We start from the raw sequence: 57,239 nt of genomic DNA, 5'->3' as shown, positions 1-57,239 counted from the left end.
GCTTTAATTCAGGATAAAGTAAAGTTTGGTCCCGGCCCATCGGGATTAGCGCTTGTAATTTTAGATGAACAGCATAGATTCGGAGTAGAACAACGCGCTAAATTAACAAGGGACAGGAAAGGAACAGTGGAGGGACAGTCCCCTCTTCCGCATCTTCTTTCTATGACTGCTACTCCTATCCCCCGCAGTTTAGCACTAACTATTTATGGCGATCTTGACTTGTCTTTGATAGACGAGCTTCCAAAAGGAAGAAAAAAAATAATTACAAAAGTAATTCCACCGGCAGAAAGAGAAAAAACATACGATTTTATTAAAAAAGAAGTTAAAAAAGGAAGGCAGATTTTTATAATATACCCCAGAATTGAATCTGGAAAAACTGAAATCACAAAAGATGAGATTTCTGGTTGGACAGAAGTGAAAGCTGTCAAAGAAGAATATGAAAGATTATCAAAAGAGATTTTCCCTAAATTAAAACTATCAATGCTTCACGGAAAAATGACGCCAAAAGAAAAAGAAAGAATTATGCAAGGTTTCAAAAATAAAAAAACAGATGTTTTAGTTTCTACATCAGTTATTGAAGTAGGTATTGATATACCCAACGCTACAGTAATGCTTATTGAAGGCGCAGAAAGATTTGGCTTGGCTCAACTTCATCAATTTAGAGGAAGAGTTGGCAGATCAAAATATCAGTCATATTGTTTTCTTTTCACTGATTCCCCTGCTAAAAAAACACATCAGCGGTTAAAAGCTCTTATTTCTTCTGAAAATGGTTTTGAATTAGCTGAAAAGGATCTAAAAATCAGAGGACCAGGAAATTTTTCCGGAGCCAGACAATGGGGAATTCCAGATTTAATAATGAATTCTTTTAAAGACATCTCATTAGTTGAAAAAACCAGACAAACTGCTAAGGAATTATTAGAGCAAGACCCAGAATTAAAAAACTACCCCTTTTTATTAGAGCGATTAAAACAATTCAGAGAAACAATTCATTTGGAATAAATAGCGACCCCACGGAGAGTCGAACTCCGGTTTTCAGGATGAAAACCTGATATCCTAACCACTAGATGATGGGGTCGTCATTTGAATATTACCCTAAAATTTGTAAAAAATCAACCCGGATGATAGAATATTGTAATGATTATCTTAGCAATTGAAACATCTTGTGATGATACTTGTATTAGTATTTTAAAAATTCACCCTGTTAAATCCCCGATAAATCGGGGAATTTCGCCAAAAGCGAAATTATTTAACAGGGTAGAAATTCTCTCTAATTTTGTTTCATCACAGATAGAAATTCACAAAAAATATGGAGGAGTGTACCCGGCAATGGCAAAAAGAGAACACCAGAAAAATCTTTTACCAGTGTTGAAAAAAGCTTTGAAAAAAGCAGGAATAAAAAACTTTATAAAACCGAAAATTGATTTGATTGCTGTGACTACTGGCCCTGGCCTGGAACCTTGTTTATGGACAGGTGTGAACTTCGCTAAATCTTTAGCTCGTTTATGGAATTTAAAAATTATACCAGTTAACCATATTGAGGCACATATTCTCGCCAATTTGCTCCTACAAATTGGCGAGAAATCCAAAATCCAAAATCCAAAAAAAATATTTCCTGCGATATGCCTAGTTGTAAGCGGCGGGCATACACAATTGATTTTAATGAAAGATATTGGAAAATACAAAATTCTCGGAGAAACAAGAGATGATGCTGCAGGGGAATGTTTTGACAAAACAGCTCGGATTTTAGGGCTTAGTTACCCTGGCGGTCCAGCCATCGCGGAACAAGCTCGGCAATGGAAATCTAAAATTCACCCTGTTAAATCTTTTGCTTCCAGCAAAAGAAAATCAGAGATTTTATTTAACAGGGTAAAATTACCTAGACCGATGATGTATAGCAAGGATTATGATTTTAGTTTTTCTGGATTAAAAACCGCTGTTTTATATGCGGTTCACCCTGTTAAATCTTTTGCTTCCAGCAAAAGAAAATCAGAGATTTTATTTAACAGGGTAAAAAAAGAAAAATATATTCAAGCAATGTGCAAGGAAATACAACAAGCAGTAATTGATATTTTAATTAAAAAAACCATAAAAGCAGCAAAGGATTATAAAGTAAGAACAATTATTCTTGGCGGAGGCGTTTCTGCTAATGAAGAACTGCAAAAACAATTTAAAAAGAAATTATCAATGACTGGCAGCCAATTTGTTTTTTTAGCTCCCACAAAAAAATTCTGCACTGACAATGCTGCGATGATAGGCATAACTGCTTATTTCCATAAAAAAGAAACTCAAAATTGGAAAAATATTAAAGTTAATGCTAATCTTAGAATAAATTAATATGAATTATATTCTACTTATAGTTTTTGGCCTTGCTCCCAGCATCATCTGGCTTTTTTATTATCTACGAAAAGATGTCCATCCTGAACCAAAAAGAATGATATTAAAAATATTTATTTACGGCGCGCTTATTACTATCCCTGCTGTTTGTTTAGAAATCTGTTTTCAAAAAGGTTTTGATTCAATATCCTTGCTAATATCTGCATCTCCGTCTCCAAGCGAAATTTCCTCCCTTTTTAGATATGGACTTCTTCAAGCATCAAGCCTAAGCTATTCCGCTCTTTTAATATTCTTTTTATATAATATTATTGCTATTGGTTTTGTAGAAGAATTTTTTAAATATTTAGTAGTAAAATGCAAAGTGCTTAATCATCCTGAATTTGACGAACCAGTAGATGCTATGGTTTATATGATAATTGCCGGGTTGGGTTTTGCTGCCTTGGAAAATATTTTGTATTTAGAGCCTCATTTGCTTCCAATAATTAAATTTTCAGAAAGCTTGCAAATAACTGCTTTTAGATTTTTAGGGCCGGTCTTTCTACATGCCCTGTGTTCAGGAATAATAGGTTATTTCTTAGCCTTATCTATCTATGAAGCAAAAAATAAATTTAAATTCTTTTTCATCGGCTTGATAATAGCCAGCATATTGCATGGATTATTTAATTATTCTATAATAATGTTTGAGGGAAGTTTGAAGATTTTAATACCAACTATTATTCTAATTTCGCTTGCTCTTTTTGTTTCTTTAGGGTTTAAAAAACTCAAAAAAATGAAAAGCGTATGTAAATTATAAAAATATGTCTTTTTTAAAAAAACTTAAACAAAATATTGGAGTTGAAGAATCAGAAAAACAATCAGAAGAAAAGCCGAATAAAAAGAAAATAAAGACCAAAAAATCATCAAAGATTAAAGTTATTGAGTCAAACATTGTTGAGGATAAAAAAACAAATGAAAAACTCTCCCTTGCTAAAGCTTCAGCGAGCAAGGAAAAATGGTTTGAACAAAAAGGCGAATTAACAGTTGATGTTTTTCAAACTAAAGATGATTTAGTGATTCAATCAGCTATTGCCGGCGTAAAACCAGAAAACTTAGATATTATTATTGAAAATGACATTTTAACCATAGAAGGAACAAGGGAAAAACCGCTAGAAGATGAAAATGAAGAAAAAAACTATTTCTACCAAGAATGCTATTGGGGACCTTTTTATAAAAGAATAATCCTGCAGGAAGAAGTGGATAATTCCCATGTTGAAGCAGTAATGAAACAAGGAATTTTAACTATCAGAATACCAAAAATACAAAGAAAAAAGAAAAGAAAAATCAACATAAAAACTTAAACAAAAAAAAAGGAGCTTAGCTCCTTTTTTTGATGTGTCCCTGGCAGGACTCGAACCTGCACTCCTTTCGGAACAGCGTCCTAAGCGCTGCACGTATACCAATTTCGTCACAGGGACATCTCTTTATTATCCTATCGGTACTTAAACAAAAAATCAACCCTCCTGCTTTAAAAGCAGTATGGGTTGATTTTATAAAGTATTTAAGTTATGCCGTTCCCTGAATTATTTTCGATAAAAAAGTCGTGAGTCCTTTAGCCATTACGCCAATCACTACTCCTATTAAGGCATATAAAACATAATCGCGTGCCTTTTTCACTTTTTCTGGATCTCCTTGGGCAGTAACAAAAGTAATACCAGCAACAATTAAAAATATAATTGCTACAGCCATTAAAAGCCAAAACAGAAAATTCGTAATATTTTCAAGAGCAGCATCTAACTCTGTACTTGGAAGCGTTGGTTCAGTATACGCCAAAATTCCTAACGGTAAAACTAACAAACTTGCTAAAATTAATACTGAAATGATTTTTTTCATGAAATTTCTTAATTATAGATTATTTTTGATTCTCGACCTTTGTAAATTTTTAATTTTTTTATCCGCTGAAAATTTCTTTAATAACATTGATTATTCCATAAGCCATTAAAACAACCATTAAACCTATTGCTGTCCATAAAGCAATATCTTTTGCTTTCTGGACTTTTGCTGGGTCCCCAGCCGCAGTGATAAAAGCAAATCCAGCAATAATAAACATTATCGGAGCAATCGCTATGGCAAGCATAAAAATAAAATTAACAATAGAATTAACTAAATCTTCAAAACTAGTTGATGTTATAGGATTATCAATGCAAATTGAGCCTGGAGGACATTCTGGTTCTACCACTGGAGGCGGTCCTGGCGGCGCTGCCTCAGCTTCTTTACACTTTTCTTGATCAGCATAAGTTTTGTTGTTATAACAATACTTCTCCTCATCAGCTTCAATTAATTTTGAACCGCAATAACAAGGCGCAGGAGCTAAATTATCACAATCTTCTGGACAAACCGGCTCACATTGTTCCTCGCAATCTGTTTTTAAAGCATACTTTTTACTTAAAGCAATACAACAAAACTCTCCGCTTTCTACTTTTATTTCTTTACTGCCGCAAAGACAAGTTTGAGTTATCTGCTGGCAATCAACACCACAAGCTGGTTTTCTCTCAACACAAGCTCCATTCTTGCATACTTTATTTGTATCACAAATCTCACCTTCACAATCTTCTTTATCGTTACAATTTAATTTGCCGTCACAATCTTCATCATCTGAATCAATCTCGCAATTTGTTTCTGTGGCATCACAACAAATTCCTATTCCATTTTTGCATATTCCCTTAGCGCTACCAAAACCTTTACACCAATCATCTGCGCATTGTTCATTACACTCGCACCAACAATCACTTTCACCTTCTGTTTTAAGATTACAATCACATTTCGGCCAAGCCCAGCCGCCAAAACCTTCTCCAACACTACAATCTGCTATCTCTGAACACCCGCTTTGAATATTAGTTTCTTCACATCCGGCCCATCCCCCACAAGTAGGAGTATTCCAATCACAATCCTTAGCTTCTATTAATACTGCAAAAATAAACAAAAAAACAAAAATAATCGCTAATATAAATATTTTTTTCATAAATTGGCTAAAATTATTCTATAAAAATCTCCTGAATTACATTAATTATTCCATAAGCCATTAAAACAATGGCTAGTCCTATAACTGTCCATAGGACAATATCTTTAGCTTTTTGAATCTTAACTGGATCACCAGCCGCAGTGATAAAGGCAAAGCCGGCAATTATAAACATTATTGGCGCAATCGCTATAGCAAGCATAAAAATAAAACCAGCGATAGAAGCAATCACACAGTCAATAGTAGCGCAGTCTAAAGGATTTTCTATTTCTATACCTTGAATCACTACTGGCGCAAAAAGAACTAATCCTACTGATAACATAAATAGAAACTTTCTCATTTTCATATTATAGCAATATTATATTATTTTTCAAATAGTAAAGCAAAATGGTAAATTCCGGCGTCAAATTCCCTCTCCAATTTCAGTCCTAAATCCTTGGCGATTTTTTTAATTTCGCTTGGTAAAACCCGACCTTGTTCTGGACCTAAAGCAACATCTTTTTTCCAGTCCACCACTAAAATTCTTCCTCCTTTCTTAAGAACTCTTTTCCCTTCTTCTAAAACCGCCATAACATCATCAACTTCAAATAAAAGGTCTGTGATCAAAACCAAATCAGCAATCCCATCTTCAAGTTTAGAGTTTTTTTCTATATCAGCTAAAACTGTTTCAATATTATCTAAATTCTTGGCTTTCGCCTTACTCTGAAGAGCAGATAACGGCTCTTCTAATATATCTATGGCATAAACCTTGCCATCCTCTAGTTTTTCAGCTAAAGGCAATACCCAGGAACCAGAACCGCATCCAAAATCCGCGGCAATCATATCCTTGCGCAATCTAAGATTTTTTATAATTTGTTCTGGATTAAGAAAACTCATAATCTACGAATTACGAATGCTTACGAATATACTAATAATATAAGCGAGGCGATAAGGTTTCAAAGTAGCTTTCGGAGCCTCGCCAGCACGGTTTCCGACCGAGTCGGAATGGCGAGGCGAGAACGCAGAACCCAAAATCTCGCTGGGATTTTGAGGTTCGGTACTTTGAAACTTTATTGCCGAGCAAATATTTTATATACAAGCGCCTGATGCCACCTTATCTCCTTTGTCCAAGCGCATTATTCTTACGCCTTGCGTTGACCTGCTGATTATAGAAATAGAATTAACAGGAGTTCTGATAATCTGGCCTTTTCGAGAAATAACGATTAAATCTTCCTCCTCTCCAGAAAGAACCTTAGAGGCAACCAAATCTCCTGTCTTTTCAGTAATATTGGCTGTCTTTATTCCAGAACCGCCCCTTGTCTGTAATCTGTATTCTTTTAAATCAGTTCTTTTTCCATATCCGTTCTCGCTTACAACTAAAAGATAGTTTTGAATTTTTACCCTGTTAAATCCTCGCTTTGCGAGGTGTCCCGAAAACTTTCGGGACAATTTAACAGGGTGAATAACGTCCATTCCAATCAACTCATCGTCCCCCTTTAATCTTATTCCAGTCACCCCAGCAGCTGTCCTGCCCATAGGTCGCACATTATCTTCTTTAAACCTAATTGACTGTCCTTTTTTGGTCACAAAGGCTATTTCATCATGGCCAGAGGTTCTATTTACACTTCTAAGCGAATCACCTTTTTTAAGATTAATAGCAATTAAGCCTGACCTTCTTACATTTTCAAATTCGCTTAAATCTGTTTTCTTTATCATACCATTTTTCGTTGCCATTACTAAATACTTCATTTCATCTTCTTGGTCTCCCTTTTTTTTAAAATGAAGAATAGATAATATCTTATCTTGAGGAGTAAGCTCTAAAAAATTCAAAATTCCTCTGCCTTTAGCAACCCTTGTTCCTTCAGGAACTTCATAAGCAGGAATTTTAAAAACCTTTCCTGAATCAGTAAAGAAAAGAAGTTCGTCATGGGTTTGGCAAAAAAGGAAATGTTCTACAATATCTTCTCCTAAAGTTTTCATCCCCATAATGCCCTTGCCCCCTCTCTTTTGGATCTTATAAACATTAGGATTCACTCTTTTTATATACCCGCCTTGGGTTAAAGTAATAATCGTTTCTTCCTGCGGAATTAAATCCTCTTCAGCAATTTCGCCGACTTTCTGGACAACAAGCTTGGTTCTTCTTTCATCGCCGAAGTTTTCAATAATTTCTCTAAGCTCTTTTTTAATGACTTCTTTAATTTTTTGCGGGCTTTTTAAAATAGCTTCTAATTCTTTTATTAGCCTTTTCTTTTCTGCCAATTCTTCCTCAATTTTCTTTCTTTCCAGCTTTGCTAAGGCAGAAAGCTTTGTCTCTAAAATAGCGTTTGCCTGAATTTCAGTAAGCTTGAATTTTTTCATTAAATTCTTCAGCGCATCTTCCCGGTTAGCCGATGCTTTAATTGTCTTAATCACTTCATCAATCTTTGACAGACATTTATGCAAGCCTTCCAAAATATGCGCTCTTTCTTCTGCTTTGCGCAAATCATATTTGGTTCTTCTGATTACTACTTCTTTTCTATGAATTATAAAGTAGTTTAAGACCTCTAAAAGTGATAAAACCTTTGGCTGGATACCATCTACCAAAGCAAGCATATTAAGATGAAATGTTTTTTGAAGATCGGAAAATTTATAAAGCCGATTCAAGATTTTTTGCGGGAAAGCATCGCGCTGAAGTTCAATAACAATTCTCATACCTTCCCTGTCTGATTCGTCTCTAATATCTCTAATACCAGTGATTTTTTTTTCTTGAACAAGCTTGGCAAACTGTTCTACCAAAGATGATTTTTGAACTTGATATGGGATTTCTGTAATTAAAATCCTGTTCCTGCCTTTTTTATCTTCAGATGTTTCTGTTTTTCCCCTTATTACTATAGGACCATTGCCTTGGCAATAAGCGCTGATAATTTCTTTTCTATTATAGATGATGCCGCCAGTAGGAAAATCAGGCCCTTTAATAAATTCAAAAAGGTCTTCTGTCGTTGCCTTTGGATTATCAATTAAATGAATAGCTCCATTTGCCACTTCTGACAAATTATGAGGAGGGATATTAGTCATCATGCCAACTGCGATTCCTAAAGAACCATTTAATAAAAGCTGGGGCATTGGCGAGGGCAAGACAGTCGGTTCTTTCCTGGTCCCGTCATAATTATCCCTAAAATCCACTGTCTCTCTAGTGATATCTTTTAATGTTTCCTCACCAATTTTGGAAAGTTTCGCCTCTGAATATCTCATGGCGCTCGCTGGATCGCCATCGATTGATCCAAAATTTCCTTGACCTTTAATCAAAGGATATCTCAAAGAAAAATCCTGTGCCATTCGCACTAAAGAATCATAGACAGCAGTATCGCCATGAGGATGGTAACGACCCAAAACTGAACCCACTACGGTAGCTGATTTTCTAAATTTAGCATCATGCTTCAGGCCATCTTCAAACATTGCATACAAAATCCGGCGATGAACCGGCTTTAAACCGTCTCTAACATCAGGCAAAGCCCTGGCAACAATTACTGACATAGCATAATCAATATATGATTCCTTCATTTCTTCAGTAATTTCTCTGGGCTTTATATAACCAATTTCAGCTGTTTTTTCTTTTGGTTTTTCTTTTTCTGAATTATTACTCATATAATTATCTTATCATTTTATCTTGAAAATTTAAAGCTCCATTTCTTTTCTTTGAGAATATATGTTTTGCAGAATTCCTAAAGCTAAAAAAGTTAAAACTAAATTATTGCCGCCATAACTAATAAAAGGCAGGGAAATGCCAATAATAGGCAAAAGCCCTAAATTCATGCCAATATTAATAAAAATTTGAGCCATCAAAATAATTCCTACTCCTGAAGCAAAAAGCCGTTGGAAATTACTTGAGCTTATTATAGCAATCTTAAAAATACGAAAAAGAACTATTAAAAACAGAATTAATATTGTAACCACGCCCATTAAGCCCATTTCTTCAGCAATAGAAGCAAAAATAAAATCTGTTTGCGGTTCTGACAAAAAGCCGTATTGGGTTTGAGAACCATGCCCAATGCCCTGTCCAAAAAGACCGCCAGAGCCAATAGCAATTTTGGACTGATTCTGGCTCCAGCCAACACCTAATGGCTCTAATTGCGGCTGAATAAAGCTTAAAATTCTGGACTTTTGATAATCTTTAAGCAAGAAAGACCAGCTTAAAGTAAAAATTAAAATACCGCAAAAAATTAAAATCAAAAAATGTTTTAATTTAATGCCGGAAATAACTAAAACACCGACCCATAAACAAAGCAAAATTAAAATTGATCCCAAATCAGGCTGGAAAAAGATTAAAGCAGATGGAATTAAAAAATAAACACTGGAAATCAAAATATGCCTCAAGCCATACATTTCAATATGCCTCATAGAAAAATACTTTGCCAATAAAATAATTAAAGCAAGCTTGGTAAACTCTATGGGATCAATAGAAATTCCTCCAATCTTATACCAGCCCCTGCTGCCTCTTATTTCCGGTGCAAAGAAAAACAGGCCTAATAAAGCCAAACAGCATAGGAAATAAAAAATCAAAATTGAATAAGGGCTGTTTTTAATGGCTCTGTAATCAAAAAAAGAAACAAGAAACATTAAAAGTATGCCTATGCTGAAAAAAATAATCTGTTTGTTGAAATTAAGAAAGCTATCTTTCCCTAATGAAGAGCTATAAAGAGACAAAAACCCGATAAAAACCAATAGAATAACACAGCCAATTAAAACCCAGTCTAACCTTTTAAGATGATGAATAAAGCTTTTTGTCATTTTATCATTCCTAAAAATTCTTTTTCTAAAATTATATTAATTCCCAATGCTTTTGCTTTTTCATATTTAGAACCAGGACTTTTGCCAACAACCAGAAAATCAGTATTCCTGCTTATTGAATTAGGCGTTTTGCCTCCTGATTCTTTTATTCTTTCTTTTGCTTTGTCTCTGGACATTGATTTCAATTCTCCGGTAAAAACAAAAGACCTACCGGTTAATTTACTGCTTTTTACTAATTTTTCTTTTTCTATCTTCACGCCGGCTTTGAACAAATCTCGCAAAAGCTGAATGTTTTCTTTTTGGGAAAACCAATTCTTAATACTTGTGGCTGCTTTTGGACCTATGCCATCAATTTGTTCAAAATATTCTTGATTTTTACTTTCAAAAAAATCAATTAAATTATTAATGCTTTGTATCTTGTGTCTTGTATCTTGTATCTTGCGAATAAGAAGTTCTGCTGTTTCCTCACCAATATATTTTATACCAAGAGAAATCAAAAACTTTGGCAAAGTTATTGTCCTGCTTTTCTCAATAGCTTGTATTAAATTAGAACTTGATTTTTCAGCAAATCCCCGAAGGAAAGCCTTCGGCTTCTTACGGTGCAAGCTTTCCAAAGGAATTATATCTCCTTTTTTCAATGTAAATAAATCAGCAGGGTTTGAAACTAATCCCTTGTCCATTAACTGGTCAATGATTTTTGGCCCTAATCCTTCAATATCAAATGCTTTCTTGGAAGCAAACCAAGAAAGTTTGTTTCTTTGCCTGGCTCCGCATTTTTTGTTTGAACAATAATGCGCTACCTCTCCTTTCGGCCTAACTACTTTTGAACCGCAAACAGGGCAGGCACCCGGAGTTTGAATATTTTTAGCATCTTTTGGCCTAAGCGCTGGCAAAAACCTATTAATATGAGGAATAACATCGCCAGCTTTTTCAACAATCACTGTATCGCCGGTCTTTACTCCCAGCCGCTTAATCTCATCAGCATTATGCAGGGTTGCCCTGGAAACAACGGCTCCGCCAATATTGACCGGCTTTAGGCAGGCAACTGGCGTAAGCCTGCCTGTTCTGCCAATTTGAAAAACTACTTTTTCTAAAATCGTTGCTGCCTGTTCACCAGGCCACTTAAAAGCAATTGCCCATCTAGGCGCCTTGCCTGTATAGCCAAGCTTGTTCTGATATTCCCTGCGATTTACTTTTACCACTATTCCATCTATCCAAAAATCCTTGGATTCTCTTTTTTTCTGCCAATCTTTCCAGAATTTTATTACTTCATCTATATTTTTACAATAATGAAAATTTTTATTTACCTTAAAACCAAGCTCCATTAATTTTTTCAGCTCTTGAATTTGGGTCTCTGGCACATCTTTTTCAGGCCAGGAATAATCGTAAATAAAACAGTCAAGCTTGCGTTCTTTAACGATTTTTGAATCAAGCTGGCGAATTGCGCCAGCAGCCGCGTTCCTGGGATTAGCGAACGAGGTCTGTCCTCGCTCTTTTCTCTGTTTATTCAACTTTTCAAAAACTGATTTTCTCATAAAAATCTCTCCTTCAACAACCACATCAATATTTTCTTTTATCCGTAAAGGAATTGATTCAATTGTTTTTAGATTTTGTGTGGCATCCTCACCGACTTTGCCGTCGCCTCTGGTTGCTCCAGTTTTCAAAACGCCTTTTTCATAAGTTAAAATAATATGCATGCCGTCAATCTTCAGTTCAGCAGTATAATTCATTTCTTGCGTTCCAAGCTCTTTTTTCATTCTCTTGTCAAAATTTCTAAGTTCGCTTTCATCAAAAACATCATTAAAAGACCATTGGGCAACAGTATGACGCACTTTTTTAAATTTATCTAATGGCTTCCCGCCTATTCTCTGGCTTGGAGAATCCTGTGTAATAAATTCAGGATATTTCTGCTCCAATTCAAAAAGCTCATGCTTTAAAGAATCCAAAGCCGCATCAGACATTATTGATTTATCTAAAACATGATAGCTATATCTTGCTTCTCGTATCACTTTTTTCAGTTTTTCAATTCTTTCTTTTGTCTGTTTCTTATCCATAATTAAATTATATCTCAAATAACCCCTTTTTAAAAGAAAAAACAGGGGTCGGGCCCCTGTGAAATTTCTGCACAATTACTTATCTAATCTCTATCCATTTTGCTCCAGCTCCAGTGCAGACATTAGAAGAATCTATAACAACGTCATCTTCTATGTCAAAAGTAAAGTTTGTTTCGTCAACAACAAGGGGAGTAACTATTATGTCTCCTGTTATGTCATGGGTTGGCACAGCACCTACTGAACTGCAAATCGGCGCAGCAGCGCTCGTAAAAGGCGGACAATCATATATCAAACCATCTTTAGACATCTTCAAAAAAATGCCATCTTTACCCCCTGCTCCCCAAGATGTGGTATTACCAACCATAAAATATCCTCTATCTAAAGTATAGTTTTCACTAAGATTAGAAAAAGAGTCCGAACCACCTCCTGCAAAATATTTTGTCCATTGCTCATTTCCATTATCATCAAATTTAACAAAAAAACCATGCCATTTGCCACCACCTACGTAGTAACTTCCCACACTAAAATAGCCTCCATCTAATGCTTTTTCTGGCCCGCCAAGCCCGCCCCAGCCACCTGGAGAAAAACATCTTGTTACCCACTCTTGATCACCACTACTATCTAATTTAATTAAAGTGCCACACATTTTTCTGAAAGAACCTCCAACACGATTATACATATCATAAGTGCTCATTATTTGCCCCCCATCTGAAGTTGTGATATTTGAAGCGCAATATTCACTTCTGTTGCTGTATCCAAATGTTTTTGCCCATTGTAAAATACCATTACTATTTAATTTAATAAGAAAAAGATCCTTATACCCCTCTCCGTATGATTCTGTGTCGCCCATAAGAATATATCCTGAACCAGCTAAATCCATTGATCCCCCCCTATCACAATTTACTCCTCCAAAAGTATACGCCCATTCCTGGTTTCCATTATCATCTAATTTTATGACAAGAGTATCTTCATCTCCGGCGCCATAAGATTTTGTTCCACCCCATAATATACACCCTCCATTTGAAGCGGCCGGAGTCAGTTTAATGTCAAGTGTTTCCTCAAAATCTGGTCCTCCAAAAGTCTTTTGCCATAGTGGATCTTTATTAGCATCTAATTTAAGTACAAATATATCATAATCTCCATTACCATAAGATTTTGTTTTGCCGGTTATAATATATCCTCCACTTGGCAACCTATGTGAAACTGCCTCGTAGATTGTCTCTCTATTATTTCCTCCAAACGCCTTTCCTAATTCTGGTGTTCCATCTGCATCTATATCCACAATAACAAAATCTCCTGCTGCAGCGTGAGGTCCATAAGATGTTGTATCCATAAGCAAACTATATCCTCCACCAGGAATTCGAAAGGCCTCTGATATCTCATCATCGCCTGTCCCTCCATAAACTTTTGCCCAGTTATTAATAATCCGAACAGTTCTTCTTTTTCCTTTCACTGTTCCAATAGATTCAATTCCTTCATCAGTATCCAGACAATATTCGCCTTCGCCAATATTATCACAAGTACCAGTTGGCGGCGTGCCTCCTCTTTTATAGGTTTCGTGCAAAGCATATTCCATTCCGCTATCAGCTACAAAAAAAGCTTGAATTGATTCTACTGTGGTCTTTGACATTCTCATTTCTTTAATAGTAACCAAAGTTAAACCAGCGCCAATGGATAAAATAGCGCCTAAAATGACGAGGGTGATTAATAAGGCGATTTGTCCTTTTTGATTATGAAAAATTTTAAAATACATAAGCGATTAGTTTAAAATTAATATATTCTTGGAGAAAGAGTGGTCTGGAAATCCATGCTTACTGCATCATCTTTTGAAGCAACAGTCATTGAGATAGTTACTCTTGGTTGGGGACTATTAGTTAAATCAAAATCATTAACATAGAAAATAAGATTAGTAATTTTTACTTTGCTGGAAGTGATCAAATGATTACTTGAAGGAGCAGCGCTTTCTTCTCTTTTTGCTAAATAATCTCCATTTGAATCGCAATTACCATTTTCGTCTGCTCTGCATAGTTTTATTGAAACAACTGAAGAATCAACAAAATCTATTTCTGAATCAAAGGTATCTGCTTCATCACTGGCAATTTCATAACCCATTCTAATTTCCCTGCTCATCATTTCCATTACATAGCGAGCATTGTCTTCTATTTCTTTTAATTGATTAACTCGCTCCTTGCCTTGCATACTGGAAACAAAAATTCCTATTGCAGCAGCAACAACTAATACAAAAATAGTTACTGCAACAAGAATTTCAATAAGAGTAAAAGCTTTTTTGTTATGTGTTATGTGTTCCATGTTATGTGTTATGTGTTATGTGATTTACTATCTCCAATTATACAAATGGTTTTCAAGAATGATGGTATGAGAATTCCCGCTGCGGTCAGTCCAATCAACTTGGGAAATTACTTTTACTTGGTCTGGCCAAAACTTAGCCATAACAATCTTAATAAAAGCGAACTTACGTGGATTCTCATCAATAACAAAAAACTCAGTAATAGTGATCTTACGAGTGAAAATTGTTGAAATCCAATCGTCTGGAAATTGAGCAGGGTTAGTGCTTTGCTTTTTTGACTGGCCATAAAATTTATCAATATCATCATAGTAAACATCTTCTTTCCAGCTTTCCGCAGCCCCTATATGACTAAGTCTCCATTTATCTGGGTCAGAAGGCCAATCATTTCTATTATTATCTGTAAAAATAGGAATAGAATTGCCAGAAGGAATATCTTGATCCCAAACCACACCTGCCAGCCAGTTGCTGTCACGGATGTTTCTCACCACTTCTATTCCCTCCTGCGCTAAATTAACAGCGATAATTTTCTCCGGGCTTGCCCTGCTGATAGAAACATTATAAACAATCAAACCTATGGCACCAACCAAGCCAACAATAAGCACTGTAATGGCAACCAAAACCTCAAGCAAACTGAAACCCTCACATTTTAACTTTTTAGCATTTAAACATTTAAACATACAAACAGTTATTTTTTAAATTTTTATTTTGTTTCTTTGAAACACCTTAACAACTCGTCCTCAATCAGTAATTTTCTTATATCTGAATTTGCTATTAAAGCGTAAGAAGGTTTATGCGACAAACCAATATATTCTATTTTCTTTTTCATTGAACGAGCTTTTTCAATTGCTGGGATAAGATCAGTGTCAGAGCTTACTAAAATTGCTGTATCATATATATTTTCACATGCCCCAGCTAATAAGTCAACTGCCATTAAAACATCAACTCCTTTTTCGTGATATTTATCAGTTTTTAACATATGGCCAAAACCTATTTCCCATCCTTGTTTTTGGAGCTTGCCTAATAATTTTCTTTGATTTTTCATTAATATTCTACTTTTGAGATTATTATATTCTTCTTTGATTGCTCCAATATAATATTTCTTTAAAACTAAACTTCTTTTGCTAATTAAAAATTGGGTAAATTTTTCATAATCAAAATTTAAAAGATTTGTAAGTTTTAATTCATTCTTTTAAACGATGATAGAAATTACTTCCGTCAATTATAATAAAAACTCTATTTTCCATAAAAGAAATAAAAAGCCCTGCACCTATAAAAAATAAGCACAGGGGGGGTTAACTACTTTAATCTTAACAAATCCAAAAATCTTGTCAAGTCCCCTTTTTAACTTTTTAGCATTTAAACATTTAAGCATATTATTAAGATATTAGTATGTTAATATGTTAACATGATTTACTGTATTTCAATCTTCCCGGCTGAAGTGACAGTGACAGTTCTAATAGAGCCGTCGGAAGCTGTAAGTTCAAAGTAAGGCAAAGGTGGAGGAGGAATAAGTGGATAATCTCCATTAATATAAGTAGTTCCACTTGGAGGAATAAAATAAATGCTTAAAGAAACTCCTTGAGTTATTGTAATGCCCGGAGCTACATCTGTAAAATCCACTGTTTCAAAATCTATACTACCCTGCCAGGGCGGATTGGGTCCTCCCCAGTGCTGAAATTTTGAACAATCTGTCTCGTTATAAAATATAACATATTTCTGTGTATTTGGAGTATAAATTCCATAGCCGCAAGGAACAATCTCATTACCCCATCCATCTATTTGAGTTGAAGCTGACATTGCCATGTTTTGGGCGCGGCGGAGGTCGCTTACCAATTGCCGAGCAGCGTTATCAAGCTCTACTGAAGGCCTGGGATTTACAAATACTGCTACTGCCATAAGAATAAGCATTATGGCAATAACAACCAAAACTTCAATCAAGGTCATTGCCTTATTCATTTTAACATTATAACATTTTAACATAAACTTTTAAAATTATTTCAAATTATCTCAAATTATTCCAAATCAATGTCAAATGACAAATTTCAAATTATTATTTTACTAAAATAAATTCAAATACCATCCAATTATCTGATTACCATAGAACATCGCTATAAATGTCCCAGTTACCAAAAACGGGCCAAATGGAACTTCTGATTTCAGAGTTTTCTTGCGGGCTAAAATCAAACCTATCCCTATTATAGCACCAATAAGAAAAGCAAGAAAGAGAGCAACAAAGATATTTGGCCAGCCGAGCAAAAGACCCATTAAAAAAGCCAGTTTTATATCGCCAATTCCCATACCCTTGCCGCGAGTGACAAGGACAATCGTTAAAAAAAAGGCGGAAGCGGCAAATGCTATACCAAGTGAATATAATAACGGCTTAAAATCCGAAATCCGAAATCCGAAATCCGAAACAAATTCCAAATTCAAAATTTCAAACAATTTATATAAAAAAACTATTGCTATAGCAGGAAAAATTACTTTGTCTGGGATAATGTAGTGCTTTAAGTCATAGACGAAAATCACAATCAAAAAACTAGTAATTGCGAATAGAGCGAGAAAATCCAAAATCCAAATTGTTCCAAATTGCTCCAAATCAAATCCAAAGCTCAAATGCCAAAAAATAAAAGTAAATAAACTTGCTGTTGCTATTTCTACTAATGGATACTGTAGAGAAATCTTTTTATAGCAATAACGGCATTTGCCTTTAAGGATTATAAAACTTAATACTGGAATTAAATCATACCAGGCAAGCTGATGCTTGCAATGGGGACAATAAGAGCGCCCTTTTAAAGCGCTCTCCTTTTTTTCTAACCTGTAAATAACACAATTCAAAAATGAACCAACTGTTAAACCAAAAATAAAAACAAAGATATAAAAAATAATATTTACCATTATTTTATTATACTAAATTATCCTAAAAATCAAAGCTAAACGAAGGTCGGGCCTTCGTTTAGCTCTTCAAGACAATATCTGGCAATTTTTTAATCTTGCTTTTGTACCTAATCCAATTTTCAATAAAATCTTTGCAACCTTTTTCTTTATTCATCATTTCTAACATAAAATTTCTATGGGTTACTGAAGGAAAATTCTTCTTGCCAATATAATCAGGATAACTTGACCATTTATAATCCTCTAAAAAACTAATGACTTTTTCTATATCTTGGATTCCAATTTCTTTCCATTTTGGCTCTATCAAAGATATGGAATTAACGTGAATATAAGCAAAAATAACTTGCAATTGTTCGTCTGTTTTAATATGAACCGGAAAAAATCTTCCTTGAAAAAGATAACCTTTTCGACTGTATTTTTTGTTAAAATAACTTGCATAACCTGAACCCAATTTTCTCATAAATTTAGTTATTCCATCATCTTTTATCTGCTTGAGCAATAAATGAACATGATTCGGCATAAAACAAAAACATAATATCTCTACTAACAAGTCTCTATTATCAACGAAGGCCCGACCTTGGTTTATGTTTTTCTTTGTGAGAGCTCGTTGCTCTCTTTTTTGTCTGATATCAACAGAGTTAATAGTATTAAATTCGTAAATGGAAAAAATTGCTCTATAATAATCATTTATATCTTTAAAAATCTCAGAGTCATTTACTCCTCTAATAATAATATGATAAATCTCATTATTAGCTAATTTGTGTTTTCTTGTTGGCATTTTAGATAAACGAAGGCCCGACCTTCGTGGATCTTCTGCTGAAAAATTTTACGGACAGGTATAACTGCCGGCTTTACAATGTAAAATACCAGGATCAACAGGTGTAGTGACTGCATTTCCAGTGCTGTCAACACAAAAATATTGTCTTGGATCAATGCCTACAACATTCAACTTGGAATATACGCAGTAATTATCTCCATCAGCATAACATTTTGCTTCACCACCATTTTTTGAAACTTCATCGTTAATAGCGGTTAATTCATTCTCATAACCAGAAATGTCTATTCTAATATCAGGACTATTACAAATGTTATCATATTTAAAATCATCGTCATAAATCATTTCAAAAATGGGCTTTATTTCTCTGATAGCTATTACAATTCTTGTATTTCTGGCTTTATCTTTTGCCTTGGTAAATGAAAAAATCATTGAAGTAAGAACTCCAATAACAGCAATAACTACTAATAATTCAATCAATGTAAAACCTTGTTTAGAGTATTTTTTAATTGTCATTAGTAGTAGTATTAATAATTATATCACAAAAAAGAAGCTTTACGAAAGACAGTCCTTCGTAAAGCTTCTTAAATAAATCTCAAAAAACAAATAAAGAATTTCTACAAATCAACAAGAATACTTTATGAATTATGGACAAGCACAAACAGGAGCTAGAGCAGTAGGGTGGGGAGATGCTGCAACAGTCGTACAAGCTACACCAGTAGAATCAATACAAAAATCACAAGTATCTACTGCTGATGAGCATAAATCTCCCCAAGCTGCGTAATCCTGTCCATCTGCTGAAACTACCACATTATAAGCTCCATCTTCACTGCAAGCAGGAGGCAATAAATTTGTAGGTATTGTATATCCTGTATAACTCTCAGCATTATCATAATGTATCTCTGTATCTGCTCTTACCTGACCTAATTCTCCTTTAATTTGAGCATCATAACCTTTATCTCTTGCGCCGGATAGGGAGACCAACACGATTGAGGACAGAATTCCGATAACAGCGATGACGACTAATAGTTCAATCAAGGTAAAACCTCGTTTAGTAAATTTTTTCATATTAAATTTAAATTAAAAGCTTTTAATTTTTCGACCTTTACCTTGTTAAATAAAATCTTTGATTTTCTTTCCGAAATTTTCGGAAAGATTTAACAGGGTGAATTATTTTCTTTTTTTATTATAACTCATTTTTGGAAATTGTACCTGTGGAAAACTCTGAGGGGGTAAAAGCATTTTAAAAAAATACTTTTACATTGCTGTTCCAATGAAGTCGTACATAGGGATAAAGACAGCAGCTGCAATGATTCCTACGATCAAAGCTAAAAACACAATCAATACTGGTTCAATAACGCTTAAAAGAACATCAAGAGCCCTTTCTACTTCTTTTTGAAAGAAAATAGCTATCTTGCTCAAGCTGTCTTCCAGCTGTCCTGTTTTTTCTCCAGTAGCAACCATCTGTGTAAAAATAGGCGGAAAATAATCAGGATACCTGACTAAAACAGAGTTTATGGTTCTTCCTTTCTTAACTCCTTCCTGGGTCTTTAAAACAATGTCTTTATAGATATTATTATTAACAATATCACTGCAGATTCTCAGGGCTTGGGCAATAGGCAGGCCGCCTGCAATTAAAGTAGAAAGATTCTGGGCAAAACGTGAGAGATAAAACATTTTCAAAAAATTGCCTAAAACAGGAATATTTAATATATGTTCGTCTATAAACTCCTTGCCTTCCTTAGTTTTCCTGAGATAGAAAAAAGCAAAACCTAAAAGACCTAAAACTAAAACCAGTATGATTAAAATCCAGTTCCTTAAAAATTCAGACGCGCCAAGAACTATCTTGGTGAATAAAGGCAGTTCATTTTCAGAAGCGGCAAATATGCCAGCAAACTGGGGCATAACAAAGAAAACAATTATGCCAATTACAATAAAAGAAACAAATATCACTAAAATTGGATAAATCATTGCCCCTTTTATTTTTGACATAAACTCATACTGCCTTTCCAAACGATCTGCTAAATACTTTAAAACTTCAGAAAGCTTTCCTGATGCCTCGCCTGACTTTATCATATTAACATAAAAAGGGGAAAAAACTTCCGGATATTTACTAAATGCCTCTGACAAAGATGTTCCTCCCTCTACTGTTTTGGCTATTTCTAAGACATTTTCTTTAAAAATAGGATTTTTTTGCTGCGAACCCAATGTTTCCAACGACTCTATTAAAGGAACATTTGCCTCAAACATCATAGAAAGCTGTCTGGAAAAAATCACTACATCTTTCTGGCTTACCATATTAAAAATCTTTATATCCCTTAACCAAACAGGAATAAGCTGGGATTCAACTAAAGAGACCACAAAAAGATTGTAGCTTTCTAAGATATCCGAAGCGCTTTCTTTTGAGCTTGCTTCTATAACACCCTCTTGCATTTCCCCTTCTTCTGTTCTTGCTTTGTATTTAAATTTCATGATAAAATGTCTAATTTAGTCTAAAAGTTTTTTTAGCTCAACAGGATTTGAAGAATAAGTCAAGGCATTTTTTAAAGCAACTTCTCTCTTGCGGACTAATTGGGCTAAAGCGTAATTTAAAGAAACCATTCCTTTCTTTCTGCTTGTTTCAATAACTAAAGGCAGTTCATGAATTTTGTTTTCCCGAATTAAATTAGCCACTGCCGGGCTGGAAAGCATTATTTCACAAGCTGGAATCAAACCGCCTCTAATTCTAGGCACTAAACGCTGCGAGATAACGCCGAGTAAAGAACCGGATAACTGGGCTCGAATCTGATCCTGTTGTTCTGCTGTAAAACTGTCAACAATTCTATGAATTGTCTGAGACGCAGAATTAGTATGCAAAGTAGCAAAAACTAAATGCCCGGTTTCTGCAGCAGTAATAGCTGTAGCTATGGTTTCCGGATCCCTCATCTCGCCCACCATAATCACATCCGGATCCTGGCGAAAAGTTGAACGGAGCGCCCTGGCAAATGATAAAGTATCTTGATAAACTTCTCTTTGGTCAATCACTGATTTATCGTCATCAAAAACATATTCAATAGGATCCTCAATAGTAATAATATGGTCTGTCCTTGTATGGTTTATTTCGTCAATCATAGCAGCTAATGTAGTGGACTTGCCATGACTTGATGGTGCGGTAACAATAACGAAACCTTGAACTTGCTTGGTAAATTCATGGAGAATAGGCGGCAAACCCAGCTCTTCAATAGTTCTAATTTTAAAAGGAATCAAACGGAGAGCGCAGGAAACATTTCCTCTTTGATAAAAGATATTTACCCTGAATCTGGCTTTATCCTCAAAATGGTAGGAAAAATCAATTTCTTTTTGCTGTGAAAATCTTTGCTGCTGTTCCTCTGTCATTAAAGCTAAAGCCAATCCCTGTGTATCTGTTGTTGATAACTTGCTTTTTTTAGTCAAAGGAATTAAACGGCCGCTAATTCTTAAAACTGGAGGGTGATCAACAGAAAGATGGAGGTCAGATGCCTGTTCTTGAACCGTTAATTGAAGCAGTTCATTAAGTTGTTCTTGATAAGTAGCCATAATTTTATTTGAGTATTTTTTTAATTTCCTCCACTACCTCTGCAGGAGTATAATGGGCTTTAATAAGATATTTTTGAACGCCTAAATCCAGTCCTCGTTTTACTTCTACTTTCTGGCCAAGATTAGAAAGAATAATTACTGGTATTGCTTTCCATTGAGCATTTTTTTTAAGTTCAGATAAAACTTCCCAGCCGTCAACTTGCGGCAAAACAATGTCTAAGACCAAAATGTCTGGAATCTCTTTTTTTAATAATTCAAATGCTTTTTTTCCGTTTTTTGCCACTTGCACGGCAAAATCATCCTGTTCCAGCTTAGTAGTATAAATATCTATTAAAAAAGGATCATCTTCAACTAATAAAATATTTTTCATAATTTTTATTCTTCTTCCTTTGTAACCCTAATCACTTCTTCTATAGAAGTAACTCCATTTAAAACCTTAATTATGCCGTCTTGAGCCATTGTAACCATACCCTGCCTTTTTGCCTCTTTTTGGAAATTATTTTCTGACGGCTCCTTTAAAACTATTTCTGAAAGCTCTTTAGTCATTTCCAAAATTTCAAAAAGAGCAACCCTTCCAGTGTATCCCTGCATCCTGCATTTTTTACATCCCTTTGCCTGCCAAATAGATATAGGTTCATCAACTTTAATTCCTGCTTTAGTAGAAACTGGCAAAAAATTTATTTCTTTTAAAATCTTTTCTCTAACTTTAATATTCGCCTTTACTTTTTCTTTACAAAAAGGACAAAGCCGCCTTACTAATCTTTGCGCCAAAATTGCGCTTAAGCTTGGGGGCAGTAAAAATGGCTCTATTCCCAAGTCAATTAACCGAGGCATAGCGCCAACAGCTGTATTTGTATGAAGGGTAGACAAGACAATATGCCCGGTTAAAGCAGCATGAACAGCTAATTCTGCTGTCTCTTTATCTCTAATTTCACCCACCATAATCACATCCGGGTCCTGCCTTAAAATAGAACGCAATGCTGTAGCAAAACCGTAGCCAATCTCTTCTTTTGTCTGGGACTGGTTAATACCTTCCATAAAATACTCCACTGGATCTTCTATTGTAACAATATTTACTCCTTCCCTATTTAAAATCTGTAAAACAGCATATAATGTAGTGCTTTTTCCTGAGCCAGTAGGCCCAGTTGATAAAATCATTCCATAAGGTCTTTCAGCTGCTTTGTTTAAAATTTCAAGATTTCTTCCGTCTAATCCTAATCTTTTAAAATCTTTTAATCCCTTGGACGGGTCAAGAACTCTCATCACTACTTTCTCGCCCAATATAGTAGGGAAAGTAGAAACCCTGAAATCAATATCTTTATTGCTAATTTTAGCGCCAATCCTGCCGTCTTGAGGAACCCTAGTTTCGTCAATTTTTAGCTCTGCTAAAATCTTAATCCGAGCTACCACTGCCGGATGAATTTTTAAAGGTAAAAAAAGTGAGGAATGCAATATTCCATCAAGACGAAACCTTACTCTCAGCTGTTCTCTTATTGGTTCAATGTGGATATCAGAAGCATTCCCGTCTACAGAGTGTTTTAGAATTACAGAAACAATTTTGGAAATAGGAGCCTCTTCTCCCAGCTTTTCTAATTCAGCCGCTTTCTTAGAAATTTCAACTTCATCTTCAGCTATTTCTGTTTCCACCTCTGTAAGCGCCTTTTTTACTTCTTTTTTAAGGGTCCAATATCGTTTTAAAAGCTCCCTGAAATTAGATAAAGTGATTAGATAAACTCTGAAAGAATAGCCTTCGCGTCTTGTTAAAAATTTTAAAGCTTCCTGGGCTTTTAAATTATCCGGATAAACCATCCCTATCTCCAATGTCCTATCTTTTTTACTAATAGGAACCATATGATAAAACTCAGCAGCATCTCTGGGAATTAATCTCAAAACTTCTAAAAGAACTTCTGATGGCTCAACTTCTTTTAAAGGAACCTTCAAACTCTCGCTTTTTAATTGGAATAAAGCATCTTCCTTAATTATTCCTTGTTGTAAAATTATTTCTTCTTCTCTTTTACCAGATAATTCTATTTCCTTTTTTAAAGAAGCAGCTGCTTTTTTATTTAAGACACCTTTTTCTACTAACTGATTTATCAAACTCATTTAAACATATTAACATACTAACATATTAACATATTAACAAAAAATGAAATCAGAAATGTTTAAATGCTAAAATGTTAAAATGTTAAAATGTTTTAGTATGTAATAAACGGGTTTTCTCTGCCTATTTCTATTTCTTCTGAAGGATAAGAAATTTCTTCAAATGGTTCAAGCATCTGCACAAAAGGATTTTCTAAAATATTAAAATTGATACTGATTTCTTGTAATCCAAAACTAGTACCTAAAGGGATTGACGGCTGTTTTACAAAAAAGCTTTTACTAAAAACAAATAAAGCTATTATAACCAAAACAATAAGAATTATAATTAAATACACTAATCTTTTTTGTTTGTCTTCGTTTAAATTCAGGTTCATAATATTAATTAATAAGAATAAACTTTCATTTGTAACTCAAAAAGAAAAGTATCTAAAGAATAATCAGGCATTCCTGTATACATTGTCATTCCTCCAAAGGAAAAAAAAGTCAGGGTCTCTGTCTCAATCAAGCGCGCTGATTTTTCTAAGACCGAAAGAAAGTTTTTAAAAGAAGAATAAGAACCAGCAACACTAATGGAAAATGTGTTTTCTTTGATGTCTGATGCTCCTGTTTCTTCTGTCTTTGTTGTTTTTGTTGTTTTTCTTGAAGAGCTTAATGCTGCTGATGTTAAAGAAACCCCGTTTTCATTAGCTGTCCTTTGAATAAAATTCAGGACTGAAGGCATGGCAGGTTTGTCTGGCAAAGCTGAATTAATTTTTGCCATTGATTCTTCGTATTCTGCTAATTTTTTGTTTTGAGAAGCAAGATCCTCAAAATAATCATTTATCTTTTCAAGAGCCACTTTTCTTCCTTCAAGTTGATAATCTTTAGCATCTAATTCTTCATATTTTGGCAAAAGCACAAAAAAGGCCAGTAAAATGACGATTAAAGATGTAATGGTTATAAAAATAATAGGTCTTTTCATTGTTGTTTACCCTGTTAAATAATTTTGCCTTCGGCAAAATTGCTGCGAAGCAGCATTTAACAGGGTGAATTATCTAATCAAATCAAATATTTTAGGACTTAAAGAAATATCCAAATTAAAATCTATGCCTCCGTCTTCCATTAAAGATATATTAGAAAGCTCTACGCTTTTTATATCGCTTTGCGCCTGCAAAACAAGAAGCTGTTCGCCCAATGTTTTAAAGTTAGATGTTGTGCCGGAAAGCGCAAGGATTAAATTTGCGCTGGAAAAATTAAAACCTGCAAATACTACCTCTGGATGGGTGAAACTCTCAATGAAACTAAAAAGCTGGGAATATAATCTATGCTCTTTTAGTATATTTGAAAAATCATTTATTTTCTTTTCTTTTTCAAGAAGATTTTCTTTAAGCTCTTTGTTTTCCTTGCTTTGCTCCTGTTCGGATATTTTTGCTTCTACTTTGTTTAACGCTTCATCTGTTTTTTGTAGAGAGTATGCCAAAACAAAATAACTCAAAACCGACAATATAAGCAAAATAAAACAAAAATAAAAAACCCAATCCAGCCAAGGTTTTCTTTCTATTTCTTTTTTTGGAATAACATTAAAAGCCATGCTTTTTGATTTTAATTTTTCTCTTTTTTTATTTTACCTCTTTCTTCTATATTATACAACACTTTCTAATCCTTTCAAAGCGGAACCAACTGCTATGCCATAAGACGCCCCCATTTTTTTAAGAATTTCAGTCAATGGAGAAGGGCAGACAATATTTGCAAAAGGGTCGGCAATAACTGTTTTTATCCCCAGCTGTTCTGAAAAATATTCTTTCAATCCAGGAGTTAAAGCTCCTCCGCCAGCTAAAAATATTTTAGACACCTTGTCATTTCCAGATTGAGAAAAAGAGCCAGAGAGTTTTTTAATTTCTTTTAAAATTAAACCAATCAATGGATATAGTATCTCTTCCTCTTTGGTGCCCTTTCTTATGCCGATTTCTCTCTTAAGCCGTTCAGCTTCATTATAATCAATATTCAAAGATCTGGAAAGAGAATAAGTAAGCTCATTGCCGGAAACATCAAAGCTGTGGCTTGACAGCAAAACTCCGTTCTTAATTACACTGCAAGTGGTGCTTCTTCCTCCAATATCTACTAAGATTATAACTCCTTTATTTTTTTTAATCAATGATCTCACTAAACTGAAAACTTCTGCCTCTAGGGCTAAAAGTTCTAAACCGGCTATTTTGGCAATCTCTTGATATTTCAAAATTACTTCATTCGGAACTGTTACTAAAAGAATTTTCAGTTTAGTGCCTGTTATCTCCTTGTTAAAAAGATTTTTCTTTTTACTCGGCGTCCCCTCAATAATTGCCCAATCAATTTTCATATCTGAAAGCGGTAGAGGAATATATTTTCCTGCTTTAAATTTTATAGCTTCAGGAATTTCTTTTTCCCTCATGGGCGGCAAATCAAAACTAGTGAAAAAAGTAGAAAAATCAGGAATGGAAAATACAGTCTTTTTTGCGCGAAAGCCAGCTTCTTCTGTTAGAACAGAAATTGCTTTTGAAACTTCTTTGGTTGAAGAAGAAAGAAAAGAAATATTTTTATTGCCTTGGACATCCATCCTGGAATCATCAAATTCAATACCTTCCACAGGTATTTCGCCGTAGTTCTCTAATCTTATATTTTCTTTTGGCTTGGACAGCTCAATGATTTTAATAGAACTAGTTCCAATATCAACGCCAAGGCAATTTTTAATTTGTTTCCCGCTGAATAAACCCATAAACAAAGTTTGCTAAAATTCAGTTTTTATTATACCATCATCTAAAAGAAAATGAAAATTTATAAAATAAAAGGTTTTTTAATAGACGCTCTATTTCCTAAATTTTGTTTAAATTGCGGAAAAGAAGGAGATTATCTTTGTTCTGATTGCTTATCTTTAATTGATGTTTTAGAATATTCCAGTTGCTTAAAGCTTGCAAAACTTAATGGCGTCTTTTTCGCTGTTTCCTATGAAGACAAAATTATTAAAAAACTAATTAGACAATTCAAGTATAAGCCATTTGTCAGGGACTTAGCAAAAACATTAGCTTCTTTAATAATAACTCATTTTTATTTATTAAACAATATTAGATTTCTTTTATCAGGAGAACCTGTTTTAATGCCAGTGCCTTTGGACAGAAAAAAAATAAAAATGCGCGGCTTTAACCAATCAGAAGAAATCGCTAAACAACTTTCTCAAGTTTTAAAAATTCCATTAGCAAGACAGGGTTTAATTACAATAAAAGAAACTCAATCACAAACAGAACTGTCAAAAAAACAAAGAAAAGAAAATATTAAAAACGCTTTTGCTTGTAAAAATATTGAAGAAATAAAAAACAAAAAAATTCTTTTGATTGACGATGTTTTTACTACTGGCGCGACTCTTGAAGAATGCGCTAAAGTATTAAAATCTGCTGGCGCCAAAGAGGTTTGGGGAATAACCGTGGCAAGAGAACCATAATATTGACTAAACATCATTTTATAGATAGAATTATAGTATAGGAGAGGTGGCCCAATGGTACGGCAAGAGATTGCTAATCTCTCGCGGTGTAAAAAGCCGCTTGTGGGTTCAAATCCCGCCCTCTCCGCCTTCGCTCGCCGAAGTCCCGCTAAAAGCGGAACGAAGGCGGGCTTTTGTCCCCATAGCTTAATGGATAAAGTACAACTTTGCGGAAGTTGCGATGAAGGTTCGACTCCTTCTGGGGGCACGTGGACGGTTAGCTCAATGGCAGAGCATCGCGTTTACATCGCGGAGGTTATAGGTTCAAATCCTATACCGTCCACAATTAAAAACTGGAAAAGAATTGCCGGGGTAGCTCATTGGTAGAGCATTTCTCTGAAAAAGAAAGGGTAGTGGGTTCGATTCCCCCTCCCGGCACTTTATAAATAATTATCCACATTGACTAAAAATTGAACTTTAGATATTATAAAAATATAAAAGCTGTCTTAAGTTCAATGAGAAAAGATAAAAATCTTGCTATTAATTTAAGAAAACGAGGAAAAAGCTACAATGAAATAGCAAGAATTTTGAAAGTTCCTAAAAGCACTCTTTCATATTGGCTTAGAAATATAAAAATGTCGCCAACAGCTGAAACGAAATTTTGGGATAGAACAAGAAAAAAAAGAGCAAAAAGCATAACTGAATTTAACAAAAAACGAGCCGAAGCTGCGAGAGAAAAATCTGAAAAATTTCAAAAAATCGCATCAAAAAACATAAATCAATTTAACAAAAGGGAATTACTTTTAGTAGGAACGGCTCTTTATTGGGCTGAAGGTTGTAAAAAAACTAGATGGGCATTACAATTTTCTAACAGCGACCCTGTGATGATAAAGTTGATGATAAAATTTTTTAAGAAAATTTGTGGAATTCCTAAAGAAAAAATAAGGGCTACTATTCAAATTCATTCTAATGTTACATCTGAAAAAGCAATCAATTACTGGTCTAGGATTAGTGGAGTATCAAAAACTCAATTTACGAAATGTTACTCACGATTGACTCCGAGTAGTAAACAAAAACGTCCTTTTAATACTCTTCCTTATGGAACACTAAGAATCGCAATATACGATATACAAGTAACGAATAAAGTTAAAGGGTGGATTCAGGGTATTTCAAAAAAATTTTAATGCGGGAGTAGTTCAGTGGTAGAACGTCTCGTTGCCAACGAGAAGATCGCGGGTTCAATCCCCGTCTCCCGCTCCATAGCGTATTTGGCGGCTTCGCTGCCCCCACCGCCTCGCGGCTTCGCCGCTCGGCGGATAAAAAATCATTTCCCCTAAACCCCTTTTCTTTTTGCCCGCCCGCTTTTTAGCTTTGCTGAAATTTTTTTCGGGGAGTGACAAGGCATATTGAAAAAGTCAAAAAAGATAATTTCGCTTTACATTATTGAAATAATTTAGCATCATTTTAGTAAACAAAAACTAAAAATAAGATAATCCTTAATACCTATTTGAATAGTATTAAATTATTAGTCAAATGTCAACAAGAAAATTATCTACAATAGCAAAAAGCATAAAGTATTATCGGAAAAGGTTTAATCTATCACAAGATAAACTTTCTAAACTTGCTGGCGTTGCTTATAATACTATTGTAAAGATTGAATCGGGCGAAAACTCAAATCCCACTATTGAAACTTTAACGAAAATTGCTAAAGCATTAAAGGTAGATATTAGCGATTTGATAAAATAAAGGTTGCTTACATAAAAACATTTCGTATAAAATAAATTATAAAGAAAATTACTATGGATTCAAAAATTAAAATTTTGATTGGAGTTTTAATTATTGATATTGTTTTAATTGGCGGATTGTGGATTTGGAGTGAGCAGAAAGAAGTAGGACCACCAGAAAATGTTATCCAACCAAGCGATATAGAATTAATAACCTGTAACGAAGACGATGATTGCATTTTAGTACTTCATTATATATGTATGTGCCACTGTGATAAGTGTGCCAAAGCGATGGCAATAAACAAAAAGTATTTAGATTATTGGAATACCTATGATTTGAGTAAAGTTAAGCCTGATTGTAGAGAAACGGTGTGTCCAATGTGGATGCCACCGCCAGGATATTGTACAGAACATTGCAATGATAATTTTTATAGATATAACGCAAAATGTAGAAACAATAAATGTATCGCAAAGCCGGCGAATGGCACATTAATTATCAGCACTTCTCCAAAAATAGAATATGAAATAGGAGAAACTATTAATATACGCGTGGAAAACCGGGTTGGCAATCCTGTAAATATGGGGGTTGAAAATGGATGTAAAGGTAATATCTATGTAATATCAAAATATGACGAAGGAAAATGGGTAGATTTTCCTGAAACTTGTGGTGGATGCAATGTAGATATAAGCACTTCTATAGGAACTAATCAAGTCAAAATATTCTTCTGGAATCAGTCAGTTTTTACTAATCGTGAAGATTGTGCATTAAGAAGTGCGCCATTAGGTGTATATAGAATTAAAATTAAATATTGGGATGCTGACGGCTTTAAAATTGCATACTCAAATGAATTTACGATTAAAGAAAAATCAGCGATTGATCCTTTGTGTATAAAAAAAGTTAAAATAATTGGTGATTGTGATGCAGAAGTACAAGGATACGAATTTAATTTAGACACTGAAAAATGTATCGCAGTAGATGGTAGTGGTTGCTCAGTTGAGACACCTTTTAATAGTTTAGAAGAGTGTCAGAAAGTTTGTGAGAAAAAGGAGGCTGACGACAAATATAAAATATATCTGAAATCAAGACAATTTATTCCCGGGTCCGGGATATCAGACGCTCTAAAATCCAGTTTAATAACTACATCGCATAAACAGATACACGTTCTACTTCAATTCTATCATATTCCAAATAACGATGAGCGCGATCGGAACTTTCGAATCTGAATGTAATCCTTTGCGGTTATATTCACAACAACGCTTATTTCGCCTCTATCCCAACTAAATATTTAACAGACATATACAATCTTTCATTTATCAGATGGGTTGGAGAGATTTTTCCAGAAGATAAAATATCGGGAAATATAAAAGAAGGAAAAATCGGTAATTGGGCAATCAATGAAGACGGGACTATAAATGTGATAGTTGTATTTTTTAAAGACGTACTTCCTGAAGATGCTAAAAACATCATCAAAAAATATAATGGGATTATCAAAAGTGAAGTGGGCATGTTAAATGACATTACAATTTCTATTTCCAAAAATATAATTAATGAAATCGCAAAAGAAGATGCTGTTCAATGGATTGAATTAGTCCCTCCTCCAGAAACGACCTTTAACGAGTAAATGAGCACTCTTACTTCGCTACGATCGGTTCCGGGTCTATTGACCTCGTTTAACATCAGATATACGGTTCTATTTCATTCCGTCCAAATGTTTTATGGCGCTTCATATATCTGGAATACGTTTTATGAAATTCCGAACCCCGACTTTGAAATAATAAATTAAAGAGGAAAATAATATGACAAAAGGTATAACTGTGCAAATCAAACCGAAAAAATTTTCGGCAAAGCCAAAAAACGGGCGGGTAAAAAGAAAAGGGGTTTAGGGGAAATGAATTTTTGCCCGCCTGCGTCAGGATTTTGCTGGTAAAAAATTCTAACTTTTTTCAATAACCCGCTCCAACCTTAAAAACCCTTGACAAACTCTCTTGACTTGCTAAGATGGCATAATCCCTGTGAAAGGGATTTTTAAATTGCTTTATTTAACAAATAAAGCAAGACAAAGAATGAATAAAGAAAATTACAAAAAGTATATTCTAGCAACGTTTATTACGGCAATATTTGTTTTTGTTTGCTTTTTATTTTATTCTAAAATTAATAAGGTAGAAGCTGAAGCAGAAGTAGAAGAGCAAGAAACCAATCTTGATTTTGAATTTGCCGCTATTCAAGGAAGCGCTCTTTTGCCTCTTTCTCCTATCCCGCAAACAGAAATAAAGATTGTGAAGAAAATAAGGGTTTTAACCACTGCCTATTCCAGCACTGTTTGGCAGACCGATGATACGCCTTTTATTACTGCTTCTGGAACTTATGTTAAAGACGGAATTGTAGCCAACAATCTACTTTCTTTTGGAACAAAAATCCGTATTCCTGAAATTTACGGAGATAAAATTTTTGTGGTGGAAGACAGAATGCATTGGAAAAAAGGGTATTATCATGTTGATATATGGTTTTCTTCTTATTTGGACGCAAAAACCTTTGGAGTAAAAAACACCTATATTGAGGTGATCAAAGAAATTTAAAATCTGTCTGAAAATAATTAAAATAATTAAAAACACTCTGATTAAAAACCAGTGTGTTTTTTTTATGTGTCACAAATCAGCACGATCGTTCTACTTTGTGACCTGTGTTAAACACTCGGTGTTTAACATCTAAATTTGAGCAAAGCGAAAATTTTATGTGCCCGGAGAGGGGGTCGAACCCTCACGGATAAAAATCCAATGGATTTTAAGTCCATCCTGGCTACCAGTTACAGCACCCGGGCATTTTGAGGCCTGGGCGAGATTTGCACTCGCGTAAAACGGTTTTGCAAACCGCTCCCTAACTGCTTGGGTACCAGGCCACAATTAAAGCTTACCAGATTTAGTTCTGTTTTTCAACCTTAATTTTATCTAAAATCTCCTCTATTTTTTCTGTTTTTTGAACCTGTTTTTCTTGTAAAAATTCAATGCGTGGAATCGGCCTCATTCTTAAGCGCTTATTCAATAATTGCTGGAGATTATAGATGTTGTTTTTTAACATTATAAAAGCCTCTTTTGCCTCTTTTTCAGGCCCAGCACCAGAGCGAGCTCGGTGCGAGGTAGATATGACATTGATATAAACCCTTGCTGAATATAGGTTTGGCGCTGCTTCCACCTTAATAATAGTAACTAAAACATTTTCAGGAAAATTCATTTCCTCTAAAATAATCTGCGACAATTCCCTTTTGATAAGCTCATTAACTTTTCTAATTCTTTCACTCATAGTTCTCCTTTTTCCCTCACTTCTTTATAAAAAACCACCTCATCTCCTAATTCAATCTTGACATCTCCTTGATAAAGAATTCCTATTTCCTCGCCTTTGCCTGCTTTTTCAATATCTTTTTTGTTTTTCTGAAGATTTATCATCTTGCCTCTGCCAATTTTTTCCTCTCCACGATAAACCTCTATTTTTAAGCCCTTTTCCACTTCACCCTCAATAATTTTACCTCCAACAATCTGGCGATTTTTCTCTGACATAAACACTACTAATGTTTTAACCCTGCCTATATCCTTGCGGACTATCTCTGCGCTTAAAACTTTTTCCATCATTAAGCGAACTTCTTGAAAAAGCTCATAAATAATATCAAAGCATTTTATCCTTATTTTTTCTTGCTCAGCAAACTTTAGGGCAATAGGATTTTTCTTTACCCGAAAACATAAAATTTTGGCTTTAGCTGGTTTTGCCAATCTAACATCATTTTCATTAACTTCGCCTACCTCGCTTTTTAAAATTCTTAAAGCAACTTTTTCTTGAGGCAGTTTTTTAATCTCTTGTTCTATTGCTTCCAAAGAGCCAGAAACATCTGCCTTTAAAATGAGATTCAAAATCTTTTTAGAAGAATCAACAGGCAGGACCTGTCTTGTCTCGCGCTTTCTCTCTTTTTTCTCAATGTATTTTTGAGCTGCTCCAATATCAGAATAAACATTAAACTTTTCTCCAATTTGAGGCACTCCTTCTAACCCTAAAACAATGATCGGCTGCGATGGCATAGCTTTTTCAATTTGCTTGCCCTGAAAATCCTCTAAAATCTTAATTTTTCCTAAAACAGAACCAGTTCCTATAATATCTCCTTTTTTTAAAATTCCATCCCTTAAAACAAGAGTGGCAGTTGGACCGCGATGGCTGTCTAAATATGCCTCTATAATCACGCCTTGTCCTGGCTTAGATAAATCCCCTTTTAATTCTTGTATTTCAGCAAGCAACAAAATAAGCTCTAATAATTCTGATATTCCTTTGCCTGTCTTGGCTGAAACATTAACTGTAGGCACTTTGCCGCCCATTGACTCTGCTAAAACATCTTGTTGGGAAAGCTCTCTTTTTACTTTTTCAGGATTTGCTTCTGGCTTGTCTGTTTTATTGATTGCCACAATCATTGGAATGCCTGCTTTTTTTATATGATTTATTGCCTCTTTGGTCTGCGGCTTAATCCCTTCTTCTCCAGCAACTACTAAAATAGCAATATCAGCTACTTTAGCTCCTCTGGAACGCATAGCTGAAAACGCTTCATGTCCAGGTGTATCAATAAAAGTAATTTTCTTGCCGGCTTCATCTACCTCATAAGCTCCAATATGCTGGGTAATGCCGCCTGACTCCCTTTCAATTACTTTTGTTTTTCTAATAAAATCTAAAATCGCTGTTTTTCCATGGTCAACATGGCCTAAAACAACCACTACCGCAGGTCTAGTTTGAAAATTTTCTTGTTTTTTTTGTTTTTTGAGTTCCATGTACTACGAGTTTTTAAAATGTCGTATCAAATGTCGCAATGTTTATTGCTTAACCTGGTTAAGTAATACTTCCCATTTTCAATTATACTTAAGCGGAGAAAACAGATTTTTTAAATTCTGGGGTGCGGGCGTGGCGAAGCCCGAAGGGCGAAGGGGGGCTGAATTTGAAAAATTTTGTTTTCGGAGCTGTGTATTTAATCTAATATACTTCTGTTATAGCTTTTTCAATTGCTTTTTTCTCTTCATTGGATAAAGAATATTTTGATTTTCCATTTTTTACTTCTTTATTATAAACTCGACTTGATTCTCTGCTATAATGGCTTGTAATGACAAAACCATTATTATTTAAATCAAGAAGGGCAATAGCAAAACTCTGGTCTCCGCCTACTTCTTTAAATGGATTAAATCTTATTATTCCGATTTTTTGAAAACTTTTTTGAGAAATAGTCTCTAATTTTGATATTTGTTCTGAAATCTCTTTTAAATTATTTTCTATTTTCTCTGTCTTTTTAATCTGCTCTGTTAAAACCTTTTCTAAATCTTTTTCTCCTCTTTGGAAAAAAATATCTAATCGCTTTTTTTGCTTAAAAGCGAAATAAATGCAAAGACAAACCAAAATTAAAAAAATTCCAAGAACAAAATAAATATATTCAAAATTAAAAAAATCTTCAATGTTCATAGATTTGCGGAGGGGGTGAGATTCGAACTCACGGTGATATAAACCACAATGGTTTTCGAAACCATCCCTTTCAACCGCTCAGGCACCCCTCCTTTTATATTCTCAAACTACCACTTTTTTAGGCAAAAATCAAATTGTAAAAAGGGACAGGTGAGGGATAGTCCCTATTTGGTGGATGTTTATCATGCTCGTGCTTGCACCGCGTAGCTCCGAAGCGAAGCCGAGGAGCGAAGTGGTGGACCTGGGCAGAATCGAACTGCCGTCTCCGCAATGCGAATGCGGTGTCATACCATTAAACTACAGGCCCCCCTAATGTCGAGATGCCGAGATTTTCACCCTGTTAAATAAAATCTTTGATTTTAATTTGCAAAGCAAATTGTTTAACAGGGTAAACTCGGGCTAAACCCCGCCCATTTTCTTTCGGGACGCCCGGAATCGAACCGGGAATCCTACGCTCCCGAAGCGCATATGTTAACCGTTACACCACGTCCCGTTAAATGGGCGGGGCTGTGCTACCATTACACTACATCCCGTATTAAAATCAAATTAGGTGACCCAATACTTTTGCTTTGTCATTTTATCTCTTTTTGTCACAATTTCCATTCTTTCTTTGCGCGCCTTTTCAGCTAAGGAGCTTAGTTCTTTTTCGCTAAGCTTACTCATTTTTTCTGTTTCTTTTTCTAAAAACTCTTTCTTATTCTTGCTTGGCTCATTTAAAACATAACCAAGCAAAACATCTAAAACCTGGCCTATTTTGGAACCTGGTTTAATTTTCAAAATTCTCATTACATCTTCTCCGTTTATCTTAAGCATTGTGACTGAAATAGGATCTTGGGAAACTTTTTCAATAATATACTTTAAATGCCTTAATTTATACGGTTCTGCTTTAGGAACGCCAGACCCGATTCTATCAGCCATTCTCACTTGTAAAAGTTCATCCATATTTTCTGGTCCTGCCTGGCGCACTAACCGCCTTACTGACGATTCGCCGACCTCGTCAACATTATAATAAAACAAATGATAACGGACTAATCTTACAATTTTCTCAGTGTCTTTTTTAGAAAATTTTAAGCGATTTAAAATCTGCTCACTCATTTTAGCTCCTACTATTTCATGGTTGTAAAAAGTTGCATTTGCCCCTTTTCCATTTTTGGTTCTTGGTTTCCCCACATCATGCAAAAGAGCTGCAAAGCGAACATATTTATTAAAATTCTTTTCGCAAGCATACCTTAAAGCGCGTAAAGAATGCTCATAAACCTCATAAATATGGTGCTTATTCTGAGAAACACCATAACCTTCTTCTAATTCTGGAATAATATATTGCAAGAGTTTGAGCTTCCGCAATGTTTCTATGCCTTGAGCACCTCTTTCTGACATTATAATTTTAACAAATTCATCTCTAATTCTTTCTTTGGAAATCATTTCAAGCAAATGAGCATTTTTTTTGATTGCCTGCTCAGTTTTTTCTTCAATTTTCCATCCGTCTCCTAAAACAGTAGCAAGCCGTACTGCTCTCATTAAACGCAAAGCATCCTCTGAAAATCTTTCATCTGGCTCGCCCACTGCCCGAATGACTTTATTCTTCAAATCCTCCTGCCCTTTAAAAAGATCAATTATCTCAAATTCTTGTTTGGAATTTGGGATTTGGGATTTGGAATTTGGGATTTGGGATTTTAAATCGATAGCCATAGCGTTAATGGTAAAGTCTCTCCTTTTAAGGTCCTCTTCAATGGTTTTAGCGAAGCAAATACTATCCGGGTGTCTCTTATCTGTATATTTTGACTCAATTCTATAAGGAGTAATTTCAATCTCTTTTAACCGAGGATTTTTACTTTTTGTTACAATAACAACTGTGCCAAATTTATTGTCTTTAAATGTTTTTGGAAAAACTTTTTCAATTTGTTCCGGCTTGGCATTAGTGGTTATGTCCCAATCCAATGGCTCTTTTCCACGCAGCAAATCACGCACGCATCCGCCTACTAAATATGCCTCAAAATTGTTTTCTTTTAATTTCTCAATTACAAATTTTATTTCTTTATGTATTTTCATATGCTTTATTCTATCTTAAATCCTTGTTTTTTTCAATCCATCTGTTAAAATAATTTAAAGCCCCTGTGGCTCAACGGATAGAGTATTGGTCTTCGGAACCAAGGATGAGGGTTCGAATCCTTCCAGGGGCATATATGAATACAAAAAAAACAATTTCAATAATTTGTTTATCTTTTTTATTGTTTTCCTTAATGCCTATTCAAGCAAATGCTGTTTTAGTTCCATGTGGATACAGAGATGCAAATCCAAGCGAAGTAGGATTTCAGGATCCTTATCCAGAAACAGAAATAAACGAGGCCTGTCCCTGCACGCTTTGCCATTTTTTTATACTCTTTAAAAATATTATTGATTTTGTGTTAATTAGAATAGTGCCGGCAGTAGCAGTTTTAATGCTCGTTATCGGCGGCATAATGTTTTTTGGAGCTGGAGCAAACCCAGCTAACCTGGAAAAAGCAAAACAAATAATAACCAACACAATTATCGGTTTAATAATAATTTTCACTGCTTGGATTACTATTAATACTTTTATGATGTTTATCGGTGTCCAGGAATGGACTGGCTTGCAAACATGGTGGCAAATTGATTGCCAAGTTCCTAGCGCAAGCACAGATACTAATAGTAACTGTATTTTAGACATAAACGAAACCGAATAACTGCCCCGCTAGCTCAATCGGCAGAGCAGAGGCCTCTTAAGCCTAAGGTTGCAGGTTCGATTCCTGCGCGGGGCATATAGTCTTTTTTTATTTTCGAGTGAAGCGAGACAGATTGAATAAATTTATTTATTCAATCTACGAGCGAGTGAAAAAAAGAAGGTTATAGCTTAGCTATGTTCTTATTTTTAAAAGATGATATAATAAAAAAATGTTAAACGCAAAACAAAAAGAAAAAATTATATCTGGATACAAGATCCATAATAAAGACACTGGGTCTGCTGAAGTGCAGATTGCTTTGCTTTCCGAAGAAATTAGGCAGCTGCTTTTGCATTTAAAAAAACATTCTAAAGATATTCATTCCAGAAGAGGACTTTTAAAAATGGTTTCTAAAAGAAGAAAACTGCTTGCATATCTAAAAAAAGAAAGCATCCGCAAATATAATTCTATCATTAAGAAAATAGGACTAAAAAAGTAAAACGAAGGCCCGACCTTCGTTAAAATTAAGCTATGTTGATTCATAAAGAACAAAAAATAGCAGTTCTAATAGATGTTCAAAATCTCTATCATTCTGCTAAAAACCTATATCAGTCAAAGGTTAATTTCGGAGAGATATTAAAATCAGCAGTAAGCGACAGAAAGCTAATAAGGGTTTTTGCTTATGTTATCAGGACAAAAACCGGCGAAGAACAGCCGTTTTTTGAAGCCCTCACTAAGTTAGGAATTGAAACAAGAGTAAAAGATCTTCAAGAATTCTACGGTGGAATGAAAAAAGCTGACTGGGATGTAGGAATAGTTATTGATGCTATTAAAACTGCTCCTGGCGTAGATGTTATTTGCCTTATTTCTGGCGACGGCGATTTTATTCCATTAGTAGAATATCTAAAAAATCAAGGCAAAAGGACGGAAGTTATTGCTTTTGGCCGCTCCACATCAGGCAAACTTAAAGAAACAGCTGATGAATTTCTTGATTTAGAAAGCAGTCCTGAAAAATACCTTTTAAAAAAATAAAAAATGGATTCTAAAAAATATAAACTAAATATAGGCGGCAAGGATATTATCGTTGAAATTAAAGACTTAGCTGAGCAGGCAAATGGCTCAGTTTTAGTTCGTTACGGCGATACCATGGTTTTAGCTACAGCTGTAATGTCAGGACAAGAAAGGGAGGGCATTGATTTTTTCCCTCTTACTGTTGATTATGAAGAAAGATATTATGCAGCTGGAAAAATTTACGGCTCGCGTTATATCAGAAGAGAAAGCCGTCCTTCTGATGAAGCAATTCTCACTGCCCGCTTGATTGACAGAGCTATCAGGCCAAAATTTCCAAAAAATCTTAAAAGGGAAGTGCAAGTGGTTGTTACCTGCCTGTCTTGGGACAGCGAAAACGACCCTGATATCCTTGGACTTTTAGGCGCTTCTCTATCCCTGTCTATCTCTGATATTCCCTGGGAAGGACCAATCGCTAATTTAAGAATCGGTAAAACTGAAGGAAAATTCGTCTTAAACCCCACTTATGAACAAAGGGAACAAAGCGATATTGACCTTATCTTAGCAGGAGGAATGAAAGGTGATCAAATTTTAATTAATATGATTGAAGGCGAAGCAAAAGAAGCAGAAGAAAAAACTTTTATGCAAGCATATAATATTGCTGGAGCAGAATTGAAAAATCTTATTGAATTCCAGCAAAAAATTATTAAAGAGAATGCCAAAGAAAAGGCTGTAATAGAAACGCCTGCCAATGAACTGGAATGGAAAAAAGAAATTAAAGAATTTTTAGGAAATAAATTAGAAAATGCATTAACTTTTTCTAACAATAACGAGAAAGCAAAAAAAGAAAGAAATAAAGCATTAAATGAGTTAAGAGAAGATTTAATCTTTTTTATCAAAGAACAAGAACAAGATGGAAAAAAAATCAAGTATGCTAAAGATTTTTTTGAACAAGAAACAGAAAGAATAATACATAAAAACATTTTAGAAAAAGAATTAAGGCCTGACGGAAGAAAGTTAGATGAAATAAGAAATATTTATGCAGAAGTAGGCCTTTTGCCAAGAACACATGGCTCTGGATTATTTGTAAGAGGTGAAACAAAATCGCTTTCCATTCTCACCCTGGGAGCGCCAAGCGACCATCGATTATTAGAAGGAATGGAAATTGTCGGAAAAAAGAGATTTATGCACCATTACAATTTTCCACCTTATTCTGTTGGAGAAGTAAGGCCTATGCGCGGTCCTGGAAGAAGAGATATAGGGCATGGAATGCTGGCTGAAAAAGCGCTTCTGCCTTTAATTCCTGATTCTGATTCATTCCCTTATACAATCAGAATTGTTTCAGAAATCCTTTCCTCAAACGGTTCCACATCAATGGCTTCAATCTCCAGTTCTTCTATGGCTTTAATGGATGCTGGTGTTCCTTTAAAATCTCCGGCTACTGGCATTGCCATGGGATTAATAACAGAAAGCAATGAACGGGGAGAAATAACTAAATATAAAATTTTAACTGACATTCAAGGCCCTGAAGATCATTATGGAGACATGGATCTAAAAGTAGCTGGAACTAAAAACGGAATAACTGCTCTTCAAATGGATGTTAAAATTACTGGCATTACAGAAAAAATATTGGAAGATGCCTTATCAAAAGCCAAGAAAGCAAGAGAATATATTCTGGGTGAAATGGAAAAAGTTTTATCCAAACCAAGAGAAAAACTTTCTCAATGGGCGCCTAGAATTTACACTATCCAAATCAAACCAGAGCAAATTAGAGAAGTTATCGGAACTGGCGGAAAAATAATCAATGAGATTATTGAAAAATGCAAGGTTGCTATTGACATTGAAGAAGACGGCAGAATATTTATTACAGCAGAAAAAGAAGATGCTGCCGAAAAAGCTGTAAGCTGGATAAAAAATATTACCAGAGAAGTTAAAGTTGGAGAAGTTTTTCAAGGAAAAGTAAAAAGAATTATGGATTTTGGCGCATTTGTAGAAATTCTGCCAGGACAGGAAGGATTGGTCCATATTTCCAAGCTTGCCAAAGGAAGAGTGGAAAAAGTTGAAGATGTGGTAAAAATCGGAGACATTGTACCGGTAAAAGTAATCTCTATTGACGAACAAGGCAGAATTAACCTCTCTTTAGAAAATCAAGAATAAAGAAAATCGGTATTTCTTTAAATAAAGCTTTGATATATTAAACTAAAGTTTGTTATAATATAATAAACTATATTTTTATATGGCAGGAAAAAAATATCTTTTTAAAAAAATAAAAACAATGGAAAAAGACCTTCACGGTCGTGACTTTTCTTCTCCCCTAAAAGGCAAATTCCTGAAAACTTTTAAAAAGGCAAAAACAATAAAACAAGATGTTGAAGGACTTGAAACACTGCTTCCTGCAGCGCCTTTAACAGCGCCGCCAAAACCAAAAAAGATTAGCTTGGAAAAAGGTAAAGATGAAAAAGAAAAACTAATAAAAAGGGTCAATTTCTTAGAAAAAGAAGTGATAACCTTAGTTCAAGAGAAAAAAGAGTTTCAATCGAGAAGAGAAGAATTAGAAGAGAAAACAAAAGCAATGGCAGAGAAAATATCTTCTTGCGCTGTAAGAGAAGGTGCTTGGCAAAAGGAATTAACAATCAAAGAAAGCGAGAGAGAAAAACTTAAAGAAAGTATTAGATTGTTAAAAGAAGAAAAAGATGCTCTATTTACAGAAAAAAAAGAAACAGACGGGAAAATAAATAATTTAAAAGAAAGACTTAAAACCCTACAGGAAAGCATGGAAGACACAGAGCAAGAAGAAAATATTTTAAAGCAGGAAAAATCCCAATTAGAAGAAAAAACAAAAGCAATGGCAGAGAAAATATCGTCTTTTAGGGATAGAGAAAATGCCACACAACAAGAATTAGCCCTTAGAGAAAAAGAGGTTGATTCATTAAAAAAAGAGAAAGAAAAACTAAGAAAAAGGGTTAATTTTTTAGAATTTTTAGAAGAAAAAATGACTGTCCTGATTCAAGAAAAAAAAGAGCTTCAATCAAAAAGAGAAGAATTAGAAGAAAAAACAAAAGCAATGGCAGAGAAAATATCTTCTTGCGTTGTAAGAGAAGGTGCTTGGCAAAAAGAATTATTAATCAAAGAAAGCGAAAGAAAAAAACTTAAAGAAAGTATTAGATTGTTAAAAGAAGAAAAAGATGCTCTATTTACAGAAAAAAAAGAAACAAATGGAAAAGTAAATAATTTAAAAGAAAGACTTAAAACCCTACAGGAAAGCATGGAAGATACAGAGCAAGAAGAAAATATTTTAAAGCAGGAAAAATCCCAATTAGAAGAAAAAACAAAAGCAATGGCAGAGAAAATATCGTCTTTTAGGGATAGAGAAAATGCCACACAACAAGAATTAGCCCTTAGAGAAAAAGAGGTTGATTCATTAAAAAAAGAGAAAGAACTGCTTACAAAAGAAAGGGAAGAATTTAAAGAGAAATTTAGGCGATTAGGAGAAAATTTAGATATTTTAGAGCAGAAAAGCGACACCTTAGATAGAACAGAACAAGAATTAGAAAAAAAGCAGAAATTAACAGAAGAAAAAACAGCGAAAGAAGAATTGACGCTAAAAGAATCACAACTCTCTCATTTTGCTTTAATTGAGAAAATCAAACAATTGAAAGAAAAGAAAAATGAACTTGAACAAGAAATGGAAATTTTAAAGCAGAAATGTCAGGATGTTTTGCAAAAAGAAAAAATAATAGAAAAACAAATAGAAATAATTGAATCAAAAGAAAAAAAAGTAATAAATGAAAAACAAAGAAGGCAGATAGAAAGAGACAGGAGAGAAGCTGAGAAAAGAAGGGAGTTAGTTGAAAATGAAAGATGGGATATAGAAGAACAAAAAGCTCAATTACAGAAAAAAATAAATGAGATTGAAATGATTTATCAATCAGCTGTAATAAAAATAGAACAAGAAAAAAAACAAGAAAAAGAAATAAATAGGGAAGAAATTTTGAAAAGAATTAAAGAAGAACCATCAGAAATATTTAAAGAAAAAATTAATGAAGAAAAAATAATATTCCGACCGCTCCCTCAAAAACCAAGTTTTAGAGAAAAGATATGGATAAGAGCATTGTTTTTAGGATTTGTGCTTGCCCTTTTTGGAATCATTTTTACTTTTTGGTACTGGTATCTTTATATTTATACAAAGTAAAAGTAAATTTCCTGCTACGAAAACAAGATTTTTCAAATTCAGCCCCCCCTCCGCCCTTCGGGCTTTGCCCTTCGGGCTTCGCCACGCCCACACCCCAGAATTTGAAAAATCTGTTTTCTTCGCATATTTTGATCTAAAAATTATGGATAAAAAATTTATTCAAGAAATTAAAAAAAAGCTGGAAAAAGAAAAAACTGCTATAGAAAAAGAGCTTGAAACGTTTGCCAAAAAAGACCCGAAGCTAAAAGGGGACTGGGACAGCTTATTCCCTAAATTTAACGGCGGCGATTTAGAAGAAGCAGCAGATGAAGTTGAAGAATACTCAACCCGTCTTCCTCTTGAATTTACTATGGAATTAAAACTTAAAGATATTAATTCAGCTCTTGATAAAATAAAAAAAAATCAATATGGAAAATGTGAAAAGTGCGGAAAACCAATCCCCAAAGAACGTTTAGAAATTTATCCTGAAGCAAGAACATGCAATAAGTGTGAAAAATAATAAAATCTATGTTATTATATAAAAGAAGATAAATAAAGATGAATATAAATCTTTTTAAAAAATTTAAAAAAGCAATTAGCTTCCTCAAAAAAGGAGAAAAGGTTTTTACTTCTGAATCTTTAGCTATTAAAACAATCTTATTAGGAGGTCTTTTAATTTTCTCTATTTTTTTAGTTTTTATAGCGTTGATTTTAGAATTTCTCACACCCAAAATAAATATGGAAATAAAAATTTCTGGGCCAGAAATAGTAAAAGTAGGAGAATTGGTAACATATATTGTAAGCTGTAAAAATACTGGTAATGTCATATTAGAAAGCCCTGAACTTATCTTTAATCACCCTGTCTACTCTCTTCCAGAAAAAGGAGAAATGATAGAAAATATAACATCAGATAAATTTGGAAATTTCTTTCATCCTGAAGAAGAAAAAATTTTTACTTTTAAAACCAGAATTTTTGGAAGCGAAGGCAAAAAAGAAGAGCTTAAATCATGGTTGAATTACAAAACAAAACATAGCTCTTCTGCTCAAATGTCAGAGATTTCCACATTTTCTACCCAACTTTCAGAAATTCCTGTGGATTTAGAACTGGATATCCCCTCTAAAATTCCTATTTTTCCACAAACAAAAAACGAATTAAAATTTAAAATAAGATATTACTCTTTTATTGACTATCCATTTACTAACATAAAATTGGAAATAGATACTCCTCAAAATTTTAATCTAAAAAAATCTAATCCAAAAACAGCAGAAGAAAATCAATGGAATCTCCCTGCATTAGAAAAAAACGGGACAGGAGAAATTGAAATCTGGGGAGAATTTTCAGAACAACAAGAAATTGGAAAAGAAATAATCTTTGTTGCCAAATTATCAATTACTATCCGTGGAGAAAAAATTTTATTAAAGGAAACAACAAAAAACCCTCTTACATATAAACCTGTTTTTTTAATCTCTCAAGAAATTAATAACAAATCAGAATATATTGCTTCACATGGTGAAATGCTGCACTACCAAGTTTCTTTTAGAAATATAAATGAAAAACCTTTTAGAGATTTGGTTTTAATTTCTACCTTAGAAGGAAATTTATATGATTTGTCTACTATAGAATGTCCCAAAAGTGAAAACAAACCAGGCGACAATTCAATTATATGGAATGGAGAAACTATTCCTGAACTTCGCTATCTTCAACCAGGAGAGGAAGCAAAAGTAGAATTCTGGATAAGGTTGAAACAGGATTATATACCAAAAGAAACATCTGAAATCAATATTCTTATAAGAAATAATGTATCCTTGGGAGAGTTTGAAAAAGAATTTACCAATAAAGTCAATTCAAAGATAGAAATCCAGCAGGAAGGGTATTATAAAGATAAATATGGTTTCTTTGAAAACACCGGACTACCTCTTGAAGTAAATAAAACTACTACCTATACTATAGTTTGGAAAATTAAAAATTATTATTCTTTAGTGAAAGATACAATAATCAAAGCATCGCTTCCTCCTCAAGTTAATGTTAAAAGTACTCACTGCACTCAAGGAAAAATCAATATAAAGGGAGAATTCAGCGAAAGCGAATCGCTTTATCAAGAAATCCCAAGTGATTTTAGATTTGAAAATAATTTAAGTTACAAAACAAAATCATATGAGATTAAATATTTACAGACTATTTTAAAAAATGAAGTGCCTCATGTTTATCACAAATATATTCCAATTACTGGCTATTTCGGTCCGATTACCATTAATTCGGTAATGGAATTCCAAAAGAAATATGAGAAAGAAATATTATTGCCTCAAGGATTTAAAGAACCTAGTGGTTATGTTGACGAATTTACTAGATTAAAGCTGAATGAATTATTAACTCATGAAATACCAACTACTTCTAAAGAGATAATTTGGGAATTAGAAACAATAGAACCAGGAAAAGGAATCTTTTCTGATCCATTAATAGCAGCTTTTCAAATCAGTTTTACTCCTACCTTAAAGCAAAAAGGGGGAACAGCTATATTGATAAACAAGGTTTTAGCTTCAGGGAATGATCAATGGACTGGAGAAATTATATCTGCGGAAGACGAACCAATAGATACTATGCTACCAGACGACCCTACTGTAAGAAAAGGAGAAATTCACTAACTATATGCACAAAATAATCAGAAATAAAAAACACCTTCTTATAAGAAGGTGTTTTTTATTCCGAGCAAAATTTTTATTGTTTCCAACTGACAGAAGATCCGACAGGATACTTGGCTAAAGGATTTTTTGCTCCCCTTACATCAAAATGCAAATGGCAGCCAGTAGATAATCCTGTACTGCCCATAGAGCCAATAACCTGTCCTTGTAATACTTTTTCGTTAGTTTTAACTGAAATCTTTGATAAATGTCCATAAAGCGTAACCACGCCGTTAGGATGTAAAATTCTTACAAAATTGCCTGCTGGCCAGGTTTTATAACCAACTTTCTGAACAATGCCTCCAGCAGCGGCTAAAATAGGTGTTCCGCATTTATTAGCTACATCTATGGCATTATACCAATGAGGGCCTTGCGTAATTATGCCTTGTGTGGATAGAATAAAATAAGAATCAGTTAAATGTATGTTGGTGTAATAGGTTTTATTAGCAGGAATCTTGCCATCAGGGATGATTAAAACATCGCCAACAAATATTTCTTTGCTTTCAGAAAGCTCGTTAAAATCAGCTATTTCACTTGTTTTCGCCTCATAAATTTCAGCTATTTCACTTAATGTGTTTCCTGTTTTTACAAGATGCAAAACACCGGAAACTGGCAAGATAATTAGCTTTTGGCCCGGCTTAATTTTAGAACTCTTGGTCAAATCATTAGCCCATAAAACAGTATTTAAGGAAATATCAAATTTTTCAGCAAGAAAAGAAAGCGTGTCGCCTGATTCTACAATATACTCAGTAATTTCCTGACTCTTTTTTGTTACAGCTTCTTGGGGCAAAAAGGATCCTAATACCTGGGGATTAACTGTAATAGGCGGGCAGGCAGCTATTAAACTATTGCCTTGAATCAAGTATAAGTCCGGCGATTCCATGACTGAACTCTTTCTTGAGTCAACAAAAAACCCATCGCTTTGCTGGGATTGTGAAAAAATCAAAGAAGCTGTATCTTTAGAGACGTCTCCGAGACAGCAAAAAAGCGCTCCAAATAAAATAATCAGCGATAACATTAAGCCGATTAATCTGAAAAAATTATTACTCATAAACAGTTTTTAAACTATTTTCTTATGGTATCAAACTCTAAAAACAAGTCAAGCCCAGTTATCCACAGTTTATGAATCTATCATCAAAAAAAATTATCAAAGAAATATTGAAAAAATACAATATTAAGCCGTCAAAAAAATTTGGCCAAAATTTTTTAATTGACAAAACAGTAATTAGAAAAATTATAAAAACAGCTGAATTAAAACCAAAAGATGTTGTTTTAGAAATCGGCCCGGGTATTGGCGCTTTAACTCAAGAAATAGCCACTCGGGCAGGCAAAGTAATTGCTGTTGAGAAGGACCCAAAGATGTGTGAGGTTTTAAAAGAGACACTAAAGGACTTTGACAACATAAAAATAATAAAAGGCGATATCATTAAATTCAACATTAAAAATCCGAAATCCGAAATCCGAAATCCGAAACAAATTCAAAAAAACTATAAAATTATTGCTAATTTGCCGTTTTATCTTACAGCGCCAGTAATTAGAAAATTCATTGAGGCTGTTGATGTCAAACATCAACAGCCTCAACAAATGGTTTTAGTAGTTCAAAAAGAAGTAGGACAGAGAATATGCGCTAAGCCGCCTAAAATGAGCATTTTAGCTGTTTCTGTTCAGTTCTATGCCAAAGTAAAAACAATTGACTATGTCTCTAAAAGCTCATTTTGGCCCAAACCAAAAGTTGACGCAGCCATAATAAAAATTATTCCGCATAGTTCCGCGTACATTTCATTAAGATTCCGCGACCAATTTTTCAAAATTGTCAGGGCTGGTTTCTCTCATCCCAGAAAACAAATTTTGAATAATTTTGAAAAAGAATTAAAATTAAACAAAGCAAGCGTTAAACAATGGCTTGTCAAAAACAACATCAAACCCTCCCAGCGCTCTGAAACCCTATTTATCCAGGATTGGCTTAATTTAACCAAAACCCTTGACAAGACCTCTTGGAACCGCTATTCTAAAATTAGATATCATTAGTGATGGTCATTTAAAAATAAATAATGAATGACTGGAAGTAAATTTGAAAGAAATAAAAAAATAGGAGGTGATAAAAAATGGAAACTGGAAGTGTTGTTGAAGCAATAGAGAAATGGGATTCGGGAATTGAAAAAGGAAGTGTTGTTGACGCAATAGAGGAATGGAATGCGGGAATGTATTACGGACCTACACCAACAACGACGATTATTATAGTTGGAATAGTGATAGGCGTTCTTCTGCTTTTGGTTTTAAAACGCCAGTCAGACATGAAAAAAGCATTAGAAAAAGAAGCATAAAAAAAAAGGAGAGGATTTACCTCTCTATTTTTTTTATCCACAACCTTATCCCTATTCATATACTTTATTTTTATGTTATAATTGGTTAATGTTTCACAAACTCAAAAAAACCACGGGTTGGATTATTTTGTTCTCTGTTATTTTAGGAATAGCTGCCCCGATTTATTATGCTTATGCTGTAATAGGAATGACGCCTGACATGTATCTTCACATTGCTTCTTGGGCTACAAATAAGCTCACCGACATGAGTCCTACTAACCTCTTAATTGGAGGTGTCTTTTCAGTCCTTACTATTATCACCTCTTCTTTTTTATGGATAGCTCATTCACTTCTGGAATTGGTAATAAGTCCAGGCTTTATAGATATCTCTTTCACGGGCCCAGATAATCTTATTGTGCAGGAGGGTTGGGGAATAGTCCGAGATTTTACTAATATGTTTATTATTCTCGGATTTGTGATTGTCGCTTTGGCAACTATCTTACGGATCAAAGAATATCAGGCGCAAAAACTTTTACCTCTTTTAATCGGAATTGCTCTTTTAATTAATTTCACTCCAGTAATCTGCGGTTTTTTTATTGACATTTCCAATGTAGCAATGAATCACTTTTTAACAGCCGGAACATTAGACAGAAGTTTTATTGAGACACTTGATTATCAAACCAAAAGCCTAGTAGATGAAGACACTACATCCTATCAAAAGTTAGGAGAAGGCGTACTTTTTGTGGGTTTTAATATTATTGCAGGAATTATCTTTCTCCTTTTCGCTCTTTTGTTTGCGGTAAGGTATGTTGCTCTTTGGATTTTAATAATTTTATCGCCTCTGGCATTTTTCTGCTATATTCTACCAGAAACAAAAGGAGCATGGTCAATGTGGTGGAAGCAATTTTTCCAATGGTGTATTATTGGAATACCTGCTGCTTTCTTTATTTACCTGTCAAATATCACAATAGCAACCATAGTTGGAAAGGGCATTTCTCCCGAGGAAGTCAATATGATTAGCTATACCATACCTATCCTTTTCCTCATTATCGGCTTCTTTGTCTCACTCCAAACCGGAGCAATGGGCGCGGATAAAATTACAGCTGGGTTTGGCGGCGCAGTCAAAAAGGGCACAGCCGGAGCAGGAGCTTGGGCAGAAAGGAAAGTAAAAGAAACTGCTTTTGTAAAAGGGCAATCAGAAAAATGGCGAGGAAGATTAGAAAGAATACCAGAAAAAGTTGGAACAGGAAGAATGAAAGCAGAAGCTGCAGCAAAACATCAGATAGAGAGAGAAAAGAAAATTGAAGAAGCTCAAAAATTAATGGAACCTATGTCTGTAAAAAACAGGGAAGAATTTAAGAGTCCTACTGAAAAATTAGCTGCGTTCAGATTAGCTATTAAAGAAGACCATCTTGGCGAATGGGATGAAAAAAATATAAATACTGTTAAAAGATATGGGACTCAAAAAGATCTAATTGATGCAGCAAAAAAACGACCTGACCTTGCAGCTAAATTAAATCCTGAAAAAGTTGATGAGATGATGAAAAAGAAACAAGGAATTAGCAGAATAGAAGCAGAAAGTCAGGTTATTACAGAAAAAGTGCAAGGAAAGCAACCCGTGAAGCTTAGACAAGATACTCAAGCGGAAGCGTTTAAGTCAAAAGATGTGGTTTTCTCAATGAGTGAAGCGCAAGTAAAAGAAGTTACAACAAGAGGCAGTGGAGAACAGAAAAAAGAGATTTATGATACATATGTCAAAGAAGTGAAAAAACTAACTGGTCAATCTATACACTACGGCACTACAGAAGAACTCCGAGAGGAAGTAGGAAAGAATACGAAGAATATTCAAAGACAAATTGATATATTGCGAAATACTGGAAAACCTGAAGACGCCATTAAATCCGAAGCAATAAAAGAAATAACTATTGCTATTCAAAGAAGGAAGTTTTAATAATATGCCAAACAACAATCTCAATAAAAAACAAAAACTACCTGTAAATACTGGAGATATTATTGCTGAATTAATAAAAAAACATCAATTAGGTCCAGTAGATATTTTAGATAATCCAGAAATGGAAAAAATCTTGAAAAACGCTAAAACTTCGGAAGAAAGATTAAAAATTATCAAAAACTTACCTTTTGAGAAAATATTTGATATTGTTGAAGAAATTACTCAAGGCAAAACTGAACTTAAAGATTTGACACCTATAATTAAAAAATATTTAAATCTTTCGGGACAAAAAGCTAAAACTTTAGCCGAAGATCTAAAAAAAGAAATTTTCACACTATCAAAAAAACAAATTAAACCAAAAGAAAAAATAAAAGAAGAACCGTCATTGGATAAAAATTCTATTTCCATAAAAAAACCACAAATTTCTTCGAAAAAAGACGTCTATCGTGAATCAATTGAATAAAAAAAATTAGGGTTGAAAACTTACAACCCTTTTTTTATTTAATGAACCCAGTCCTCCTCTTCGGAAGGCTTTTTTTTCTCCTCTTCTTCTCCTTTCTTCGGTCCTCCGAACATCTCTATCGCTGTCATTACTTTAGCCATTATCTCCGGCAAAGAAATGCCTTCTCCTGTGCTTTCCCACTTAATCAATTTCAACTGGCCTTTGTCTGATGCTGTTATGTGTTTAAAAATCTCTGGCGCTACTTTTCGGGCTTCATCCTTCGGATAGCCGAAATTCTCTTCTAATGTCTTTGTTATTTCTCCAATTGCATCTCCGATTTCAATCCTTCTTGCTTCTGCTGTATGCTGACTTATGATTTTTTGCTGTCTCTGCTTATAAATTGTTTTCATAATATCCACTACTTCCTCACTCCAGCCGTAATCAGTGATTGTCAATTCTCTACCAGCCATTTTTAGTCCATAGTCGCTGAATGTTTTTGCCAACGTGCTCTTTACTGTGTCCCTAAGTCGATTACTGAAGCTATCTCCTATAATTTCTTTAAACTCTTCGAAAGTTTTTGTGGTTTCTGTGTCTTTTTCTTCTAAGGAACCTACTATATCTTCTACTCGTGTATTATACATTACTGTCCTTATAGTATCTTCTTCTGCCTCTTTTGTAGCTCCAATATAGTCCTCTACATCATAAACAGCTGCTTCTGGATTTTCGATTTTAAACCAGCCAGTGGGTTCAATCAAGACCGCTGATCCTCCGCCTTTAAAATTCATCGTTGGCTTTTCTGTGAATAACTTTATCTCAAATATCGCTTCAGTAAGCTCTGCTTCTCTTTTCGTAAGAAAAGGACAAAACCAGTGAATGCCTGCATAGTAAGTATCATAGAATTGTCCAAGCACTTGCATCACCCACATCTTTGGTCTCTTAATAACCCTGATTCCAAACAAGAAAAACACTGTCACAACTATCAACAGAGCCACTCCGCCTAACTGCAAAGAGGTATTCTTTATTCCAGTCCCAATAAGAGATAATGCTATCCCAATTGTCCCTAAAACTGCCACTCCTTTTTTTACTGCATTCATTAATTTCTGTATGTCCTCTGTAGTTAGTTCTTTCCTCTCTCCTTCCTTTTTCTTTTCTTTTTCTTCTCCCATTTTTTCCTTTTCACTCTCCTATTCTTTTGTTAATGTTATTTTGATAATATCACTTATTTTAGGATTTGTCAAGGTTTGCGGGAATAAAAAAATAGAGGGTAATAATAAAACCCTTATTTTTTGTTTTCTTTCTTTTTTTGTGATAGAATAGAGTAAGTGAAAAGTTAGAAGTTAAAAGTGAAAAATTAAAGTTGAAAATTAAAAGTTATGGAGAATCAAGAATTCAAGATAATGCTTATCAATAAATCTTATAACTTTTCTTTAGAAATGATGAATTTTATTGATACTTTTTCACAAAAAGATCTTTCTATTCAAATTTTGTCTAAACAGATTATTAGAAGTGCTACAAGCATAGGAGCTAATATTATTGAAGCACAAGCTGCTTCTTCTAAAAAAGATTTTACTAATTTTATGTCTTATGCTTTGAAATCAGCTAATGAAACCAGATATTGGCTTGGATTACTAAGAGACAGTAATAAAGTAGATAAAAATAAAGCAAATAAATTATTAAAAGAAGTTCAAGAACTTTCTAAAATTCTTGGTTCAACTATTCTATCTCTCAAAAACAGAAAATAACTTTTAACTTAAAACTTTGACTTTTAACTTTTCATTTTAAACTTTTAACTTATTAAATGCAGTTTACTGTTCCAAAATTTATTGAGCGTGAAGCGAAAATTGTCGGGCCGTTTACTTTTAAGCAGTTTATTTACGTCGGCATTGCCGGAGCCATTTCTTTTGTTCTTTATTTTACTATCCCTATTGCTCAATGTCTAATTGCTGCTACTATTCTTATAGGAAGCGCTTTGGCTTTAGCTTTTATAAAAATTGAAGGCCGATCTCTTCCTACTATTATAAAAGATTTTTTTGTTTTCTCCTCGTCTCCCAAATTATATATTTGGAAGAAAAAAGGATTATTGCCTAAATTCTTAAAAAAAGAATCCGCCTCCGCTGAAGCTATGGCGGGCAAGAAAAAAAAAGAAGCTTCTGGTTTGGTTGTCACAAGCAGCAAGCTCGGACAATTATCAAGCCAATTAGAAACTAAAACAAAATAAAAACTGACATTGTTGATTAATTCAACAATGTCACCCTGAGCAAAGCGAAGGGTCTCGTAGAATAAAGAGATTCTTCGCCTGTGGCTCAGAATGACAACAATTATTCAACGCTTTTAAACTATGGCTAAGTCATCTACGCAGGATTTTCTGCAAATTGAGCAAATTAGGGAAGGAGTTATTATATTGAAAAACAAATTATTAAGAGGCGTTCTTATGGTTTCTTCTTTGAATTTTGCTTTAAAATCTGATGATGAACAATCAGCTATTATCTACCAATTCCAAAACTTTTTGAATTCTCTGGATTTTTCCTGCCAAATTCTTGTTCAATCACGGCGCATTAATATCACTGGCTATATTGATAAATTAAAGAAATTAGAAAAAGAGCAAACAGACGAACTGCTCCAGATTCAAACATCCGGGTACAGGGAATTTATAGAAAGCTTGGTAAAAGCGGGAACAATAATGAATAAAAACTTTTTTATAATTGTGCCTTTCAGTTTGTCGGAAACAAAGCAAAATGAGAAGAAAGGAATTTTTAAAGCGCCGAAAATTCCTAAACTAACTGAGGAAGAATTTCAAAGGTCTAAAATCCAGCTCCAGCAAAGAATGGAATTTATAATTCTTGGCTTAAGAAGATGCGGTTTAAAAGCTATTCCTCTCACAACCCCTGAGATCATTGAGCTTTTTTGGGGTCTGCACCATCCAAACCAGGCAGAGGTCGGTTATTATCCGGAAATACCGCCGGAACTGCAAAAATAAGATGAAAATAAATTTTTTCAAAAAAAAGAAAAAGGAATTTCAAGAATTTACTAAGCCGGAAATTCTTAGAATAGGAGATATTATCTCTCCTTCATCTATTGAAATTAATTCTAATTATCTTAAACTGGGTGAAAAGTTAGCCAAGTCGTTTTTTGTTTTTTCTTATCCCAGATATTTAAGCACGGGCTGGTTCTCGCCGATTATTAATTTAGATACGCCAATGGATATCTCTTTTTTTATTCATCCTACTGCAACAGGAATGGTTTTAAAAAATCTAAGAAAAAAAGTAACTGAAATTCAGGCGGAAATTATGGAAAGAGAAGAAAAGGGACTGATACGCGATCCAGCCCTGGAAATCGCTTATCAAGACATTGAAGCATTAAGAGACCGTCTTCAAACAGCGCAGGAAAGAATGTTTAAATTCGGGCTTTATATCACTATTTATGGAGAAGATATAAAAGAATTGAGAAGCATTGAGACCGAATTTCGTTCTGTTTTAGAATCCCGGCTTATTTATATTAAACCAGCTCTATACCGCCAAAAACAAGGATTTATTTCTTCTTCTCCTTACGAATTAGATCAGCTTGGCATTCATACTTCAATGAACACTGGACCTTTGTCAAGTATTTTCCCTTTTATTTCTTTTGACCTGTCTTCAAATGAAGGAATTCTTTATGGAATAAACCAGCATAATAATTCTTTAATTCTTTTTGACCGCTTCAGTTTGGAAAACGCTAATTCTGTCATTTTCGGCAAATCCGGCTCTGGAAAATCGTTCGCAGTAAAGCTGGAAATTCTTCGGTCTTTAATGCTTGACATTGAATGTATAATTATTGACCCGGAAAATGAGTATAAAGCGCTTTCTGAAAGTGTTGGCGGTTCCTATATTGATGTTTCATTGTCTTCCCTAAATCACATTAATCCTTTTGAACTGCCTATACCCAGGGAAGATGAAAGGCCAGAAGATGTTCTCCGTTCAAATATTATAAACTTAGTGGGATTATTAAGAATTATGCTTGGAGGACTGACTCCAGAAGAAGATGCTATTATTGACCGGGCTTTGACTGAAACATACGCGGCAAAAGATATTACAACTAAAAGAGATCCTTCCACATGGAATGAAGATCCTCCTCTAATGGAAGACTTGGAATCTGTTTTAGAAACAATGGAAGGAACTGAATCTTTAGTAAAACGATTAAGAAAATTTACCAAAGGAACCTTTTCCGAGTTTTTTAACCAGCCGTCAAACATTTCAATGAATAATAAGCTTGTTGTTTTTGGGATTAGAGATATGGAAGAATCTCTCAAGCTAATGGCAATGTATATTATTATAAGGCATATCTGGAATACTGTTCGCTCTGAAATGAAAAAAAGGATATTGGTGGTAGACGAGGCCTGGTGGCTTATGCAGTCTGAAGACGGCGCCTCATTTTTGTTTGGAATCTGTAAAAAGGCAAGAAAATACTGGTTAGGAGTAACTACCATTACCCAGGATGTAGCTGATTTTATGAAATCTGAATACGGCAAACCAATTATTACTAATTCTTCTCTACAGCTTTTAATGAAGCAAAGCCCTGCTACTATTGATATAGTGCAGAAAACATTTAATTTAACAAAGGAAGAAAAATTTATGCTTTTAGAATCAGCAGTAGGCGAGGGATTGTTCTTTGCCGGCCAAAAACATGTAGCGATAAGAACTGTTGCTTCTTATGCTGAAGAACAAATTATTACCACTTCTCCTGAAGAAATAATGAAAATTAAAAAAGCGAAAGAGAAACTAAGCGAGTAATATGGATCTTTTTAGTCCAGAAGCAATCTTAATGCTCTTTTTGGCAGGATTATTGGATTTAATAGGAGTAATCTGTCTAATCTTAGACCTGGTTTTTGGAATTGGTGAAATCCTTTCTTATATCCCTGATGGAATCGGCATCTTGTTCTTCGGCTTTTGGACGTTTATGCGCTCTCTCACAAAAGGAAAAACAATGGAAGAAGCAAAAGAAGAAACATCTGAAAAAATCGCTGATATAAGAGAAACTGGAGAGAAAAGAAGAGAAGCTATAAGAAAAAGAAGAGAGGCCTTAAGGAAAAAGAGGGAGATGGCAAAGAAAGGAAAAAAACTTATGATGAAAAAAGGTGGTAAGACAGGGATTAGATTCGGTTTGGCTACTCTTGGCGAAATAATCCCATTTTTAGGAGCCGCTCCTTTTTGGAGTATTTTTGTTTTTTTGGAATTAAAAAATGATTAAAAAATACAAAAAAACAATATCGGCTTTATTGATTTTATCGGTTTTTTTGGTCTTATTGACACTCTCGGTATCTGCCCAAGAACTCACCTATCCTGAAATACCAGGAGCAGAAACCCCGACTGAAGAAACAAAACTGCCCGGATATATAAAATATATCTTTAATTTCGCCATAATACTGGGAGCGATTTTAGCTTTTGCAGCTTTGCTGTTCGGAGGAATCCGCTGGTTTCTCTCTGTTGGCTCTCCATCAGCAATAAGTGAAGCGAAATCATGGATGTTGGCTGGAATTATTGGAATGGTTCTCTTACTTTCTTCTTATTTAATTTTAACCACCATTAATCCGGAATTAGCCATTTTAAAACTTGAAGAATTAGAAGAATTTGAACCTGATGAACCGCCAGAATATACTCCTTCTGAAGTAGAAACAACATATTATCAAGAAATTCCTATCGGACTTTTAATTGAAAATATCCTGGCTAAAAATATTGACTGCTATGATTATAGCAAAGACCCTCCTGAAATATTATTAGATCATGACCGATTAGATTGTATAAAGATATTAGTAGAAACAATTAAGACAAAAAGTGAAAAACTTAAAAACTTAGCCGAAGAGTTGTTATTTCTTTATAAAAAGTGTAATTGTTTTTATTGTGAAAAAGGGGATTGTAATTGCACAAAGACAGAGGATGAAGATGGCGAAGAAAGCTGTGTTTGCGTCTCTAACTGTCATTGTAAAGGAGATCCTTGTCCAGACAGAGCAAGAATAATTGCTATAAAAAAAGAAATTGGAATCATAGTTGAAGAACTTAAAATATTATGGGAGAAATTAATAGTAATGAAAGATGAATTGCAGATAGATTTAAATTATCTAAAAGATGCTGAAGAATTAGCAAAATTTCCTTATGGACAAAGAATAAGTTTAGCTAAATATCACGAGAAAAAACCAAATGAAAAAATAGATAAAGTTCTATTTGAAAATTTTGATATTTCAGAATATTGTAGAACATTTAATTGTATCAGTCCTGATCCCGAAAATCCTGAAATCTGTCTTGAATATGGTTTAAATCCAGAAGGAAAGTTATGTAATACATATAATCTTGACGGCGAACCAGCAACTTTATATTTCCCTGAACAAGAATATGAATAGTAATAATATTAATAAAATTATTTCTTCTCTTTTGCTTTTATGCTTGCTTTTGTTATTCGCCATTTTACTCTATAATGAAAATAGAGAGGTTTTTGCTTGGGGAGAAAAAGAAAAATGCGTGGTTGATCCTGTTATAGAAGATGGATTTCCAGAAATGGAAAGGGGTAAAATTCCTATTGGCGAAGCCGCTGATGAAGCAGAATTACTTGCTCAAATGCTCATTGATGAAATGGAAATTATAATAGATGAACTACCAAAAGAAATAGAGGCTGGAACTATTTTAGCCAATCTTCCGGAAAAGTGCTGGTGTGCGACAGATTGCGAAAGCTATATGAAAGTTAATGAAGCAGCATGCACTTGTGAATGTGTCTGTTCTGGCAGCGCCTGCCCTCCCGACTTTATTGCGCTTATTGAACAACAAGTTAATATAATCAAAGCCGCTCATGCAGAAATCGTAAAAGCTGCTGAGAGAATTGTAAATTTAATATTAGCAGAAAACTTATTGCCCGATGACCCGAATAGATGGCAAATTTTAAATAAACTCCTTAATTCCAGAGTGAAATTAGAAGAATGTATTACTGGTTATAGAATACCCTTAAAGGAAGTAATGACTAAGATGAGGGTCTTGAGCTGCGAAATAGCTTTGGATAAAATATATTTGGGCGAACTTAATATTTTAGGTTATTTTGAAGATAAAATAACTCCTTTCCCTCATTGCTATCCTTATTATCCTTCTAAAACCGCTTCATATAAGAGATTTATAGAAGAAAACATCCAGCCAATCTGTGAAAAAAATAAAGACAGTTTGGAGTGCCGGGAAGCCGTCAGAGATTTTATGGATAATTACTTTTGTTGCGAAGGAGAGTAAGCACTAATTTTTAATTTTTAAATGACTAAAACTGGTCAAAAATTTATTTCCATCTTTTTTTTCGCTGCTTTACTAATTTTGTTTTGCAGTAGTTTTTCTGTTGTTGAAGGAGGTTTAGAAATTGGATATCCAACAGTGCCTGGCGCAGAAACACCAGGCGAAAAAACCAAACTGCCTGAATACATAAAATACATTTTTAATTTCTCCGTAATAATTGCTGGTATTTTAGCTTTTGCTGTGATAGTTTATGGAGGAATTGTCTATTTAATTTCAGCTGGTGACCCAACTAAAATTGGCGATGCTAAGTCCCGGATGTTCGGAGGAATAGCGGGTTTAGTGCTTTTGTTAATGACTTATCTAATTTTAACGACTATTAA

59 protein-coding genes and 14 tRNA genes (1 of these 73 running past the window's edge) are annotated in these 57,239 nt (G+C 34.3%); 36 read left to right on the top strand and 37 right to left on the bottom strand.

The window, feature by feature from the left end; genetic code table 11:
• A protein-coding gene (gene recG, locus KAT95_03380; GenBank protein ID MCK4520871.1) for an ATP-dependent DNA helicase RecG crosses the window boundary here: on the top strand, positions 1 to 999 show its 3' portion. Its footprint begins 1,158 nt before the window's first position; the window shows 999 of its 2,157 coding nt (coding positions 1,159-2,157); its start codon lies off the left edge, out of view; it ends in the stop codon at positions 997 to 999.
• A 4-nt stretch (positions 1,000 to 1,003) separates the two neighbouring features.
• Here recG and KAT95_03375 read toward each other — a convergent pair.
• Positions 1,004 to 1,075: transfer RNA gene (locus KAT95_03375), tRNA-Glu, on the bottom strand.
• A 59-nt stretch (positions 1,076 to 1,134) separates the two neighbouring features.
• Here KAT95_03375 and tsaD point away from each other — a divergent pair.
• The 3 genes from tsaD to KAT95_03360 are packed head-to-tail and all read left to right on the top strand — an operon-like array spanning position 1,135 to position 3,671.
• Complete coding sequence (tsaD, locus tag KAT95_03370; protein MCK4520870.1) at positions 1,135 to 2,334, top strand: tRNA (adenosine(37)-N6)-threonylcarbamoyltransferase complex transferase subunit TsaD; 1,200 nt, start codon at positions 1,135 to 1,137, stop codon at positions 2,332 to 2,334.
• Between the two features lies 1 nt (position 2,335).
• Positions 2,336 to 3,127 carry a PrsW family intramembrane metalloprotease gene (locus tag KAT95_03365; GenBank protein ID MCK4520869.1) on the top strand — a complete coding sequence of 264 codons (792 nt, stop codon included), beginning with the start codon at positions 2,336 to 2,338 and terminating at the stop codon, positions 3,125 to 3,127.
• A gap of 4 nt (positions 3,128 to 3,131) precedes the next feature.
• Complete coding sequence (locus tag KAT95_03360; GenBank protein MCK4520868.1) at positions 3,132 to 3,671, top strand: Hsp20/alpha crystallin family protein; 540 nt, start codon at positions 3,132 to 3,134, stop codon at positions 3,669 to 3,671.
• A gap of 35 nt (positions 3,672 to 3,706) precedes the next feature.
• Here KAT95_03360 and KAT95_03355 read toward each other — a convergent pair.
• From KAT95_03355 to pilM, 25 genes are all read right to left on the bottom strand, one after another.
• Positions 3,707 to 3,788, bottom strand: a tRNA-Leu gene (locus tag KAT95_03355).
• A gap of 88 nt (positions 3,789 to 3,876) precedes the next feature.
• The gene (locus KAT95_03350; protein ID MCK4520867.1) at positions 3,877 to 4,203 is read right to left on the bottom strand and encodes a hypothetical protein; all 327 of its coding nucleotides are present in this window, start codon (positions 4,201 to 4,203) and stop codon (positions 3,877 to 3,879) included.
• Positions 4,204 to 4,261: 58 nt separating this feature from the next.
• On the bottom strand, positions 4,262 to 5,332 hold the full coding sequence (locus KAT95_03345; protein MCK4520866.1) for a hypothetical protein: 1,071 nt from the start codon (positions 5,330 to 5,332) through the stop codon (positions 4,262 to 4,264).
• Positions 5,333 to 5,345: 13 nt separating this feature from the next.
• Entirely contained in the window at positions 5,346 to 5,669 is a 324-nt protein-coding gene (locus KAT95_03340; protein MCK4520865.1) for a hypothetical protein, read from the bottom strand.
• 23 nt (positions 5,670 to 5,692) lie between these two features.
• A complete protein-coding gene (locus KAT95_03335; protein MCK4520864.1) occupies positions 5,693 to 6,208 on the bottom strand; it encodes a methyltransferase domain-containing protein in 516 nt (171 codons plus the stop codon).
• 189 nt (positions 6,209 to 6,397) lie between these two features.
• A complete protein-coding gene (gene gyrA, locus KAT95_03330; protein ID MCK4520863.1) occupies positions 6,398 to 8,932 on the bottom strand; it encodes a DNA gyrase subunit A in 2,535 nt (844 codons plus the stop codon).
• A 30-nt stretch (positions 8,933 to 8,962) separates the two neighbouring features.
• Positions 8,963 to 10,075 (bottom strand): rod shape-determining protein RodA, encoded by a 1,113-nt coding sequence (gene rodA, locus KAT95_03325; protein ID MCK4520862.1) that lies wholly within the window; start codon positions 10,073 to 10,075, stop codon positions 8,963 to 8,965.
• Positions 10,072 to 12,129: an NAD-dependent DNA ligase LigA gene (gene ligA, locus KAT95_03320; protein ID MCK4520861.1), complete on the bottom strand. Its 2,058-nt coding sequence runs from the start codon at positions 12,127 to 12,129 to the stop codon at positions 10,072 to 10,074. Before ligA ends, rodA begins: the two co-directional genes overlap by 4 nt.
• Before the next feature lie 79 nt (positions 12,130 to 12,208).
• A complete protein-coding gene (locus KAT95_03315) occupies positions 12,209 to 13,882 on the bottom strand; it encodes a pilus assembly PilX N-terminal domain-containing protein (GenBank protein ID MCK4520860.1) in 1,674 nt (557 codons plus the stop codon).
• 17 nt (positions 13,883 to 13,899) lie between these two features.
• Positions 13,900 to 14,439 carry a prepilin-type N-terminal cleavage/methylation domain-containing protein gene (locus KAT95_03310; GenBank protein MCK4520859.1) on the bottom strand — a complete coding sequence of 180 codons (540 nt, stop codon included), beginning with the start codon at positions 14,437 to 14,439 and terminating at the stop codon, positions 13,900 to 13,902.
• 27 nt (positions 14,440 to 14,466) lie between these two features.
• Positions 14,467 to 15,114, bottom strand: a complete 648-nt coding sequence (locus tag KAT95_03305) for a prepilin-type N-terminal cleavage/methylation domain-containing protein (protein MCK4520858.1) — start codon at positions 15,112 to 15,114, stop codon at positions 14,467 to 14,469.
• Positions 15,115 to 15,137: 23 nt separating this feature from the next.
• Positions 15,138 to 15,563 carry an NYN domain-containing protein gene (locus KAT95_03300; protein MCK4520857.1) on the bottom strand — a complete coding sequence of 142 codons (426 nt, stop codon included), beginning with the start codon at positions 15,561 to 15,563 and terminating at the stop codon, positions 15,138 to 15,140.
• 284 nt (positions 15,564 to 15,847) lie between these two features.
• Complete coding sequence (locus KAT95_03295) at positions 15,848 to 16,417, bottom strand: type II secretion system protein (protein ID MCK4520856.1); 570 nt, start codon at positions 16,415 to 16,417, stop codon at positions 15,848 to 15,850.
• Between the two features lie 78 nt (positions 16,418 to 16,495).
• The gene (locus KAT95_03290) at positions 16,496 to 17,332 is read right to left on the bottom strand and encodes a prepilin peptidase (GenBank protein MCK4520855.1); all 837 of its coding nucleotides are present in this window, start codon (positions 17,330 to 17,332) and stop codon (positions 16,496 to 16,498) included.
• A gap of 58 nt (positions 17,333 to 17,390) precedes the next feature.
• Positions 17,391 to 18,107, bottom strand: a complete 717-nt coding sequence (locus KAT95_03285) for a transposase (protein ID MCK4520854.1) — start codon at positions 18,105 to 18,107, stop codon at positions 17,391 to 17,393.
• Between the two features lie 48 nt (positions 18,108 to 18,155).
• A complete protein-coding gene (locus tag KAT95_03280; GenBank protein ID MCK4520853.1) occupies positions 18,156 to 18,620 on the bottom strand; it encodes a type II secretion system protein in 465 nt (154 codons plus the stop codon).
• 129 nt (positions 18,621 to 18,749) lie between these two features.
• Complete coding sequence (locus tag KAT95_03275; protein ID MCK4520852.1) at positions 18,750 to 19,172, bottom strand: type II secretion system protein; 423 nt, start codon at positions 19,170 to 19,172, stop codon at positions 18,750 to 18,752.
• Positions 19,173 to 19,361: 189 nt separating this feature from the next.
• The gene (locus tag KAT95_03270) at positions 19,362 to 20,576 is read right to left on the bottom strand and encodes a type II secretion system F family protein (protein MCK4520851.1); all 1,215 of its coding nucleotides are present in this window, start codon (positions 20,574 to 20,576) and stop codon (positions 19,362 to 19,364) included.
• A gap of 15 nt (positions 20,577 to 20,591) precedes the next feature.
• The gene (locus KAT95_03265; protein ID MCK4520850.1) at positions 20,592 to 21,659 is read right to left on the bottom strand and encodes a type IV pilus twitching motility protein PilT; all 1,068 of its coding nucleotides are present in this window, start codon (positions 21,657 to 21,659) and stop codon (positions 20,592 to 20,594) included.
• A gap of 4 nt (positions 21,660 to 21,663) precedes the next feature.
• A complete protein-coding gene (locus KAT95_03260; GenBank protein MCK4520849.1) occupies positions 21,664 to 22,029 on the bottom strand; it encodes a response regulator in 366 nt (121 codons plus the stop codon).
• 5 nt (positions 22,030 to 22,034) lie between these two features.
• Positions 22,035 to 23,762, bottom strand: a complete 1,728-nt coding sequence (locus tag KAT95_03255) for a type II/IV secretion system protein (protein MCK4520848.1) — start codon at positions 23,760 to 23,762, stop codon at positions 22,035 to 22,037.
• A gap of 92 nt (positions 23,763 to 23,854) precedes the next feature.
• The gene (locus KAT95_03250) at positions 23,855 to 24,133 is read right to left on the bottom strand and encodes a hypothetical protein (GenBank protein ID MCK4520847.1); all 279 of its coding nucleotides are present in this window, start codon (positions 24,131 to 24,133) and stop codon (positions 23,855 to 23,857) included.
• A gap of 8 nt (positions 24,134 to 24,141) precedes the next feature.
• The gene (gene pilO, locus KAT95_03245; protein ID MCK4520846.1) at positions 24,142 to 24,720 is read right to left on the bottom strand and encodes a type 4a pilus biogenesis protein PilO; all 579 of its coding nucleotides are present in this window, start codon (positions 24,718 to 24,720) and stop codon (positions 24,142 to 24,144) included.
• A gap of 69 nt (positions 24,721 to 24,789) precedes the next feature.
• Entirely contained in the window at positions 24,790 to 25,329 is a 540-nt protein-coding gene (locus tag KAT95_03240; protein MCK4520845.1) for a hypothetical protein, read from the bottom strand.
• 51 nt (positions 25,330 to 25,380) lie between these two features.
• A complete protein-coding gene (gene pilM, locus KAT95_03235) occupies positions 25,381 to 26,490 on the bottom strand; it encodes a type IV pilus assembly protein PilM (GenBank protein ID MCK4520844.1) in 1,110 nt (369 codons plus the stop codon).
• Between the two features lie 51 nt (positions 26,491 to 26,541).
• On the opposite strand from pilM, the gene KAT95_03230 reads away from it, so the two are divergent.
• The 11 genes from KAT95_03230 to KAT95_03180 all read left to right on the top strand — a co-directional run bounded on the left by KAT95_03230 (position 26,542) and on the right by KAT95_03180 (position 31,490).
• The gene (locus KAT95_03230; protein MCK4520843.1) at positions 26,542 to 27,210 is read left to right on the top strand and encodes a ComF family protein; all 669 of its coding nucleotides are present in this window, start codon (positions 26,542 to 26,544) and stop codon (positions 27,208 to 27,210) included.
• A 40-nt stretch (positions 27,211 to 27,250) separates the two neighbouring features.
• A tRNA-Ser gene (locus tag KAT95_03225) sits at positions 27,251 to 27,337 on the top strand.
• A 48-nt stretch (positions 27,338 to 27,385) separates the two neighbouring features.
• A tRNA-Arg gene (locus tag KAT95_03220) sits at positions 27,386 to 27,457 on the top strand.
• Positions 27,458 to 27,460: 3 nt separating this feature from the next.
• A tRNA-Val gene (locus tag KAT95_03215) sits at positions 27,461 to 27,532 on the top strand.
• Positions 27,533 to 27,555: 23 nt separating this feature from the next.
• Positions 27,556 to 27,627 (top strand) — tRNA-Phe (locus KAT95_03210).
• A gap of 77 nt (positions 27,628 to 27,704) precedes the next feature.
• Positions 27,705 to 28,373, top strand: coding sequence for a hypothetical protein (locus tag KAT95_03205; protein ID MCK4520842.1), 669 nt, complete (start codon positions 27,705 to 27,707; stop codon positions 28,371 to 28,373).
• Position 28,374: 1 nt separating this feature from the next.
• Positions 28,375 to 28,449 (top strand) — tRNA-Gly (locus KAT95_03200).
• Positions 28,450 to 28,722: 273 nt separating this feature from the next.
• Entirely contained in the window at positions 28,723 to 28,935 is a 213-nt protein-coding gene (locus KAT95_03195; protein MCK4520841.1) for a helix-turn-helix transcriptional regulator, read from the top strand.
• Positions 28,936 to 28,988: 53 nt separating this feature from the next.
• Complete coding sequence (locus tag KAT95_03190; GenBank protein ID MCK4520840.1) at positions 28,989 to 30,137, top strand: hypothetical protein; 1,149 nt, start codon at positions 28,989 to 28,991, stop codon at positions 30,135 to 30,137.
• A 191-nt stretch (positions 30,138 to 30,328) separates the two neighbouring features.
• Entirely contained in the window at positions 30,329 to 30,535 is a 207-nt protein-coding gene (locus KAT95_03185) for a hypothetical protein (GenBank protein MCK4520839.1), read from the top strand.
• Positions 30,536 to 30,926: 391 nt separating this feature from the next.
• Positions 30,927 to 31,490 (top strand): 3D domain-containing protein, encoded by a 564-nt coding sequence (locus tag KAT95_03180; GenBank protein MCK4520838.1) that lies wholly within the window; start codon positions 30,927 to 30,929, stop codon positions 31,488 to 31,490.
• 158 nt (positions 31,491 to 31,648) lie between these two features.
• Here the strand turns inward: KAT95_03180 and KAT95_03175 are convergent.
• The 9 genes from KAT95_03175 to KAT95_03135 form a co-directional block, all read right to left on the bottom strand.
• Positions 31,649 to 31,732: transfer RNA gene (locus KAT95_03175), tRNA-Leu, on the bottom strand.
• A 6-nt stretch (positions 31,733 to 31,738) separates the two neighbouring features.
• A tRNA-Cys gene (locus KAT95_03170) sits at positions 31,739 to 31,810 on the bottom strand.
• 20 nt (positions 31,811 to 31,830) lie between these two features.
• Complete coding sequence (locus KAT95_03165; protein MCK4520837.1) at positions 31,831 to 32,211, bottom strand: ribosome-binding factor A; 381 nt, start codon at positions 32,209 to 32,211, stop codon at positions 31,831 to 31,833.
• Positions 32,208 to 33,713, bottom strand: coding sequence for a translation initiation factor IF-2 (gene infB / locus KAT95_03160; protein MCK4520836.1), 1,506 nt, complete (start codon positions 33,711 to 33,713; stop codon positions 32,208 to 32,210). The genes KAT95_03165 and infB overlap by 4 nt, the downstream gene beginning before the upstream one ends.
• Positions 33,714 to 33,912: 199 nt before the next feature.
• Entirely contained in the window at positions 33,913 to 34,392 is a 480-nt protein-coding gene (locus KAT95_03155; protein ID MCK4520835.1) for a DUF4446 family protein, read from the bottom strand.
• A gap of 7 nt (positions 34,393 to 34,399) precedes the next feature.
• A tRNA-Ser gene (locus tag KAT95_03150) sits at positions 34,400 to 34,484 on the bottom strand.
• Between the two features lie 141 nt (positions 34,485 to 34,625).
• Positions 34,626 to 34,699, bottom strand: a tRNA-Ala gene (locus KAT95_03145).
• A 113-nt stretch (positions 34,700 to 34,812) separates the two neighbouring features.
• Positions 34,813 to 34,885 (bottom strand) — tRNA-Pro (locus KAT95_03140).
• A 53-nt stretch (positions 34,886 to 34,938) separates the two neighbouring features.
• Entirely contained in the window at positions 34,939 to 36,441 is a 1,503-nt protein-coding gene (locus KAT95_03135; GenBank protein MCK4520834.1) for an HD domain-containing protein, read from the bottom strand.
• A gap of 59 nt (positions 36,442 to 36,500) precedes the next feature.
• Here KAT95_03135 and KAT95_03130 point away from each other — a divergent pair.
• From KAT95_03130 to KAT95_03090, 9 genes are all read left to right on the top strand, one after another.
• Positions 36,501 to 36,572, top strand: a tRNA-Arg gene (locus KAT95_03130).
• A gap of 3 nt (positions 36,573 to 36,575) precedes the next feature.
• Positions 36,576 to 37,094, top strand: a complete 519-nt coding sequence (locus tag KAT95_03125) for a hypothetical protein (GenBank protein ID MCK4520833.1) — start codon at positions 36,576 to 36,578, stop codon at positions 37,092 to 37,094.
• A 2-nt stretch (positions 37,095 to 37,096) separates the two neighbouring features.
• Positions 37,097 to 37,169: transfer RNA gene (locus KAT95_03120), tRNA-Lys, on the top strand.
• Positions 37,170 to 37,302: 133 nt separating this feature from the next.
• Positions 37,303 to 37,569 carry a 30S ribosomal protein S15 gene (gene rpsO, locus KAT95_03115; protein ID MCK4520832.1) on the top strand — a complete coding sequence of 89 codons (267 nt, stop codon included), beginning with the start codon at positions 37,303 to 37,305 and terminating at the stop codon, positions 37,567 to 37,569.
• 32 nt (positions 37,570 to 37,601) lie between these two features.
• Positions 37,602 to 38,102 carry an NYN domain-containing protein gene (locus tag KAT95_03110; protein ID MCK4520831.1) on the top strand — a complete coding sequence of 167 codons (501 nt, stop codon included), beginning with the start codon at positions 37,602 to 37,604 and terminating at the stop codon, positions 38,100 to 38,102.
• 3 nt (positions 38,103 to 38,105) lie between these two features.
• Positions 38,106 to 40,235 carry a polyribonucleotide nucleotidyltransferase gene (locus KAT95_03105; GenBank protein MCK4520830.1) on the top strand — a complete coding sequence of 710 codons (2,130 nt, stop codon included), beginning with the start codon at positions 38,106 to 38,108 and terminating at the stop codon, positions 40,233 to 40,235.
• Positions 40,236 to 40,314: 79 nt separating this feature from the next.
• Positions 40,315 to 42,270, top strand: a complete 1,956-nt coding sequence (locus KAT95_03100) for a hypothetical protein (GenBank protein MCK4520829.1) — start codon at positions 40,315 to 40,317, stop codon at positions 42,268 to 42,270.
• Between the two features lie 142 nt (positions 42,271 to 42,412).
• The gene (locus KAT95_03095; protein ID MCK4520828.1) at positions 42,413 to 42,769 is read left to right on the top strand and encodes a TraR/DksA family transcriptional regulator; all 357 of its coding nucleotides are present in this window, start codon (positions 42,413 to 42,415) and stop codon (positions 42,767 to 42,769) included.
• Between the two features lie 38 nt (positions 42,770 to 42,807).
• Positions 42,808 to 44,892, top strand: coding sequence for a peptidoglycan-binding protein (locus tag KAT95_03090; protein MCK4520827.1), 2,085 nt, complete (start codon positions 42,808 to 42,810; stop codon positions 44,890 to 44,892).
• A gap of 73 nt (positions 44,893 to 44,965) precedes the next feature.
• Here the strand turns inward: KAT95_03090 and KAT95_03085 are convergent, their stop codons facing one another.
• The gene (locus KAT95_03085) at positions 44,966 to 45,979 is read right to left on the bottom strand and encodes a M23 family metallopeptidase (protein ID MCK4520826.1); all 1,014 of its coding nucleotides are present in this window, start codon (positions 45,977 to 45,979) and stop codon (positions 44,966 to 44,968) included.
• Between the two features lie 71 nt (positions 45,980 to 46,050).
• Between KAT95_03085 and rsmA the strand changes: the two genes are divergently transcribed.
• From rsmA to KAT95_03065, 4 genes are all read left to right on the top strand, one after another.
• Positions 46,051 to 46,956 carry a ribosomal RNA small subunit methyltransferase A gene (gene rsmA, locus KAT95_03080; protein MCK4520825.1) on the top strand — a complete coding sequence of 302 codons (906 nt, stop codon included), beginning with the start codon at positions 46,051 to 46,053 and terminating at the stop codon, positions 46,954 to 46,956.
• Positions 46,957 to 47,033: 77 nt separating this feature from the next.
• On the top strand, positions 47,034 to 47,252 hold the full coding sequence (locus tag KAT95_03075) for a hypothetical protein (protein MCK4520824.1): 219 nt from the start codon (positions 47,034 to 47,036) through the stop codon (positions 47,250 to 47,252).
• An 88-nt stretch (positions 47,253 to 47,340) separates the two neighbouring features.
• Positions 47,341 to 49,182: a hypothetical protein gene (locus tag KAT95_03070; GenBank protein MCK4520823.1), complete on the top strand. Its 1,842-nt coding sequence runs from the start codon at positions 47,341 to 47,343 to the stop codon at positions 49,180 to 49,182.
• A gap of 4 nt (positions 49,183 to 49,186) precedes the next feature.
• A complete protein-coding gene (locus KAT95_03065; protein ID MCK4520822.1) occupies positions 49,187 to 49,645 on the top strand; it encodes a hypothetical protein in 459 nt (152 codons plus the stop codon).
• Positions 49,646 to 49,683: 38 nt separating this feature from the next.
• Here KAT95_03065 and KAT95_03060 read toward each other — a convergent pair whose 3' ends face one another.
• Entirely contained in the window at positions 49,684 to 50,790 is a 1,107-nt protein-coding gene (locus KAT95_03060) for a hypothetical protein (protein ID MCK4520821.1), read from the bottom strand.
• A gap of 207 nt (positions 50,791 to 50,997) precedes the next feature.
• On the opposite strand from KAT95_03060, the gene KAT95_03055 reads away from it, so the two are divergent.
• The 8 genes from KAT95_03055 to KAT95_03020 all read left to right on the top strand — a co-directional run.
• Positions 50,998 to 51,366: a four helix bundle protein gene (locus KAT95_03055; GenBank protein MCK4520820.1), complete on the top strand. Its 369-nt coding sequence runs from the start codon at positions 50,998 to 51,000 to the stop codon at positions 51,364 to 51,366.
• Positions 51,367 to 51,422: 56 nt separating this feature from the next.
• Positions 51,423 to 51,842 carry a PrgI family protein gene (locus KAT95_03050; protein ID MCK4520819.1) on the top strand — a complete coding sequence of 140 codons (420 nt, stop codon included), beginning with the start codon at positions 51,423 to 51,425 and terminating at the stop codon, positions 51,840 to 51,842.
• 120 nt (positions 51,843 to 51,962) lie between these two features.
• Positions 51,963 to 52,601 (top strand): hypothetical protein, encoded by a 639-nt coding sequence (locus tag KAT95_03045; GenBank protein ID MCK4520818.1) that lies wholly within the window; start codon positions 51,963 to 51,965, stop codon positions 52,599 to 52,601.
• 1 nt (position 52,602) lies between these two features.
• Positions 52,603 to 54,390, top strand: a complete 1,788-nt coding sequence (locus KAT95_03040; GenBank protein ID MCK4520817.1) for an ATP-binding protein — start codon at positions 52,603 to 52,605, stop codon at positions 54,388 to 54,390.
• A 1-nt stretch (position 54,391) separates the two neighbouring features.
• Entirely contained in the window at positions 54,392 to 54,847 is a 456-nt protein-coding gene (locus KAT95_03035; GenBank protein MCK4520816.1) for a hypothetical protein, read from the top strand.
• Complete coding sequence (locus KAT95_03030) at positions 54,840 to 55,994, top strand: hypothetical protein (protein ID MCK4520815.1); 1,155 nt, start codon at positions 54,840 to 54,842, stop codon at positions 55,992 to 55,994. Before KAT95_03035 ends, KAT95_03030 begins: the two co-directional genes overlap by 8 nt.
• Positions 55,987 to 56,862 (top strand): hypothetical protein, encoded by an 876-nt coding sequence (locus tag KAT95_03025; protein MCK4520814.1) that lies wholly within the window; start codon positions 55,987 to 55,989, stop codon positions 56,860 to 56,862. Before KAT95_03030 ends, KAT95_03025 begins: the two co-directional genes overlap by 8 nt.
• A 21-nt stretch (positions 56,863 to 56,883) precedes the next feature.
• Positions 56,884 to 57,239, top strand: a 356-nt coding sequence (locus tag KAT95_03020) for a hypothetical protein (GenBank protein MCK4520813.1), incomplete at its 3' end; no start/stop codon positions are given.

Source organism: Candidatus Parcubacteria bacterium (genome assembly GCA_023131895.1).
GTDB lineage: Bacteria > Patescibacteriota > Minisyncoccia > Minisyncoccales > JAGMDC01 > JAGLYZ01.
Note: the sequence above shows the minus strand (reverse complement) of the source record. Positions and strands in the feature narration are given on the sequence as shown.

Bases quoted from the DNA above. Each gene is read 5' to 3' on its own strand.
- KAT95_03295 (MCK4520856.1), bottom strand. From the start codon at position 16,417: ATGTTAAAATGTTATAATGTTAAAATGAATAAGGCAATGACCTTGATT.
- gyrA (MCK4520863.1), bottom strand. From the start codon at position 8,932: ATGAGTAATAATTCAGAAAAAGAAAAACCAAAAGAAAAAACAGCTGAA.
- rsmA (MCK4520825.1), top strand. From the start codon at position 46,051: ATGAATCTATCATCAAAAAAAATTATCAAAGAAATATTGAAAAAATAC.
- KAT95_03250 (MCK4520847.1), bottom strand. From the start codon at position 24,133: ATGAACCTGAATTTAAACGAAGACAAACAAAAAAGATTAGTGTATTTA.
- KAT95_03350 (MCK4520867.1), bottom strand. From the start codon at position 4,203: ATGAAAAAAATCATTTCAGTATTAATTTTAGCAAGTTTGTTAGTTTTA.
- KAT95_03095 (MCK4520828.1), top strand. From the start codon at position 42,413: ATGGATAAAAAATTTATTCAAGAAATTAAAAAAAAGCTGGAAAAAGAA.
- KAT95_03060 (MCK4520821.1), bottom strand. From the start codon at position 50,790: ATGGGAGAAGAAAAAGAAAAGAAAAAGGAAGGAGAGAGGAAAGAACTA.
- pilO (MCK4520846.1), bottom strand. From the start codon at position 24,720: ATGAAAAGACCTATTATTTTTATAACCATTACATCTTTAATCGTCATT.
- pilM (MCK4520844.1), bottom strand. From the start codon at position 26,490: ATGGGTTTATTCAGCGGGAAACAAATTAAAAATTGCCTTGGCGTTGAT.
- KAT95_03100 (MCK4520829.1), top strand. From the start codon at position 40,315: ATGGCAGGAAAAAAATATCTTTTTAAAAAAATAAAAACAATGGAAAAA.
- KAT95_03195 (MCK4520841.1), top strand. From the start codon at position 28,723: ATGTCAACAAGAAAATTATCTACAATAGCAAAAAGCATAAAGTATTAT.
- KAT95_03280 (MCK4520853.1), bottom strand. From the start codon at position 18,620: ATGACAATTAAAAAATACTCTAAACAAGGTTTTACATTGATTGAATTA.
- KAT95_03050 (MCK4520819.1), top strand. From the start codon at position 51,423: ATGCAGTTTACTGTTCCAAAATTTATTGAGCGTGAAGCGAAAATTGTC.
- KAT95_03070 (MCK4520823.1), top strand. From the start codon at position 47,341: ATGTTTCACAAACTCAAAAAAACCACGGGTTGGATTATTTTGTTCTCT.
- rodA (MCK4520862.1), bottom strand. From the start codon at position 10,075: ATGACAAAAAGCTTTATTCATCATCTTAAAAGGTTAGACTGGGTTTTA.
- infB (MCK4520836.1), bottom strand. From the start codon at position 33,713: ATGGAACTCAAAAAACAAAAAAAACAAGAAAATTTTCAAACTAGACCT.
- KAT95_03190 (MCK4520840.1), top strand. From the start codon at position 28,989: ATGGATTCAAAAATTAAAATTTTGATTGGAGTTTTAATTATTGATATT.
- KAT95_03275 (MCK4520852.1), bottom strand. From the start codon at position 19,172: ATGAAAAAATTTACTAAACGAGGTTTTACCTTGATTGAACTATTAGTC.
- KAT95_03265 (MCK4520850.1), bottom strand. From the start codon at position 21,659: ATGGCTACTTATCAAGAACAACTTAATGAACTGCTTCAATTAACGGTT.
- KAT95_03345 (MCK4520866.1), bottom strand. From the start codon at position 5,332: ATGAAAAAAATATTTATATTAGCGATTATTTTTGTTTTTTTGTTTATT.
- KAT95_03285 (MCK4520854.1), bottom strand. From the start codon at position 18,107: ATGCCAACAAGAAAACACAAATTAGCTAATAATGAGATTTATCATATT.
- KAT95_03315 (MCK4520860.1), bottom strand. From the start codon at position 13,882: ATGTATTTTAAAATTTTTCATAATCAAAAAGGACAAATCGCCTTATTA.
- KAT95_03240 (MCK4520845.1), bottom strand. From the start codon at position 25,329: ATGGCTTTTAATGTTATTCCAAAAAAAGAAATAGAAAGAAAACCTTGG.
- KAT95_03255 (MCK4520848.1), bottom strand. From the start codon at position 23,762: ATGAGTTTGATAAATCAGTTAGTAGAAAAAGGTGTCTTAAATAAAAAA.
- KAT95_03135 (MCK4520834.1), bottom strand. From the start codon at position 36,441: ATGAAAATACATAAAGAAATAAAATTTGTAATTGAGAAATTAAAAGAA.
- KAT95_03310 (MCK4520859.1), bottom strand. From the start codon at position 14,439: ATGGAACACATAACACATAACAAAAAAGCTTTTACTCTTATTGAAATT.
- KAT95_03110 (MCK4520831.1), top strand. From the start codon at position 37,602: ATGTTGATTCATAAAGAACAAAAAATAGCAGTTCTAATAGATGTTCAA.
- KAT95_03365 (MCK4520869.1), top strand. From the start codon at position 2,336: ATGAATTATATTCTACTTATAGTTTTTGGCCTTGCTCCCAGCATCATC.
- KAT95_03230 (MCK4520843.1), top strand. From the start codon at position 26,542: ATGAAAATTTATAAAATAAAAGGTTTTTTAATAGACGCTCTATTTCCT.
- tsaD (MCK4520870.1), top strand. From the start codon at position 1,135: ATGATTATCTTAGCAATTGAAACATCTTGTGATGATACTTGTATTAGT.
- KAT95_03025 (MCK4520814.1), top strand. From the start codon at position 55,987: ATGAATAGTAATAATATTAATAAAATTATTTCTTCTCTTTTGCTTTTA.
- KAT95_03090 (MCK4520827.1), top strand. From the start codon at position 42,808: ATGAATATAAATCTTTTTAAAAAATTTAAAAAAGCAATTAGCTTCCTC.
- KAT95_03035 (MCK4520816.1), top strand. From the start codon at position 54,392: ATGGATCTTTTTAGTCCAGAAGCAATCTTAATGCTCTTTTTGGCAGGA.
- rpsO (MCK4520832.1), top strand. From the start codon at position 37,303: ATGTTAAACGCAAAACAAAAAGAAAAAATTATATCTGGATACAAGATC.
- KAT95_03045 (MCK4520818.1), top strand. From the start codon at position 51,963: ATGGCTAAGTCATCTACGCAGGATTTTCTGCAAATTGAGCAAATTAGG.
- KAT95_03040 (MCK4520817.1), top strand. From the start codon at position 52,603: ATGAAAATAAATTTTTTCAAAAAAAAGAAAAAGGAATTTCAAGAATTT.
- KAT95_03270 (MCK4520851.1), bottom strand. From the start codon at position 20,576: ATGAAATTTAAATACAAAGCAAGAACAGAAGAAGGGGAAATGCAAGAG.
- KAT95_03055 (MCK4520820.1), top strand. From the start codon at position 50,998: ATGGAGAATCAAGAATTCAAGATAATGCTTATCAATAAATCTTATAAC.
- KAT95_03155 (MCK4520835.1), bottom strand. From the start codon at position 34,392: ATGAACATTGAAGATTTTTTTAATTTTGAATATATTTATTTTGTTCTT.
- KAT95_03165 (MCK4520837.1), bottom strand. From the start codon at position 32,211: ATGAGTGAAAGAATTAGAAAAGTTAATGAGCTTATCAAAAGGGAATTG.
- KAT95_03085 (MCK4520826.1), bottom strand. From the start codon at position 45,979: ATGAGTAATAATTTTTTCAGATTAATCGGCTTAATGTTATCGCTGATT.
- ligA (MCK4520861.1), bottom strand. From the start codon at position 12,129: ATGGATAAGAAACAGACAAAAGAAAGAATTGAAAAACTGAAAAAAGTG.
- KAT95_03205 (MCK4520842.1), top strand. From the start codon at position 27,705: ATGAGAAAAGATAAAAATCTTGCTATTAATTTAAGAAAACGAGGAAAA.
- KAT95_03340 (MCK4520865.1), bottom strand. From the start codon at position 5,669: ATGAGAAAGTTTCTATTTATGTTATCAGTAGGATTAGTTCTTTTTGCG.
- KAT95_03360 (MCK4520868.1), top strand. From the start codon at position 3,132: ATGTCTTTTTTAAAAAAACTTAAACAAAATATTGGAGTTGAAGAATCA.
- KAT95_03030 (MCK4520815.1), top strand. From the start codon at position 54,840: ATGATTAAAAAATACAAAAAAACAATATCGGCTTTATTGATTTTATCG.
- KAT95_03105 (MCK4520830.1), top strand. From the start codon at position 38,106: ATGGATTCTAAAAAATATAAACTAAATATAGGCGGCAAGGATATTATC.
- KAT95_03125 (MCK4520833.1), top strand. From the start codon at position 36,576: ATGAATACAAAAAAAACAATTTCAATAATTTGTTTATCTTTTTTATTG.
- KAT95_03065 (MCK4520822.1), top strand. From the start codon at position 49,187: ATGCCAAACAACAATCTCAATAAAAAACAAAAACTACCTGTAAATACT.
- KAT95_03075 (MCK4520824.1), top strand. From the start codon at position 47,034: ATGGAAACTGGAAGTGTTGTTGAAGCAATAGAGAAATGGGATTCGGGA.
- KAT95_03290 (MCK4520855.1), bottom strand. From the start codon at position 17,332: ATGGTAAATATTATTTTTTATATCTTTGTTTTTATTTTTGGTTTAACA.
- KAT95_03305 (MCK4520858.1), bottom strand. From the start codon at position 15,114: ATGTTTAAATGTTTAAATGCTAAAAAGTTAAAATGTGAGGGTTTCAGT.
- KAT95_03260 (MCK4520849.1), bottom strand. From the start codon at position 22,029: ATGAAAAATATTTTATTAGTTGAAGATGATCCTTTTTTAATAGATATT.